This window comes from Roseovarius conchicola, from assembly GCF_041403425.1.
Lineage (GTDB): Bacteria > Pseudomonadota > Alphaproteobacteria > Rhodobacterales > Rhodobacteraceae > Roseovarius > Roseovarius conchicola.
This window is the reverse complement of the sequence record NZ_JBGEHK010000007.1, coordinates 112,580-170,250: the sequence shown is the minus strand read 5'-3', so window position 1 is coordinate 170,250 and position 57,671 is coordinate 112,580. Positions and strand designations below refer to the sequence as shown.

General features: G+C 60.3%; 48 protein-coding genes and 1 other RNA gene (2 of these 49 running past the window's edge). 29 read left to right on the top strand and 20 right to left on the bottom strand.

The features are described 5' to 3' along the window. Nucleotides 1-1,499 carry the 5' end (the start) of an efflux RND transporter permease subunit gene (locus tag V6N02_RS18120; RefSeq protein WP_371227883.1) on the bottom strand. The gene continues 1,540 nt to the left of window position 1, outside the view, so only the first 1,499 of its 3,039 coding nucleotides appear in the window; it begins with the start codon at nucleotides 1,497-1,499; the stop codon falls past the left edge of the window. A 3-nt stretch (nucleotides 1,500-1,502) separates the two neighbouring features. Next, entirely contained in the window at nucleotides 1,503-2,762 is a 1,260-nt protein-coding gene (locus tag V6N02_RS18115) for an efflux RND transporter periplasmic adaptor subunit (protein WP_371227881.1), read from the bottom strand. Between the two features lie 256 nt (nucleotides 2,763-3,018). On the opposite strand from V6N02_RS18115, the gene V6N02_RS18110 reads away from it, so the two are divergent. The 6 genes from V6N02_RS18110 to V6N02_RS18085 all read left to right on the top strand — a co-directional run bounded on the left by V6N02_RS18110 (nucleotide 3,019) and on the right by V6N02_RS18085 (nucleotide 9,646). Beyond that, nucleotides 3,019-4,065, top strand: a complete 1,047-nt coding sequence (locus V6N02_RS18110; RefSeq protein WP_371227879.1) for a rod shape-determining protein — start codon at nucleotides 3,019-3,021, stop codon at nucleotides 4,063-4,065. A 143-nt stretch (nucleotides 4,066-4,208) separates the two neighbouring features. Continuing rightward, entirely contained in the window at nucleotides 4,209-5,129 is a 921-nt protein-coding gene (gene mreC, locus V6N02_RS18105; RefSeq protein WP_371227877.1) for a rod shape-determining protein MreC, read from the top strand. Then, on the top strand, nucleotides 5,122-5,661 hold the full coding sequence (locus V6N02_RS18100; protein ID WP_371227875.1) for a rod shape-determining protein MreD: 540 nt from the start codon (nucleotides 5,122-5,124) through the stop codon (nucleotides 5,659-5,661). The genes mreC and V6N02_RS18100 overlap by 8 nt, the downstream gene beginning before the upstream one ends. Next, nucleotides 5,658-7,577 carry a penicillin-binding protein 2 gene (gene mrdA, locus V6N02_RS18095; protein WP_371227873.1) on the top strand — a complete coding sequence of 640 codons (1,920 nt, stop codon included), beginning with the start codon at nucleotides 5,658-5,660 and terminating at the stop codon, nucleotides 7,575-7,577. Before V6N02_RS18100 ends, mrdA begins: the two co-directional genes overlap by 4 nt. After that, on the top strand, nucleotides 7,574-8,713 hold the full coding sequence (rodA, locus tag V6N02_RS18090; RefSeq protein WP_371227871.1) for a rod shape-determining protein RodA: 1,140 nt from the start codon (nucleotides 7,574-7,576) through the stop codon (nucleotides 8,711-8,713). The genes mrdA and rodA overlap by 4 nt, the downstream gene beginning before the upstream one ends. 3 nt (nucleotides 8,714-8,716) lie before the next feature. Beyond that, nucleotides 8,717-9,646, top strand: coding sequence for a 2-hydroxyacid dehydrogenase (locus V6N02_RS18085; protein ID WP_371227869.1), 930 nt, complete (start codon nucleotides 8,717-8,719; stop codon nucleotides 9,644-9,646). A 442-nt stretch (nucleotides 9,647-10,088) separates the two neighbouring features. Here V6N02_RS18085 and V6N02_RS18080 read toward each other — a convergent pair whose 3' ends face one another. Genes V6N02_RS18080 through V6N02_RS18070 form a run of 3 tightly spaced genes read right to left on the bottom strand, consistent with a single transcriptional unit; the run spans nucleotide 10,089 to nucleotide 11,689 of the window. Further along, nucleotides 10,089-10,880 carry an SseB family protein gene (locus tag V6N02_RS18080; protein WP_371227867.1) on the bottom strand — a complete coding sequence of 264 codons (792 nt, stop codon included), beginning with the start codon at nucleotides 10,878-10,880 and terminating at the stop codon, nucleotides 10,089-10,091. Continuing rightward, complete coding sequence (locus V6N02_RS18075) at nucleotides 10,873-11,460, bottom strand: uracil-DNA glycosylase family protein (RefSeq protein ID WP_371227865.1); 588 nt, start codon at nucleotides 11,458-11,460, stop codon at nucleotides 10,873-10,875. Before V6N02_RS18075 ends, V6N02_RS18080 begins: the two co-directional genes overlap by 8 nt. Beyond that, complete coding sequence (locus tag V6N02_RS18070; protein ID WP_371227863.1) at nucleotides 11,453-11,689, bottom strand: hypothetical protein; 237 nt, start codon at nucleotides 11,687-11,689, stop codon at nucleotides 11,453-11,455. The genes V6N02_RS18075 and V6N02_RS18070 overlap by 8 nt, the downstream gene beginning before the upstream one ends. Nucleotides 11,690-11,767: 78 nt before the next feature. Here V6N02_RS18070 and V6N02_RS18065 point away from each other — a divergent pair, with 78 nt between their 5' ends. Continuing rightward, nucleotides 11,768-12,508, top strand: coding sequence for a cupin domain-containing protein (locus tag V6N02_RS18065; RefSeq protein WP_371227861.1), 741 nt, complete (start codon nucleotides 11,768-11,770; stop codon nucleotides 12,506-12,508). Nucleotides 12,509-12,514: 6 nt separating this feature from the next. Here V6N02_RS18065 and V6N02_RS18060 read toward each other — a convergent pair whose 3' ends face one another. Beyond that, the gene (locus V6N02_RS18060; RefSeq protein ID WP_371227859.1) at nucleotides 12,515-13,042 is read right to left on the bottom strand and encodes a GNAT family N-acetyltransferase; all 528 of its coding nucleotides are present in this window, start codon (nucleotides 13,040-13,042) and stop codon (nucleotides 12,515-12,517) included. A gap of 149 nt (nucleotides 13,043-13,191) precedes the next feature. Here V6N02_RS18060 and V6N02_RS18055 point away from each other — a divergent pair, with 149 nt between their 5' ends. The 7 genes from V6N02_RS18055 to V6N02_RS18025 all read left to right on the top strand — a co-directional run bounded on the left by V6N02_RS18055 (nucleotide 13,192) and on the right by V6N02_RS18025 (nucleotide 19,953). Next, the gene (locus V6N02_RS18055) at nucleotides 13,192-13,530 is read left to right on the top strand and encodes an ArsR/SmtB family transcription factor (protein ID WP_371227857.1); all 339 of its coding nucleotides are present in this window, start codon (nucleotides 13,192-13,194) and stop codon (nucleotides 13,528-13,530) included. After that, nucleotides 13,523-14,551, top strand: a complete 1,029-nt coding sequence (locus V6N02_RS18050) for a permease (RefSeq protein ID WP_371227855.1) — start codon at nucleotides 13,523-13,525, stop codon at nucleotides 14,549-14,551. Before V6N02_RS18055 ends, V6N02_RS18050 begins: the two co-directional genes overlap by 8 nt. 191 nt (nucleotides 14,552-14,742) lie before the next feature. Beyond that, nucleotides 14,743-15,402, top strand: coding sequence for an ABC transporter ATP-binding protein (locus V6N02_RS18045; RefSeq protein ID WP_371227853.1), 660 nt, complete (start codon nucleotides 14,743-14,745; stop codon nucleotides 15,400-15,402). Further along, the gene (locus V6N02_RS22340; RefSeq protein WP_478013488.1) at nucleotides 15,380-17,029 is read left to right on the top strand and encodes a KpsE/RkpR family capsule polysaccharide export protein; all 1,650 of its coding nucleotides are present in this window, start codon (nucleotides 15,380-15,382) and stop codon (nucleotides 17,027-17,029) included. Before V6N02_RS18045 ends, V6N02_RS22340 begins: the two co-directional genes overlap by 23 nt. 1 nt (nucleotide 17,030) lies before the next feature. Then, on the top strand, nucleotides 17,031-17,864 hold the full coding sequence (gene kdsA / locus V6N02_RS18035) for a 3-deoxy-8-phosphooctulonate synthase (protein WP_371227851.1): 834 nt from the start codon (nucleotides 17,031-17,033) through the stop codon (nucleotides 17,862-17,864). A gap of 21 nt (nucleotides 17,865-17,885) precedes the next feature. Further along, complete coding sequence (locus V6N02_RS18030) at nucleotides 17,886-19,382, top strand: phosphomannomutase/phosphoglucomutase (protein ID WP_371227849.1); 1,497 nt, start codon at nucleotides 17,886-17,888, stop codon at nucleotides 19,380-19,382. Between the two features lie 391 nt (nucleotides 19,383-19,773). Next, nucleotides 19,774-19,953: a hypothetical protein gene (locus tag V6N02_RS18025; RefSeq protein ID WP_371227847.1), complete on the top strand. Its 180-nt coding sequence runs from the start codon at nucleotides 19,774-19,776 to the stop codon at nucleotides 19,951-19,953. An 86-nt stretch (nucleotides 19,954-20,039) separates the two neighbouring features. On the opposite strand, the gene V6N02_RS18020 is transcribed toward V6N02_RS18025, so the two are convergent. Further along, nucleotides 20,040-20,507, bottom strand: a complete 468-nt coding sequence (locus V6N02_RS18020) for an SRPBCC family protein (RefSeq protein WP_371227846.1) — start codon at nucleotides 20,505-20,507, stop codon at nucleotides 20,040-20,042. A gap of 45 nt (nucleotides 20,508-20,552) precedes the next feature. Beyond that, complete coding sequence (gene nudC, locus V6N02_RS18015; protein ID WP_371227844.1) at nucleotides 20,553-21,524, bottom strand: NAD(+) diphosphatase; 972 nt, start codon at nucleotides 21,522-21,524, stop codon at nucleotides 20,553-20,555. Between the two features lie 233 nt (nucleotides 21,525-21,757). Between nudC and V6N02_RS18010 the strand changes: the two genes are divergently transcribed. The 4 genes from V6N02_RS18010 to V6N02_RS17995 all read left to right on the top strand — a co-directional run bounded on the left by V6N02_RS18010 (nucleotide 21,758) and on the right by V6N02_RS17995 (nucleotide 25,393). Further along, a complete protein-coding gene (locus tag V6N02_RS18010) occupies nucleotides 21,758-23,662 on the top strand; it encodes a bifunctional 2',3'-cyclic-nucleotide 2'-phosphodiesterase/3'-nucleotidase (protein WP_371227842.1) in 1,905 nt (634 codons plus the stop codon). 36 nt (nucleotides 23,663-23,698) lie between these two features. Next, a complete protein-coding gene (locus V6N02_RS18005) occupies nucleotides 23,699-24,037 on the top strand; it encodes a hypothetical protein (protein ID WP_371227840.1) in 339 nt (112 codons plus the stop codon). A 44-nt stretch (nucleotides 24,038-24,081) separates the two neighbouring features. Next, nucleotides 24,082-24,178, top strand: an RNA gene (ffs, locus tag V6N02_RS18000) — signal recognition particle sRNA small type. A gap of 111 nt (nucleotides 24,179-24,289) precedes the next feature. Beyond that, entirely contained in the window at nucleotides 24,290-25,393 is a 1,104-nt protein-coding gene (locus V6N02_RS17995) for a phosphagen kinase (protein WP_371227838.1), read from the top strand. Nucleotides 25,394-25,408: 15 nt separating this feature from the next. Here V6N02_RS17995 and V6N02_RS17990 read toward each other — a convergent pair whose 3' ends face one another. Beyond that, complete coding sequence (locus V6N02_RS17990; protein WP_371227836.1) at nucleotides 25,409-25,942, bottom strand: protein-tyrosine phosphatase family protein; 534 nt, start codon at nucleotides 25,940-25,942, stop codon at nucleotides 25,409-25,411. Further along, entirely contained in the window at nucleotides 25,902-26,735 is an 834-nt protein-coding gene (gene ypfJ / locus V6N02_RS17985) for a KPN_02809 family neutral zinc metallopeptidase (RefSeq protein WP_371227834.1), read from the bottom strand. Before ypfJ ends, V6N02_RS17990 begins: the two co-directional genes overlap by 41 nt. A 211-nt stretch (nucleotides 26,736-26,946) precedes the next feature. Here ypfJ and V6N02_RS17980 point away from each other — a divergent pair, with 211 nt between their 5' ends. The 5 genes from V6N02_RS17980 (at nucleotide 26,947) to V6N02_RS17960 (ending at nucleotide 30,977) form a co-directional block, all read left to right on the top strand. Continuing rightward, entirely contained in the window at nucleotides 26,947-28,686 is a 1,740-nt protein-coding gene (locus V6N02_RS17980; protein WP_371227833.1) for a DNA polymerase III subunit gamma/tau, read from the top strand. Between the two features lie 77 nt (nucleotides 28,687-28,763). Beyond that, on the top strand, nucleotides 28,764-29,108 hold the full coding sequence (locus tag V6N02_RS17975) for a YbaB/EbfC family nucleoid-associated protein (RefSeq protein ID WP_371227832.1): 345 nt from the start codon (nucleotides 28,764-28,766) through the stop codon (nucleotides 29,106-29,108). A gap of 35 nt (nucleotides 29,109-29,143) precedes the next feature. Further along, nucleotides 29,144-30,160: a TraB/GumN family protein gene (locus tag V6N02_RS17970; RefSeq protein WP_371227831.1), complete on the top strand. Its 1,017-nt coding sequence runs from the start codon at nucleotides 29,144-29,146 to the stop codon at nucleotides 30,158-30,160. Further along, nucleotides 30,157-30,750 (top strand): recombination mediator RecR, encoded by a 594-nt coding sequence (recR, locus tag V6N02_RS17965; protein ID WP_371227829.1) that lies wholly within the window; start codon nucleotides 30,157-30,159, stop codon nucleotides 30,748-30,750. The genes V6N02_RS17970 and recR overlap by 4 nt, the downstream gene beginning before the upstream one ends. A 95-nt stretch (nucleotides 30,751-30,845) precedes the next feature. Beyond that, nucleotides 30,846-30,977 (top strand): hypothetical protein, encoded by a 132-nt coding sequence (locus V6N02_RS17960; protein WP_371227827.1) that lies wholly within the window; start codon nucleotides 30,846-30,848, stop codon nucleotides 30,975-30,977. A 59-nt stretch (nucleotides 30,978-31,036) separates the two neighbouring features. Here the strand turns inward: V6N02_RS17960 and V6N02_RS17955 are convergent, their stop codons facing one another. Then, nucleotides 31,037-31,795, bottom strand: coding sequence for a DUF1013 domain-containing protein (locus V6N02_RS17955; RefSeq protein ID WP_371227825.1), 759 nt, complete (start codon nucleotides 31,793-31,795; stop codon nucleotides 31,037-31,039). Nucleotides 31,796-31,928: 133 nt separating this feature from the next. Here V6N02_RS17955 and V6N02_RS17950 point away from each other — a divergent pair, with 133 nt between their 5' ends. The 4 genes from V6N02_RS17950 (at nucleotide 31,929) to V6N02_RS17935 (ending at nucleotide 36,072) form a co-directional block, all read left to right on the top strand. After that, nucleotides 31,929-32,558, top strand: a complete 630-nt coding sequence (locus V6N02_RS17950) for a ribonuclease T2 family protein (protein WP_371227823.1) — start codon at nucleotides 31,929-31,931, stop codon at nucleotides 32,556-32,558. A gap of 556 nt (nucleotides 32,559-33,114) precedes the next feature. Further along, nucleotides 33,115-33,786 carry a sugar transferase gene (locus tag V6N02_RS17945; protein WP_420884255.1) on the top strand — a complete coding sequence of 224 codons (672 nt, stop codon included), beginning with the start codon at nucleotides 33,115-33,117 and terminating at the stop codon, nucleotides 33,784-33,786. A 34-nt stretch (nucleotides 33,787-33,820) separates the two neighbouring features. Continuing rightward, nucleotides 33,821-34,660 (top strand): CpsD/CapB family tyrosine-protein kinase, encoded by an 840-nt coding sequence (locus tag V6N02_RS17940; RefSeq protein ID WP_371227819.1) that lies wholly within the window; start codon nucleotides 33,821-33,823, stop codon nucleotides 34,658-34,660. A 107-nt stretch (nucleotides 34,661-34,767) separates the two neighbouring features. Then, a complete protein-coding gene (locus tag V6N02_RS17935; RefSeq protein ID WP_371227817.1) occupies nucleotides 34,768-36,072 on the top strand; it encodes a GumC family protein in 1,305 nt (434 codons plus the stop codon). Between the two features lie 7 nt (nucleotides 36,073-36,079). Here the strand turns inward: V6N02_RS17935 and V6N02_RS17930 are convergent, their stop codons facing one another. Then, a complete protein-coding gene (locus tag V6N02_RS17930) occupies nucleotides 36,080-37,438 on the bottom strand; it encodes an oligosaccharide flippase family protein (RefSeq protein WP_371227889.1) in 1,359 nt (452 codons plus the stop codon). 219 nt (nucleotides 37,439-37,657) lie between these two features. Here V6N02_RS17930 and V6N02_RS17925 point away from each other — a divergent pair, with 219 nt between their 5' ends. Further along, nucleotides 37,658-38,872, top strand: a complete 1,215-nt coding sequence (locus V6N02_RS17925; protein WP_371227815.1) for a glycosyltransferase — start codon at nucleotides 37,658-37,660, stop codon at nucleotides 38,870-38,872. Nucleotides 38,873-38,887: 15 nt separating this feature from the next. Here V6N02_RS17925 and V6N02_RS17920 read toward each other — a convergent pair whose 3' ends face one another. The 8 genes from V6N02_RS17920 to V6N02_RS17885 all read right to left on the bottom strand — a co-directional run bounded on the left by V6N02_RS17920 (nucleotide 38,888) and on the right by V6N02_RS17885 (nucleotide 56,834). Continuing rightward, the gene (locus V6N02_RS17920; RefSeq protein WP_371227813.1) at nucleotides 38,888-39,727 is read right to left on the bottom strand and encodes a glycosyltransferase family 2 protein; all 840 of its coding nucleotides are present in this window, start codon (nucleotides 39,725-39,727) and stop codon (nucleotides 38,888-38,890) included. Between the two features lie 2 nt (nucleotides 39,728-39,729). Continuing rightward, on the bottom strand, nucleotides 39,730-41,412 hold the full coding sequence (locus V6N02_RS17915; RefSeq protein ID WP_371227811.1) for a hypothetical protein: 1,683 nt from the start codon (nucleotides 41,410-41,412) through the stop codon (nucleotides 39,730-39,732). Further along, nucleotides 41,409-42,359, bottom strand: a complete 951-nt coding sequence (locus V6N02_RS17910) for a hypothetical protein (RefSeq protein ID WP_371227809.1) — start codon at nucleotides 42,357-42,359, stop codon at nucleotides 41,409-41,411. Before V6N02_RS17910 ends, V6N02_RS17915 begins: the two co-directional genes overlap by 4 nt. A 37-nt stretch (nucleotides 42,360-42,396) precedes the next feature. Continuing rightward, nucleotides 42,397-43,104: a 4'-phosphopantetheinyl transferase family protein gene (locus V6N02_RS17905; protein WP_371227807.1), complete on the bottom strand. Its 708-nt coding sequence runs from the start codon at nucleotides 43,102-43,104 to the stop codon at nucleotides 42,397-42,399. Beyond that, entirely contained in the window at nucleotides 43,101-47,654 is a 4,554-nt protein-coding gene (locus V6N02_RS17900; RefSeq protein ID WP_371227805.1) for a MupA/Atu3671 family FMN-dependent luciferase-like monooxygenase, read from the bottom strand. The genes V6N02_RS17905 and V6N02_RS17900 overlap by 4 nt, the downstream gene beginning before the upstream one ends. Beyond that, nucleotides 47,651-48,670 (bottom strand): glycosyltransferase family 2 protein, encoded by a 1,020-nt coding sequence (locus V6N02_RS17895; protein WP_371227803.1) that lies wholly within the window; start codon nucleotides 48,668-48,670, stop codon nucleotides 47,651-47,653. Before V6N02_RS17895 ends, V6N02_RS17900 begins: the two co-directional genes overlap by 4 nt. A gap of 3 nt (nucleotides 48,671-48,673) precedes the next feature. After that, nucleotides 48,674-55,132: a type I polyketide synthase gene (locus tag V6N02_RS17890; RefSeq protein ID WP_371227801.1), complete on the bottom strand. Its 6,459-nt coding sequence runs from the start codon at nucleotides 55,130-55,132 to the stop codon at nucleotides 48,674-48,676. Nucleotides 55,133-55,379: 247 nt separating this feature from the next. Continuing rightward, the gene (locus V6N02_RS17885) at nucleotides 55,380-56,834 is read right to left on the bottom strand and encodes a hypothetical protein (protein ID WP_371227799.1); all 1,455 of its coding nucleotides are present in this window, start codon (nucleotides 56,832-56,834) and stop codon (nucleotides 55,380-55,382) included. Nucleotides 56,835-57,048: 214 nt separating this feature from the next. Between V6N02_RS17885 and V6N02_RS17880 the strand changes: the two genes are divergently transcribed. After that, nucleotides 57,049-57,671 carry the 5' portion of a WecB/TagA/CpsF family glycosyltransferase gene (locus V6N02_RS17880; protein WP_371227797.1) on the top strand. 127 nt of this gene lie beyond the right edge of the window, so the window shows 623 of its 750 coding nt (coding positions 1-623); it begins with the start codon at nucleotides 57,049-57,051; its stop codon lies off the right edge, out of view.

The following is a 57,671-nucleotide window of genomic DNA, read 5'->3' as shown; positions in this document are numbered from 1 at the left end:
TCCCCGGCCGTTCCGGTTTTCAGCAGAAGCGTACAGAAATAGGGTGTCAGCCAGATCGCAACCAGCCAGGAAAACAGCAGCGCAATCGAGATCGTCCAGAATAGGCTGCCCGCATATTCGCCGGTATTGTCAGGCGAAAACCCAACCGGGGAAAAAGCCAGAAGGCCTACGATTGTGCCACCCAAAAGCGGCCATTTCGTCTGGTTGACGATCGCAATCGATGCCGCCGCCGGATCCTCACCTTTCTGGACGCGCACCAACGTGCCCTCAACCACCACGATGGCGTTGTCCACCAGCATGCCCAGCGCGATGATCAGCGCACCCAGCGAAATCCGCTGCATATCAAGGCCGTAGGCATACATCCCGAACAAGGTGCCCGCGACGGTCACCAACAGGATACCCCCCATCAGGATCCCCGAGCGCAGCCCCATAAAGATCAGCAAAACACCGACAACAATGGCCAGCGCGATCACGACGTTAAGTACGAAATCATCTACCGAGTCCTTCACGGTCACCGACTGATCCGAAATCGGCAGAACCTCAATCCCGATAGGGCGTTCTGAGATCAGCGAGTCCATACGTTCTTTCACGGCCACGCCCATGTTCACCACGTTTCCGCCGATCGAGTTGGAGATGCCAAGACCAATCGCTGGCCGTCCGTCACGATAGAGCAGCATGGTGGCCGGATCTTCCAGACCGCGGCTGATGGTGGCAATGTCAGACAGGCGGAACGATGCGCCCGTCTGTGGGTTTGAGATAATCAGATTCCCAATCGCCTCGGTCGACGACACCCCCGAGCGGGCGCGCACCTCAAGCCGGATTTCACCCGCCTGGATCGACCCGCCGGGTGCCACAAGGTTCTGGCCTTCCAGAATGTCGGCAATCTGCGCCGGGGACAGCCCCAGATTGATCAGGCGCGCGGGCGAGTATTCGACATAAATTATCTCGTCCTGCACACCGTTGAGGATGATCTTGGAGACACCATCTACCGTCACCAACTCGCGCTGCAAGTCCTTGGCGTACTCGTAAAGCTCCGGCAGGGAATACCCCTCGCCCACCACCGCAAAATAGAGCGCATAAACATCGCCGAAATCGTCATAGACCTGGCTGGTCAGCGCATTGGGCGGTAGTTGCGACTGCGCATCGTCAATCTTGGCCCGCATCTGGGCAAAGCGCTCATAAAGCTGCGGATAATCCGGCGTGGACTTAATGGTGAATTCCACCGTTACCTGACTCACCCCAGGTGATGACACCGAGCGCACTTCGTCCACACCCTGCAATTGCTGGAGCGCGTTTTCGATCACCTCGGTTACTTCTTCAGCAACCTCCTCGGCACCGGCCCCGGGATAGGGGGTGACGATCTGAGCCTGGCGGATCACAAATTCCGGGTCTTCAAACCGCGGCAAGGCGGTATAGGCAAAATACCCGGCATAGAGAATAAGCAACGTCGAAATCGCCGAGATCAGACGCTTGTTAATGGCGAAACTGGCCAGATCCATGGTCTAACCCCCAACCCGGGTGATCGGACGGATGGCCATACCCTCCATAATCGAACTGACCCCGGCAGCGACGACCACGTCGCCCTCGGCCAGCCCCTCGAGCACTACGACCCTGTCACCGGTCGCTTCGCCCAGGGTTATGTCACGACGTGTCGTGGTGTTGTCCGCCCCCACAAGCCAGACAAACGTGGTGCCATCCGAAGCCGCGGCCAAAGCCGTCAGCGGGATCATCAGTTGCGATCCGTTGCCCGGCGCAGACGTGATCACACGCCCCACCATCCCGGGCAGGATCACGGCTGTTTCGGGTTGTTCGACATTGACGCGACCGCGATAGGTTTGAGTGGCGCTGTCGGCCTGAAGAGAAAACTCAACGATTTCGGAATCGAAAACCTCACCCGGAAGCGCATCGAACATCACCTGATTCCTGATATTTTCGCGCCCGCCAGCCGTCAGGGCGGTCACATCAGGGCCAGGCACGTCAAAGATCAGATCAACCGTGTCCAACGCCTGAAGCAGGACGATGCTTTGCCCGGCCTGCACATTGGTGAAATTGTCCACATCGCGTCGTGCGATCACACCATTAAAGGGCGAGCGCAGGGTGGCATCATCCAGGTTGTCACGCGCGACTTTCAGCTGTGCTTCGAGACCGCGAAGCGCCGCTTCGGATGCGGCGATATCTTCGGCGCGCCCCCCGGCCCGACCGATGGCCAGCTGTTCCTGTTGTGCCTGCAGGTTGGCTTCGGCGACGCGCAGGTTGGCATCATCCTGTTCCAGCACCGCTTCGGCAGCGACTTCGCGCTCGACCAACTCAGCGGTACGTTCGCGCTGCTCGCGCGCCTGATCCAACTGCGCCTGTGCCGAGGCTACGGCGGCTTCAAGCGCAGCAATCTCTTCGGTCCGCGCGCCCGACTTGAGGGCGTCCAACTGCGCAACCGCCTGATCCCGCTGACTTTCCAGCTGGGCAACCTGGGATTCAAAATCCCGCAGATCAAGGCGGGCGATCATGTCACCTTCCGCAACATCCATCGAACCGCGCACCGGGAGTTCCTCAAGCCGGCCACTGACTCGGAAAGATAGCTCCACCTCGTCCGACGGCAGGACAATGGCCGGATAACTGCGTCTTATGGTGCTTTCAGTGGCCTCTACCGCCACCACCTTGGCCGGGCGCACGGCATCCGGCATCTCAGCCTCCTGTGCCATGACGCCCGATGCCACCAAACCAAGCCCCAAAATCATCAAACAGCGTTTGCAGAAATCCATCATTGCGCGCGTCCTCACTTCCTGTCCTAGTCGTGACCTTACAACGTTGACGAGAACATGAAACCCTCAACAACGTGGCGCGTTATCACCAGCGCCCGGGTTTTCAGACACCAAAAACTGCAGTTCGACAGGCAGTTTGATGCTTATCAATGAAAAAGAGACCCTTTCACCGGGTCAGAGTGCCAACTATAAGGGCAGCGGTTCGCCACTGACGAGTCGCGGATCACTCAGAATATTCCACCACAGGACGCGTTCCACTATGTCGATCTTGCACAAAATTCCCGGCCTTCTGTCACAGGACATGGCCATCGACCTTGGGACGGCCAACACCCTTGTTTACGTCAAGGGGCGTGGGGTGATCCTGTCGGAGCCCTCGGTGGTGGCTTATCACGTTAAGGACGGCGTCAAGAAGGTGCTTGCCGTTGGCGAAGACGCCAAGCTGATGCTGGGCCGCACACCGGGAAGCATCGAGGCGATCCGGCCCATGCGCGAAGGAGTGATCGCCGATTTTGACACCGCCGAGGCGATGATCAAACACTTTATCCGCAAGGTCCACAAACGCTCGACCTTTTCCAAGCCCAAGATCATTGTCTGTGTGCCCCATGGAGCCACGCCGGTGGAAAAGCGCGCCATTCGCTCTTCTGTTCTGGCCGCAGGTGCCCGCCGCGCCGGGTTGATCGCCGAACCGATCGCTGCGGCCATTGGTGCTGGCATGCCGATCACCGATCCGACCGGCAACATGGTTGTCGACATCGGCGGCGGAACCACCGAGGTGGCCGTTCTGTCGCTGGGCGATATCGTTTATGCCCGCTCGGTCCGTGTGGGTGGTGACCGGATGGACGAAGCGATCATCAACTATCTGCGCCGTCAGCAGAACCTTTTGGTGGGTGAAAGCACGGCAGAGCGGATTAAAACATCCATCGGCACGGCACGGATGCCTGATGATGGCCGCGGCACGTCGATGCAAATCCGCGGGCGTGATCTGTTGAACGGTGTGCCCAAGGAAACTGAGATCAGCCAGGCGCAGGTGGCCGAAGCCTTGGCCGAACCCGTGCAACAGATTTGCGAAGCGGTAATGACCGCTTTGGAAGCCACACCGCCCGATCTGGCCGCTGATATCGTGGATCGCGGCGTGATGCTGACCGGGGGCGGCGCGCTGCTGGGTGATCTTGATCTTGCCCTGCGCGAACAGACCGGGTTGGCCGTGTCGATTGCCGATGACAGCCTGAACTGCGTGGCACTGGGCACTGGCAAGGCGCTGGAATTTGAGAAACAATTGCGCCACGCGATTGATTACGACAGCTAAAGCGCCGCGCAAACACCCCGTCGTTCATCCCGTCACCCACCCCCAAGCCATATAGATTTTTCAGGCGTTTCACCTTAAACACGGTCCTCAGGTTCAGGGTGAAACACTCCATGATGCTCATCCTTTGACGAAAGGCGCGCCTGTTGGCCAGAGAGCGATCAGACAGCAGTAATTACACCGGCCCGCTCAAGCGGCTTTTGCTGGGTGTGATCCTGCTGTGCCTGCTGGGTCTGTTCCTGCTGTGGCGGATCGACAGCCCAAGGGTCGAGCGATTCCGTGCCCAAGTCGTCGACACGGTGGTCCCCAGTTTTGAATGGGCCATGGCCCCGGTCAATGGCACCATCAACATCCTGCGTGATTTCCAAAGCTATCAACGGATTTATCAGCAAAATCAGGAACTCCGCCGCGAACTTCAACAGATGAAGGCCTGGAAAGAGGCCGCGCTGCAGCTGGAGCAGGAAAACGCCCGGCTTTTGGATTTGAACAATGTGCAGTTGGACCCGCGCCTGACCTTCATCACCGGGGTGGTCATGGCCGACAGCGGCTCGCCCTTTCGCCAATCCGTTGTGCTGAACGTTGGCGCACGTGACGGGATTGTGGATGGTTGGGCGGCGATGGACGGCCTTGGCCTGGTGGGTCGTATCTCGGGTGTCGGCCAGAAAACCAGCCGCGTGGTGTTGCTGACCGACACATCCAGCCGGGTGCCGGTCACCATTCAACCCTCGGGACAGAACGCGCTGGTGGTGGGAGACAACACCGCCTCTCCGCCGGTTGATTTCATCGAGGCGCCGGATCAGTTGCGTCCCGGTGACCGGGTTCTGACCTCGGGCGACGGTGGGGTTTTCCCACCCGGGCTGGCCATCGGACAGATCGCGCTGGACCCCGGCGGGCGAGTTCGCGTGCGGCTGGCTGCCGACTACGAACGGTTGGAATTTCTGCGCATCCTGCGCAACTACGGCAATGAATCCATCGACGATCCCGGCCGCCTGATCGCACCTGAAACCCTGCCCGGCACAACCACCTTGCCCGACTCTGAGGACAACGCGGAGGCCAGCAATGGCTGAGCAGTCGCAATCGCGTATCTGGTTGATGCGGCTGGTGTTCCTGGCCCTCAGCGTGCTGTTGATCTTTCTGCATTTATTGCCTCAGGACACCAGCCCCAAGGCCTGGGCCGGCCCCGATCTGATCCTCGCCCTCAGCTGTGCCTGGGTTATCAGGCGCCCCGATCTGGTGCCTGTCCTGCTGATTGCACTCGTCTTTCTGACCACCGATCTGTTGTATCAGATGCCCCCCGGCCTGTGGGCGGCCTTCGTGGTGATCGGCACCGAAGCGCTGCGTGCCCGCGCGCCTGGCCTGCGCGACCTGACCTTCGCGGCAGAATGGTTGACCGTGGCCGTAACACTGACGCTTATGACCCTTGGCAATCAGGTGGCATTAGCCATCCTTCTGATCGACCGCCCGCCGCTGGGCCTCAGCCTGATGCAATTGGTGATGACGTTGGTCGCCTACCCCTTGGTCGCATACGGATCACAGATTATATTCGGGGTACGCAAACAAGCCCCCGGAGACGTTGACGCCTTGGTGAACCGCAGATGAGACGACCGGCCAAAGACAGCGCAGAAAGCCAGCGCCGCGTCACTCGGCGCGGTTTGATGCTGGGCGGATCAATGGCCGCCTTTGCCGGGGTACTGGCCCTGCGTATGCGTTTCATGCAGGTCGACCAGGCCGATCAGTTCCGCCTGCTGGCCGATGAAAACCGGATCAATATTCGCCTGATCCCTCCCTCACGCGGCCGTATCTTTGACCGCAATGGCCGGATTGTCGCCGAGAACACCCCAAGTTACCGGATCAACATCGTGCGCGAAGAAGCCGGTGATCTGGATGACACCATCGCCCGTCTGGCTCGCATCATCGAATTGCAGCCCGACGAGTTGGAAGATGCCCTGAAAGACCTGCGCGAATTGCGTGGCGACACACCTGTGACCATTGCGGATCGGATCAGTTGGGACGATCTAAGCCGCGTGGCCGTCAACGCCCCGGCCCTGCCCGGCGTCACCCCTGAAGTCGGGCTGTCGCGCCGCTATCCATTTGGCGAGGATTTTGCCCATGTGATCGGCTATGTCGGCCCGGTTAGCGACCGTGATCTGGAGCGTATTGACGCACCGGATCAATTGCTGCGCATTCCCCGTTTTCAGGTGGGCAAGATTGGCCTGGAATCGCGCCAGGAAGACGTGCTGCGCGGCAAGGCCGGCACCAAACGGGTCGAAGTCAACGCCGCCGGCCGCGTGATGCGCGAACTGGACCGCGTGGAAGGTCAGGCCGGGGCGGATTTCCAGATCACGCTGGACACTGCCCTGCAATCCTATACCCAGGTGCGCCTTGCCGAAGAAAGTGCCGCCGCCGTGGTGATGGATTGCGACACTGGTGATTTGCTGGCCTGTGCCTCGGCACCCAGCTATGATCCCAACCTGTTTGTGCGCGGCATTTCCGTAGCCGATTACAACGCGCTTTTGGAAAACAAATACCGCCCGCTGCCCAACAAGGCGGTGCAGGGGGTCTATCCTCCGGGCTCGACCTTCAAGATGGTGACTGCGCTGGCCGCGCTTGAGGCGGGCACCTATGACGCCGAAGACACGGTGCGCTGTAATGGGCATCTTGAGGTTAGCGACCGGCGCTTTCACTGCTGGAAACGCGCGGGCCATGGCAACATGAACCTGCATACCTCGCTGCGCGAAAGCTGTGATGTGTATTACTACGAACTGGCCCTGAAGACGGGGATTGAAAACATCTCGGCCATGGCAAAAAAGCTTGGCATCGGCGTGCACCATGAGTTGGCCATGACCAGCGTGGCCAAGGGGCTGGCCCCGACCAAGGCATGGAAGCGCGAGGTGCGCGATGCTGATTGGCGGATCGGGGACAGCGTGAACGCTGCAATCGGGCAGGGCTATGTCCTGGCCTCGCCTTTGCAACTGGCCGTGATGACCGCGCGGATTGCCACCGGGCGCAGTGTCACGCCCCGCCTGATCAAGTCCATCGACGGGGTCGAACAGCCCACCGGGCATGGCGCCGATATGGGGTTGAACGAAAATCATCTGCGACAAATCCGCAAAGCGATGTTTGCCGTCTCAAACAGCCGACGTGGCACGGCCTATGGCAGCCGCATTCTGACGGAAGAGTTCAAGATGGCGGGCAAGACCGGCACCAGTCAGGTGCGCTCGGCCGTGGTCAATAATAATGAAGTCCCGTGGGAGCAGCGAGACCATGCGCTCTATGTCAACTATGCCCCGGCAGAAAATCCCAAAATCGCCGTAGCGGTCGTTGTGGAACATGGCGGTGGTGGCTCCAAGTCCGCCGCCCCGATTGCCCGCGATATCACGCTTCAGGCGCTTTATGGCGAAGACCCGCCTCTTGACGCCTATCCCGCCAAGGATCGCGGTCGCATAAAGAGCCAGCAGGAAGAGCTTCGCAAGGCGCGCCCCGACCCGAGCCGGGATAGCAACGACCGCGCATGAGTTATCTTGAACATACCGTCAAGCACACACCGGTTGGCCTCCGCAAAGTGCTGTATCTCAACTGGCCGATCGTGATCCTGCTTTCGGCGGTGGCATCGATCGGATTCCTGATGCTCTATTCGGTCGCCGGCGGGTCCTTCACGCCGTGGGTCGAGCCACAGATGAAACGCTATGCGATGGGGCTGTGCCTGATGTTGGTCGTGGCCATGATCCCCATCTGGTTCTGGCGCAACATCGGCGTGGTGGCGTACCTCCTCTCGATCTTGTTGCTTGTCATGGTAGAGTTCATCGGCTCGGTCGGCATGGGCGCGCAACGCTGGATCGATCTTGGCTTCATGCGATTGCAACCTTCCGAGTTAAGCAAAATCGCACTGGTCATGATCCTGGCGGCCTATTACGACTGGTTGCCCATGGCCAAGATTTCGCGACCGCTATGGGTGCTGCCGCCTATCATGATCATCCTGTTGCCCGTGGGCCTTGTCCTGCGTCAGCCCGATCTGGGCACCTCGATCCTGCTGCTGACCGCGGGTGCGCTGATGATGTTTATCGCTGGCGTGCACTGGGCCTATTTCGCCGTCGTGATCGCGGCCGGTGTCGCCTTGGTCACCGCCGTGTTTCAAAGTCGCGGCACCGATTGGCAGATGCTGGCCGATTATCAGTACCGCCGGATCGACACGTTTCTGGATCCCTCCAGCGACCCGTTGGGAGCGGGCTATCACATCACCCAGTCGAAGATCGCCCTAGGGTCAGGCGGGTGGACCGGCCGGGGCTTTATGCAAGGCACGCAATCGCGGCTGAACTTCCTGCCCGAGAAACATACTGATTTTATCTTTACCACGCTGGCCGAAGAATTCGGGTTCATCGGGGGGGTCTCCCTTCTGGGTCTTTACGTGCTGATCCTGGTGTTCTGCATTTCCACGGCGCTGAGCAACAAGGACAGGTTCTCATCGCTTCTGACCCTCGGGGTCGCTGCGACATTCTTCCTGTTCTTCGCGGTCAACATGTCGATGGTCATGGGCCTCGCCCCGGTGGTGGGCGTGCCTCTTCCACTGGTCAGCTATGGGGGATCGGCGATGCTGGTGCTGATGATCGGCTTTGGGTTGGTTCAAAGTGCCCATGTCCACAAACCGAGGTAGCTTATGCTGAACGTTCTTTTTGCCGGTCGTCCGGCCCGCTGGCCCGAGTTTGAAGGCCCGCTGAACTCAGCCTGCGCCGCAGCGGGGCTGGACGTGCATATCGCCACCGACATATCGCCCGACCAGGTCGACTACATCGTCTTTGCCCCAACGGGCGAAGTTCAGGATTTCACTCCCTACACCCGCGCCAAGGCCGTACTCAGCCTTTGGGCCGGGGTTGAAAAGGTGGTGGATAACCCGACGCTGCACATCCCCCTGACCCGGATGGTGGATGCCGGGCTGGAACGCGGGATGGTGGAATGGGTGACCGGCCATGTGCTGCGCTATCACCTTGGGATGGATCGACACATCGTCAATCCTGATCATCACTGGCATCCCGAAGTGCCCCCTCTGGCGTCGGATCGCCCGATCAGCATTCTGGGGTTGGGCACCTTGGGGCAGGCCTGTGCGGAGGCGCTTGTTGGGCTTGGCTTTCCCGTTACCGGGTGGAGCCGCACTCCGAAGAATATCGAAGGGATTACCTGTGTGTCCGGCGAAGACGGACTGACCCAAGCCATGCAAAGCGGCGAGATCACCGTTCTTCTGCTGCCAAACACCCCGGCGACCGAGAACACGATCAATGCCGACACACTGGCGCAGATGCCGCAAGGGGCGTTTCTGATCAATCCCGGTCGCGGGCCGCTGATCGACGATGCCGCCCTGATCGCCGCCCTTGATCGCGGCCATCTGGCCCACGCCACGCTGGATGTGTTCAGGGTGGAACCTTTGCCCGGGGATCATCCCTTTTGGGCCCATCCGAAGGTCACGGTGACCCCCCATATCGCCGCCGATACACGACCCGATACCTCGGCATCAATCGTCGCAGAAAACATCCGCCGAAATGAAGCGGGCGAACCGATGCTTTACCTCGTGGACCGGGCTGCAGGGTATTGACCACCGACGCCACCACCCCCCGTTCTTAGTCCCAAGGTGCCCGTAACGCCGACCACAGTGATCTATCAAACGATCTTAAATCCGACATCGGCCTTTGACGTTTCAATGGTCACTATGCGGGACGAAGCCGCCGTTTGAGATCACCCGGGCCAGCGCCGGACCGTGGGATGGCGCTCAAACGGTCATGTGGTGTGCTTTATCCAAGCCAAGCCCATACTCCCCATCCAAGACACGCCCAGCCTCACCAAAGCGCCAGCCCGACGGGACGGTCCGGCGCTGGCCCGGGGCCTGCGGCCTGTTAACCGGGCTGGGGTGGTGGAATGGGCGCTGAGGGCTCAAAGCAGACACTCTCAGTATTTTTAGGACCACTGGTCGGAGGTCGTCCTATATCACAAAAGCCATTTGATGGGACGATAACGCTGCCGGGCAGGCAAGCGAACCTCTACTTTAGTCGCGGGGGCACATCCGGGTTCATGCCCGGCGCGCCCGGCTGCGCATTACCTGGTCGCTGTGGTTGAGGCAGATCAAACCGAAGGCCGTGCTTTGCCATTTGCGGGGCCATTGCATCGCTAGCGGCGAAAAACGCAACGTCCAGCATCGCCGCCTCCAACCCCGAAAATGTCAGCGCCTCGGACACGGCACTCGCCAAGGCCTGTTCTGCCCCCGGCACCGGATCGACGAAACCCAGCATGTGACCTTGGGTGCCGGATGTGTATTTCACCCCTACCAGATAAGCTGAAGCTGCCAGCCCCATGGCCGTGGCCAGTTTGGCGTCCAATGCAGTCAAAAGATGATCAGGCAAACCCTTGGGAGAAAACAGGGACTCTACCACCTGCTCAACCTCTTCGGGGCGGTTTTGGAGCGTGTCGGCCAACCACATCACCGCCGAGGGCGGTAACAGGATGGAGGATGGGGCCACCTCGAGATTTAACCCCAGCCCCATTCCATTCGGAGCCAGCATGCTACAGATCGTACGGCCCGATAACGCGGCATAGGACGATGCCCGGCCTGTAAACTCAGTCAGCCGTGTTTCGCGATCAAAGGCCAGAACAAAGCCCTGATCGGACAGATCAAACACCTCGGGCGTGATCTGATCGCCCTTGGCTTCGGATTGCAGCAACAAGAACAGCTCGGATTCGGCCAGCCGGTCGTAGAACCGCAGACGTGCGCTTTCATCCTCGGGCGCGGCCTCCATCGCGGCATGGGCGGTATCGAGCGGGGTTGTCTCAGACATGCATAACCTTCTGAACATATGCGCGCAGATCAGGCAAAAGTTCAGCCTCGAACCACGGGTTTTTCTTCAGCCAACCGGTATTGCGCCACGAGGGGTGAGGCAAGGGGAAGCGGGTGGGCGCATGGTCGCGCCACCCCAAAACGGTGTCGGTGACACCGGTTTTCGCACCCATGTGATACTTGTGGGCATAGCCACCGACCAGCACGGTAAGCTGCACATTGCCAAGGGTTTGCATCACCCGCTCATGCCATGTCTGCCCACATATACGCGGAGGCGGCAGGTCTGACCCCTTCGCGTCATAGCCGGGAAAACAGAACGCCATGGGCACGATGGCGACGCGCGAGGTGTCATAGAACGCCTCTGCGTCCAGACCCAACCAATCCCGCAGCCGGTCCCCCGAGGGATCATCAAACGGTTTGCCCGATTTGTGTACCCGCATGCCCGGCGCCTGCCCTGCAATCAGCAGCCGGGCAGAGGGCTTGAACCACGCTACAGGGCGCGGGGAATGCGCCGTATGCGTGGCCGCAAACCGATCTGCGCACAGGCGACAGGCGCGGATATCATCACTGAGCTCAGGCATTGACCGCTTCGGCAGGCCCGGACCGGTAGGGCGGATCGTCATGATCATGCCACACGCGGTAGCGCGGAAGGGCATCATGGGTTTCAAACCAAGTAAGCCGCTCGCCATCGTGAATGTGGCAACGAGGGGCAAAGGCCTCGGGCATATCCAGCGTGCCGTTCAATATCTCGATCAATCGCACCTCTGCGCGCAGACACCCGCCGGTCGCATCCTTGGTTGGCTCTGACATCGTGTCACTTTCGTTTGTGTGCCCTGACAAACAGCCTAGGTTAGCATCAACGGAAATCAAACCGTGGGGGAGGTCACAATGACGACAGGCGTGATACGGCTTGAGGCCAATGGCCCGGAAGACGCAGGCCTGAAGCCGATGGAACTGGACGCTGCCGATTTCCAATCTCCCCTGCCCCAGCAATCGGTGCATGTCTATTTCAACGACGCAGAAATCGGCCTGAGCGTCGGCGTCTGGACCACCACCGACATGCAAGAGGCGTTCGGCCCCTACCCGGGGGATGAATTCATGTTGGTGCTGGAAGGGCGTGTCGAGATGATGGATGGCGACGACAAGGGCATACCTGTTGAAACCGGCCAAAGCTTTGTCATCCGCAATGCCATTCCGATCAGTTGGAAACAGGTTGGAAGCCTGCGCAAGTTCTACATTACCCTGTTGGACCCAAAGGCCCCAACACCCGAGATCACCAGCGCCGAGGGCGGCGTAATCGTTCTGAACGAGGCGGCATTGGCAGACCGCCTGATGCCTGAACCTGAGTCGATTGGCGGCGGTACACAGAACGATGCGCATATCTTCACCAATGATGCTGGCACGATGAAAGTGGGGATGTGGGAAACCATCGCCTTTGACACCCAGATGCAGGCCTTTTCGATCCACGAGTTCTGCCAGATATTGGCAGGCAAGGTGACAATCACGGAAAAAGACGGCACGACCCATGACTTCGGACCGGGCGATGTGTTCTTTGTCTCCAAAGGCACGGTTTGCAAATGGACGTCGCAAGGCCCCGTGCGCAAATACTATGTGCAGGTGAGCGCCTGATCCCGCTCACGGTCCCCAGAGTTCGGGTTTCATCCACGGTTCCGGGGGCAACAGCGGCCCATCGGCCAAAGGTGTACGATCCGCCAAAAGCATCGATTCCCAAGCCTCGGCCCACTCATCCGGCAAGGGATAGGGCGGCATCACCTTGCGTTCCGGCGCAAAACCGAAGCGTTGATAATACGCCGGATCCCCCAGAACAAAGACCTGCCGGATGCCCCTCTGCTCCAACCGCTCTAACCCAGCCCGAACAAGCGCGCTGCCCAGACCGTTCTGCTGCAGAGACGGCAAGACGCCAAGCGGTCCAAGGATGGCCCCGGCCGGATCGGATTCCTGAGTACCGCAGATGCTGAACAACACGTGCCCAACCGCCGCATCCCCCTCGAATGCCGCCAACGACAGGACATCAAATTCACCGTCCAGCAGTTCCGATACGACCGGACGCAGTTCTTCATCCGGAAACATCTGCGGATAGAGAGCCAGAATTTGCGTTATGTCAGAGGGTGTCGTTTCGCGAATGTCCACATTGCCGATCATACCTGAGCTCCTCTCCGGTCCTCTGGATGGACGATATCTACCTTTCTCGGCAAACGAGTCGCAAGCGCGGGTCAGCTGAGTCAACTCTCATTTCGATAGTTATCGAAATAATGCTTGCACTCCCACTTTATTTCTATAATTCTAGAAATATGAAACAGACAGTGATTCCCGATCTCGACTTGGCCATGGCAGCCTCGACATTTGCAGCGCTTGGCAGTGAACAGCGCCTTGCGGTTCTGCGCACGTTGGTACGGGCAGGCCCAGACGGCCTGAGCATTGGCGAACTGGGGCAACGCACGGGCGTGACCGGTTCAACCCTGACACATCACATGAAATTGCTGGCGCAGGCCGGGTTGGTCACGCAGCAACGCAAGGGTCGGTCGATCATCTGCGCCGCGGTGGCCTACGAGGAACTACGCCAATTGTCAGAATTCCTGTTGCGCGAGTGTTGCGCAGATTGCCCGGATAAGGGTCACGATCATGGCTGAAACGCACATCAACCCCGCCCCAACCGTCTGGAAACGAATGGATAAAGCATGGTTGGCGCTGATCGTCATTCTTGCTCTGGTCGGCATTCTAGATACCGCACAGCTTTGGCCGACGATCACCTTCGCGGCCAATGCCCTGCTGCACACCATGCCCTTCATTGTCTTTGCGGTTCTGGCCGTTGCCTATCTCAAGGCCACGGGCGCTGAAACCCTTCTGGCGCGCGCTTTTGAAGGGCCACAAACCCGCATGATCATCATGGCGGCCCTGCTGGGCGGCCTGTCGCCATTTTGTAGCTGCGAGGTGATCCCATTCATCGCGGCAATGCTGGCATTGGGTGCACCTTTGGCAGCGGTGATGGCCTTTTGGCTGGCCTCACCCCTGATGGACCCGGCGATGTTCCTGATCACCTCTGGTACGCTGGGATGGGATTTCGCCATCGCGAAAACGATCGCTGCGATCAGCATCGGGATGCTGGGCGGATTCGCGACCATGATGACCGCGCGCTCGGCCGTATTCGCCGATCCGCTGCGTGAAAAACCGCAGATCGGCGGGTGCTGCGGTGTAAAAAAACCCTTTGAAGGCAAACCATTGTGGTCTTTCTGGTCCGAAGCGCTCCGTCGCGATGTGTTTCGCGCCACGACCCTGGAAAACGGGCTGTTCCTGCTGAAATGGCTGGCGCTGGCCTATGTGCTGGAAGCCGTGATGCTGCGCTATATTCCGGCCGAGGCCGTTGCGGCGGTGCTGGGTGGAGAAGGCCTTGGCCCGATCATCCTTGGAGCGCTGGTCGGCGCACCCGCCTACCTGAATGGCTATGCCGCCGTGCCGCTGGTCGATGCCCTGCTGGCACAGGGGATGAGCAACGGTGCCGCCATGAGCTTTGTGATTGCGGGCGGCGTCAGCTGTATTCCTGCGGCTGTCGCGGTCTGGGCGCTGGTCAAACCACGGGTTTTCGCCGCCTATCTGGGCTACGCGATCCTGGGCGCGGTCTTGGCCGGGATCACCTGGCAAATTCTGGCCTGAGCGATCTCAATAGAACCGGCGCGTACCACCTTAGGGTCTGGGGCCGGTTTTTTTGCATCAAAGGGCACAAATTTGCCCATATTTACTGTCATAACGTCGCCCAATTCGACATACTGTCGAAGAAGATGGCTAATGATGCCTTAAGCATACCCCGTTAAAGAGGGTCAGGCAGAGCAGTTTCGGAGCGTTTGATGCTCGAGTTCGATAATGTCAGCAAGTCCTTCTGGACGGGCACACAACGCAAGGTGATCCTTGAAAAGGTCTCCTTCAGGGTGGAGCTTGGCCGCTCACTTGGCATTCTGGCCCCCAATGGAACTGGCAAAACCACTCTGATCAACATGATGGCCGGGCTGGAAAAACCTGATGAAGGCGAAATCCGGCGGGGCTGCCGGATCAGCTTCCCCTTGGGTTTCATGGGCGGCGTGATCAGCAAAATCTCGGCCATGGAAAACGCCCGGTACATCGCGCGGCTTTACGGGCTGGACCCCGATTATGTCGAGGCCTACTGCCGGTGGATGTGTAACCTCGGGGAATATTTTGACCAACCCCTGGGCACGTATTCATCGGGAATGCGCGCGCGCTTCACCTTTGCTCTGATGTTGGCGCTGGAATTTGATATGTATCTGATCGACGAAGGCATGCCCGGCTCGACAGATGTGGAGTTTAACCGCAAGGCTGGCGAAATCCTGCGAGAGCGGTTACGCACCACGACCGTGGTGATCGTATCGCACCAGGCCGCCACGTTGGAAAAGTTTGCCCGTGAAGCCGCCGTTCTGATGGGCGGCAAATTGTACATGTTCGATACCTTGGAAGAGGCCAAGCAACTCTATGACTACGAAACCCAAGGCTAAAAAGTTCCGGATTCGCCGCTCGACGACCCAACCGGGTGGCACCGCCGCCGCTGCGCCGCCTCCTGCCGCCGGGGGTGATGCCGATGCGCCGCCCCAAGCCCCCCAGGCAGATACCGCTCGGGACGGACAGGTCAGTTCGTCCCGCGAAATGACTGCTTCGCAAAGCATTGATGACATTCGCAAAGAAGGGCTGACCGGGCGTCAGTTGCGCATGGCGCGGCGCATGGCCCAGAAACATGGGCTTGCCCCAACCTCAGATTTTGAAGCCGTGCGTTTGTTGCGCGCCAAGGGCATCGATCCGTTCCAACGCGCCAATATCCTTGAATTGGTATCAACCGAAGAGGAGACGGACGGGTTGGAAGCCCCGATGCAACCGGGCGCCGACGCCCATCCACCTGCCGAAAGCAAGGTACAGCTGCCTCAGACGGTACCCATGGGTCAGCAGACCTTGCCCTCAACCGACCTCAGCCCTGCGGACAGGCGCGCGGCTGAAATCATGGGAATCCAGCGCGATATCGGCCGCCGTCGTCGTCGCAAACTGGTTCTGCTGCTGTCGCGTCTCATGGCCTTCGTGATGTTGCCGACTGTTGTTGTGGGGTATTACTTCTACGCCATCGCCACTCCGATGTATTCGACACATTCCGAGTTCCTGATCCTGACCGCCGATGGTGGCGGCGGGGGCGCTGGCGGTCTGGGCGGGCTGTTGCCCAGTCAGTTTGCCACCGGGCAGGATGCAATTGCCACGCAAAGCTACCTGCAATCCAAGGATGCCATGCTGAGACTGGACGCGGATGTGGGATTCCGCTCGCATTTCAGCCAGCCTGAGATTGACCCTCTGCAGCGGCTCGATCCGGATGCCAGCAATGAAAAAGCCCACAAGCTTTACAAGAAATACGTCAAGCTGGGCTATGATCCGACCGAGGGCGTGATCCGCATGGAAGTGGCCAGCGCCGATCCCGAGCAAAGCGCGCTGTTCTCGGAAAAACTGATCGCCTATGCCGAAGAACGGGTGGACGAGCTAAGCCAGGAAAAAAGACAGGACGCTGTCAAAACAGCAATTGTCAGTCTTGACGAAGCCAAGGCGGAACGGCGCGCAGCCCAGACACGGCTGGTCCAGATGCAGGAAGGTACGATCCTGGATCCAACCGGGCAGATCACCGCTATTCGCACCCTGATCAGTACGGTTGAATTGCAACTGCAGGAAAAGCAACTTGCCCTTGCCACACAGCTGAACAACTCACGCCCCAACCAAAGCCGCGTTGATGCGCTGCGCAGCGAGATCGAGGTGCTCGAGGCCGAATATCGACGCCAAAACGCCCGCCTTACCGAGGCAACCGAGGGCGAAGCTTCGCTCGCCTCTCAAGCCGCGGACATCCAGATTGCGCAGGCCGACCTGGCCACCGCCGATATGGTCCTGCAAGCCGCACTTGAAACCAAGCGCCAAAGTGAGATCGAGGCCAATAAGCAGGTCCGTTATTTGACAGTCAGCGTCAAGCCGGTCGCCTCGCAGGATCCCTCCTATCCGCGCGCATTTGAGAACACGCTGTTGGCCTTCCTCATCTTTGGGGGTATCTACCTTCTGATCTCGCTGACGGCATCTATCCTTCGTGAACAGGTATCTTCCTAAGATGAAACAGGTCGAATTTGCGGGGCTGCGGGTGGGCAATGACCAACCGCTAACCCTGATCGCCGGGCCCTGCCAACTGGAAAGTGCGGACCACGCACAAATGATTGCAGGAGTCATGAAAGAGGCCTGCGCGGCGGCGGGCGCGCAATATGTCTTCAAAGGCTCGTTCGACAAGGCCAACCGCACCTCGCTGAATGCAAAACCGGCGCTGGGGCTGGATAAAGGTCTCAAGGTGTTGCAATCGGTCAAAGACACAATCGGCGTGCCGGTCCTGACGGATATCCACGAAAAAGAACAATGCGCGCCCGTGGCCGAGGTCTGCGATGTGCTGCAAATCCCGGCCTTCCTGTGTCGGCAAACCTCGCTTCTGCTGGCGGCAGGGGCGACCGGCGGGACGATCAACGTCAAGAAGGGGCAATTCCTTGCTCCTTGGGACATGCCCAATGTGGTGGCCAAGATCGAAAGCACCGGCAATCACAACATCCTGCTGACCGAACGCGGGGCCAGCTTTGGCTACAACCGCCTGGTGGTGGATATGCAGTCGCTGCCTGAAATGGCCAAAACCGGCTATCCGGTGGTGATGGATGCCACCCACGCCGTGGCGCAACCCGGCGGATTGGGCGGCGCATCAGGCGGGCAGCGCGAATTTGCCCCCGTTCTGGCGCGGGCAGCGGTGGCCGTGGGCGTTGCGGCACTGTTCACGGAAACCCACCAGGATCCGGATAATGCCCCCTGCGACGGTCCCAACATGATCCGGCTGGACACGATGCCGGGATTGATTGACACGCTGATGCAATTTGACCATCTGGCCAAGGCCAAACCGGTGGTGTTGTAAAATATTGAAAGAGTCTGACACGTGAATAAACCCCTTCCCTCCGTGACCCCCAACACCTGGACTTTCCTGCGCGACGCGATGATCACCCCCACAGGCTTTCGCGAATATGATGCCCGCTGGAAATACCCGGACGAGATCAATCTGCCGGGTATCACCGCGCTTGGGCTGGGCCTTGGCACGCAGATGCACGCCCGAGGGATCGAACCGGTGATCGCCGTGGCCAATGATTACCGCGACTATTCTCTGTCGATCAAAAACGCGCTGATCCTGGGGCTGATGCAGGCAGGCATTCAGGTCAGGGATATCGGCCCGGCCCTGTCGCCGATGGCCTATTTCAGCCAGTTTCACCTTGATGTGCCCGCCGTGGCCATGGTCACGGCCAGCCACAATCCCAACGGCTGGACCGGTGTCAAAATGGGCTTTGATCGCCCACTGACCCACGGCCCCGATGAAATGGGCGAATTGCGCGACATCGTTCTGCAAGGGCGTGGCGAGCGGCGTGATGGCGGCGCTTACGAATTTGTCGACGGCGTGCGCGAGGCGTATCTGGACGATCTGGTCGGCGATTTCAAAATGACCCGCAAACTCAAGGTGGTCTGCGCCACCGGCAACGGCACCGCCAGCGCCTTTGCGCCCGAGCTGTTTGAACGCCTCGGTGTCGAAGTGGTGCCCAGCCATAACGAGCTGGATTACACCTTCCCCAATTACAACCCCAACCCCGAAGCCATGGAAATGCTGCACGACATGAGCGATAGCGTGAAAGCCTCGGGGGCGGATTTCGCACTGGGCTTTGATGGCGATGGCGACCGCTGCGGCGTTGTGGATGACGAGGGCGAAGAGATTTTTGCCGATAAGGTCGGCGTGATCATGGCCCGCGATCTGTCCAAGCTTCATCCCGGCGCGACCTTCGTGGCGGATGTGAAATCAACCGGGCTGTTTGCCAGCGATCCTGAATTGCAGGCCAATGGCGTCACCGCCGATTACTGGAAAACCGGGCATAGCCACATGAAACGCCGCGTCAAGGAAATCGGCGCGCTGGCGGGCTTTGAGAAATCCGGCCACTACTTTTTGGCCGAACCTGTGGGTCGTGGGTATGATTGCGGCATGCGCGTCGCGGTCGAGATTTGCAAGCTGATGGACCGCAACCCCGACATGTCGATGTCTGATCTGCGCCGCGCCCTGCCCAAAACATGGGCCACGCCCACCATGTCGCCCTATTGCGCGGATACCGAGAAATACGATGTGCTGGCACGTCTGGTCGACAAGCTGGTTGCCAAGCACGACGCCCGCGAACAATTGGCCGGGCGCGCCATCAAAGAGGTGGTGACGGTCAACGGCGCCCGCGTGATCCTGGACAATGGTAGCTGGGGGCTGGTGCGGGCCTCGTCGAACACACCCAATCTGGTGGTGGTCTGCGAAAGCAGTCAAAGCGAAGACGAGATGCGCGCAATCTTCGCCGATATTGACGCCGTGATCCGCACAGAGGACGCCGTGGGCGATTACGATCAGACAATCTGATCCGGGTTTTGGGTTTGCCAGAGGGGCGACACGCCGCCCGATCTAGGTAGATTTGAAACATTTTGACGAAAACGCACGCCCTCACGGCGCTGCGAGCGGGCGTGTCCGGCGCCCGCGGTCGTGATTAGCTGAGTCATATAGAGCAGGAGTTTCCGCACCGTCGGCCCAGACAAAAGCGTGAGTCACTCGCGCGGTGTTGAACGCTGAACGATCTTGTTTTCACACCGGCGCGAGCGACAATCAGCGCCCTTTCACAGGGACGGGATCACCGCTGGGAAGATCGATTTTCAGGCCCAAATTGTTTGTCACAGCCGACGCTGAATACATCAGCAGAAGCAGACGACACGACAACATCCCAAGTGGATCAACTCAATTGAAAGGACCAAAAACCATGTTTACCCGTACCCTGAGCGTACTTGCCATCGCCACCGCATTTGCCGCCCCTGCTATGGCCACTGACAGTGCCAAAGTCACAATCGAAACCGGCAGCACCGTGGCCGAGATGTCCTCGAAAGACACCATGAAAGACGCTTGGATGCCACGCAACCTCGACGAATCCCGCAGTCGTTAAGGCGTTCGGCGGGGTTTCAAAACCGCTCACGTGAACAACAAAGGCGCCCTTCGGGGCGCCTTTTCTTTCGTTAAGATTGCATCGGTCTAACCAACCTTCTTGTAACGGTCCTCTATTTCTTCGGCGTGCCCGGCGACACGTTTGCGAAACCGTTTGTTGAGATTGTTACGAGCCAGTTTGAGAGATTGCACCAGCAACCGGGCCGACAGGTTCTTGGGACTCATCTCGATATCGACGCTCATCCGCGTACGGCCACGCGAGAGCGCCACCAGGTCAACCACCAACTCACCGCCCATGGCAGGCGAGCGGGACGACACCACCAGACCGTTGGGTGCATCAATGCTGGTCAGTTCGATTTTCACATCACGCTTGCGCCCGCGCAGTTTGAACGAGGCATCCCAGGCCATACCAGGACCCGGTTCAGTCAGGGAATCAATGCGTTGCACCTCGGCGCCGCGGCGCAGGGCAGAGCGTTCAAAGGCGGTAAAATCGGTCACTTGTTCAAAAACAAATTCAATCGGCGCTTCGATATCTTCTTTGGCGCTGAATTTCATCGCTGAGACCTGTTTGTTTTCTGCTGCTCTGATCACATTGTCGCGTCAATCCAGCGTATCCGCAAGCCAGTTTTCCAGCAAAAAATGCGCAATTGCGCCTTTGCGGGCGGGCAAAAGGATAGGGTTTTGACCGGCATGTGCTTCAAGCAGGTCTTCGCGGGTCACCCAGATCGCATCCTCGATTTCAACCGGATCAATGGTAATGTCACGGCTAAGCGCCTCGCCGCGACACCCCAACATCAACGAGGACGGGAAAGGCCAGGGTTGACTGGCCAGATACGCAACGGCCCCCACCTTGATGCGGGCTTCTTCATATACCTCGCGGCGCACCGCGGCTTCCATCGTCTCACCCGGCTCGATAAATCCGGCCAGTAGCGAGTACATGCCCTCGGGCCAGCCCGGGGACCGTCCCAGAAGAACCGAATTGCCGTAAGTGATCAACATGATCACAACCGGGTCGGTGCGCGGGAAATGCTGGCCGCCGCAGGCCGGGCAGCTGCGTTGCCAACCAGACATGGCAATATCACTTTCCTGTCCGCAGCGCGCGCAGAACCGATGGGTGACATGCCAGCCCAGAATGGCGCGCGCAGTGGCGGCCAGCTCGGCATCTCGAGGCGTGAGTGCCGTCATGATCCGGCGCAACTCGGCAAAAACGGCGGTGTCTGGCAGGTCAGGATGGCGCTGTTCGGTTCGGTCGAAAAACTGCGAAAGCGCCCCTTCGTCCAGTTCGTCCGGCACCCAACCCGAGATATCATGGGCGTAGATCAGCGAGCCATCTTCGTCCTGACCCAGCAATATCTTTGGCAACTCGGCCCGTGCCAGCACGGGGTGGTTCATACCCAGCCGGATCAAGGCATCGAACCCATCAGCCTGCACCAAGGGCTTGCCGCGCCAAAGCAGGATCGAAGCTGCTTTTCCCGCCGCGATCAATCGGTCCTGCGTATCGCCGTCGCCGCGCAGTTGCGCCGCGCGGTCCAGCCCCGATCCACCGAAAGTCACTGTTTCTGCGTGCCGCATACTGCCCTCAATTCCGGGCGTGGCGTGGCATGTTCGCGAAGAACGTGCAAGCGGCTCAGTCGGCTTTAGCTGCAATTCTGCGATTTTTAATTGATTAATCTATGCTCGAAACATCTTATGATAGAGAAAGTGTATGTGGTTTGCCCCTTAGAAGGGCGCGGAGTCCAATCGACTACTTTCATCCCTTCGGCCCGTCCCGACAGTCCGGGCCACACCATAAGAAAGTCTAAATCGTGACTTTAACGGCGCACACGCATCCCGTGATCCAGACCGACAACACCGTGCGTGTCATGCTGCGGATTCTGGAAACAACAGATGTGCATGCCAATCTGCTGCCTTATGATTACTACACCAACCAGCCTGTCACAGGCTACGGGCTGGCCCTAACAGCCTCGCTGATCCGGGCCGCACGCGAGGACTGTCCGAACACGTTGCTTTTTGACAATGGCGATTACCTGCAAGGCACTCCGATCAGCGATTTGACAGCCGTCGCAGCGACACATGAGAAATCTGTTCATCCGGCCATTCTGGCCATGAATGCGCTGAATTATGATGCCGCCAACATCGGCAACCACGAATTCAACTTTGGACTCGACTGGTTGCAGACCGCGTTAAAGGGGGCGGATTTTCCGGTAACCTGTGCCAATCTTTTGCACAACCCTCAAGCCGCAAGCAGGCCCCCCGAACCGCTGTTCCCGCCCTATCTGCTCCTCGACCGCGACGTGCAGGACGAGGCAGGACGCATGTTCACACTCTGCATTGGTGTGATCGGACTGGCCCCGCCACAGATCACCACCTGGGACCGGTATCACCTGCATGACATCGTTCAGAGCCTGGACATGGTCAAAACCGCCCGGAAACTGGTTCCCGAAATGCGCGCGAAGGGCGCGGATATCGTCATCGCCCTGGCCCATACCGGAATTGATACCGGCCCTGCGCACCCGATGATGGAAAATGCGGCTTTCCATCTGGGCGCGGTCCCCGGGATTGACGCGATCCTCGCAGGTCACACTCACGAGGTGTTTCCCCCCGGCGATCACCTCGCAAACGACGGCGTAGAAACGGAACAGGGTACGCTGAACGGCACACCAACCGTCATGGCCGGTGCGCGCGGTTCCCATCTGGGGATCGTGGATCTGGCTCTGGAACGCGATGGGACAAGCCATTGGACCGTGACCAGCGTAAAGACCAAAGCGGCTCCATTGAGCAAAGGGACCACAGTAGATCCACAGCTAAACCGCCTTCTGACCCCGGTCCATGAGGCCACTTTGAAATTGACCAGCCGTCCGTTGGGTCATACGGCGCAGCCGCTGCACAGTTATCTATCGCTGGTTGGTCGGGACGCTGCCACACGGTTGGTCACGCAGGCGCAGGCCAAGGCCGTATCCCATCTGCTGCGAGGCTCACCGGATGAGGGCACCCCCATCCTGTCGGCATCCGCCCCCTTCAAGTCCGGTGGGCGCGCGGGCCCGGCCTATTACACCGACATTCCCGCCGGGCCATTGTGCCTGCGTCATGCCGCCGATCTTTATTCCTTTCCCAACCTGCTCTGCGCCTTACGGCTGACCGGTGCTGAGATCCGCGATTGGCTGGAACGTTCGGCAATCGCCTTTCGTCAGATCACCGCAGGGCAACCCGATCAGATGCTGTTGGAGCCACATATCCCGGGGCACCATTTCGACAGTATCGACGGGCTGACCTACCAGATCGACCTGTCAGCCCCACCGCGATACAGCCTGTCCGGCGCTGTCCTGGATGAAACCGCGACGCGTATTCGGAATGTGCGCTATCAAGGTCACCCGATTGACGACGAGCAGGTTTTTATTCTTGCCACCAACAACTACCGCGCTTTCGGAGGCGGCTCATTCCCGGTCGCACACCCCGATCAGGTGGCTTTGACAGCTGGTCGGCTACTGCGCGACAAGGTCGCCGATTACATCAGCAGCCTGGATGGCCTGCCCGGTGACGCTATCGATGTACGCCCACCAATATGGCAGTTCTGTCCAATGCCCGGCACCGGGGTGCTGTTTGACACCGGTCCCGGCCTGCGCGCCTACCCGGATGAGATTGACGCCATCGGCGCACACGATCTGGGCGATACCAAAGCAGGTTTCATGCGCCTGTCCATACCTCTATAAGACCATCGTTGAAGATCGAATAAGTGAGGTAATGGTATGCGACTTCTGAAATTGTTGATCAGCCTTGCGGTGATCGCCGCAATCGCGGCGTGGCTGACCCGCCCGGATGAGGCCGCTGCCGAGGCCGAGCTGAAAACCCAGCTGATCGAGGCGCTTGATCGTCTTGAGACAGACTCGGACGCCGGGACCGCCGCCGCCGTGTTGTGCAAGGTCAATCTGGACGAGTGTTACGAATTCACCCGCGCGGCGATCACGACCGAATATGAAGATCGTACCTTTTACAGCGTGTTCCGCGCCGAGGGCTTCGGCGAAGGCTATAGCTGTATCGGGGCGTTCACCAAATTCGTTTGCTCGGCCAACTCCGACGCGGGCTAGCGGAGTACTTGCGAATCCACGCATCAGCGCCTATGTAACCCGTCGAGAGGTTGGCGCGGGCGAGCGCCTCGCCAACCCGGCCAGGTCCGGAAGGAAGCAACCGTAACGAGCCCCGCTTGGGTCGTTGTCCAGCCTCTCACCCATCTCTCCTTTTCATCCGCATGGACTGCCAAGGTTTGGCGTGAGGCTGGCTTTGGGTTCACATCAGGCCTAGGGTTGCCGCAACGCCCTACCCTTTTGCGGAGTTTGATGATGCCTTTTGAAGACCAGTTAAGCCGTATCGCGGCTTTGAAAGCCGAGAACCCGCAGAATATCGCGTTGCAGAGCTTTGACTCCGACTACTTCGCAACCCTGTCCGAAACTGATCAGGCGCGCCTGATGGCGTGCCTCAACTCAGGCATTGAAAATCCAAACAGCGAGATGGGGTGTTACGCCTGCCAACCTGCGGATTACGACGATTTTCGACCGTTCTTTGCAAAAGCACTGGCGCGCTATCACAAGGTTGACGAGGACGCCCGTCACGTCAATGACTGGTCCCTCAGTAGTGTAGAGGGGCTGCCGGAAAGCGGCAATCTTGATCTGGCCGCCCTCGGCCTTCCGGCCTTGTCGATGCGCGTGCGGGTGGGCCGCAACCTGGCCGATTTCCCCCTGCCCGGCGCGATGAGCCGGGATGACCGCGTCGCGCTGGAAAACCGTATGATGCAGGCGTTCGATGCACTGATCGCTGACCCCGAGTATGGTGGGGCCTATCATTCACTGACGCCGGGCAACCCCAATCACATTGACAACGACACCTATCAGGCGCTGGTGGACGAACACATCATGTTCAAGGACATGAGCGCCGACAGCTACCTGCTCGCCGCCGGGATCGCCGCCGACTGGCCCTATGGGCGGGGTTGCTATGTCTCGCAGGATCGCGGGTTCGTGATCTGGGTCGGCGAAGAGGATCATTTGCGCATCATGTGCATGGAACGCGGCACGATCCTGAACCGCGTGTTTGATCGGTTGAAAACCGCGCTTGATAAGGTATCGGAGTTTGAGGGGCTGAATTTCGCGATGTCGCCCGATTACGGCGTTGTCACGTCCTGCCCGACAAATGCAGGAACAGGTATGCGGGCCTCGGTTCATATACCGCTGCCCAACCTGACCGCAGATGGGACCGACAAGAAAGCCAAGGAGATCTGCCGCCCCATGGGTCTGTCCGTGCGCGGCATTGGTGGCGAACACACGCCTATTGGCGCTGATGGCACGGTCGATATCTCGCCCTCGGCGCGGTTTTGTATCACCGAAGCCCAGATCATCGCAGCACTTTATCACGGGTTGGCAAAACTGCAGGAAAAAGAGGCCAGCGCCTAAGCGCGGTTGCCTGCCCTAACCGGACAAGGCCCAATCCATCTGATCCTGTGTCTCAACAGCCGACGGATGCACCGCACGGATGCGCTGCAGAGCGACCTTTGGGTCCTCACCGGCCTCGATCATCAGGCGCAACGCCGCCATACCCGAACGCCCTTTGCCCATCCGGCAATGGATCAGCACACGCCCCCCACCCTGCAACGCCGCCAGCGCCGAGCGGCTGGTTTCGTGCCAGCTTTCCTCGTGCTCGGCATTTGGCGCACTGAAATCGGAAATCGGAAGATGCACCCAGCGGGTTCCCGCATCCTGCAAATGCGCACCCAGATCGTCTGCCCCCGCCTCGGCCATTTCCCGCGGCTTGGTCATCGATATCACCAGCGCGGGCTTCCAATCGCGGATGTGCTTCAAATCGGCCTGATAGTCGCCCGTCCGCCCCGGCAAAGGGGCGAAGGCCAGGATACCGTCGGCAACCGGCAGGGCATGGATGACAAAGCCCTGCAGCCGGCCAGTTTTAAAGCTGGCGCGCGCCAAAGGTATCACAGCTGTTGGCATCGCCGGACTGGTAGCCAGTGGCAAACCAGCGTTGTCGTTGCTCGGATGTGCCATGGGTAAAGGTATGGGGTTGTGGCACCTGCCCGGCCCGGCGCTGCAGCGTGTCGTCCCCGATCTGGCGGGCTGCATTCAAGGCCTCTTCCAAATCACCCGGCTCCAGCAGCCCGCCAACCGCACGCGCCCAGACCCCGCTCAGGCAATCGGCCTGCAGTTCCAGACGCACGGTCAGTTGATTGGCCTCGACCTGACTGGCCTGCTGACGCGCCTGATTGACCTGCGGCAAAATCCCCAGCTCGTTCTGGACGTGATGCGCCACCTCATGGGCAATCACATAGGCGGCAGCAAAATCGCCCTTGGCCCCCAGTTGCCGTGACATCGTGGCGAAGAAATCCGTATCCAGATAGGCCTTGCGATCCGCAGGGCAGTAAAACGGACCCGTCGCGCCAGAGGCTCCGCCACAGGGGCTTTGCGTGATCCCGGAATACAGCACCAGAACCGGCGGCTGATAGGGGCGGCCCAACTGTTCATCAAAAACCTTGGTCCAGACCTCTTCGGTCGTTGCCAGCACGCGAGACGAAAACTCGGCCGCGCGCTCTTCCTCGGCAGTGATCTCGCGCGGGGCGCTGGTTTGCCCGCCCTGACCTTGCAATAGCGGCGTCACATCGACCCCGGCGAAATAGCCAATCGCCAGAACGACCAACAGACCGACACCGCCAACACCCGCCTTGGCCCCTCCGCTTGACCGACGCCGGTCCTCGACATTGCGGCTGCGGCGCACTCCACGTAAACGCATCACATTCCCCCCACACAGAACGCTACGATCATAGACCTAACGCATTTTGATGCCCAGAGTTTCCTTTGGATGCAATTAAACGCTGGTAAGCAACGATGCTCCATCCGCCAAGGGCGCGATATTGTAGAGCTTATGAGGGTCTGAGCGGTGGACGGCGCAACGGGCACGCTTTATCGTGCAGAGTGATCCGCGAATCCCGAAAAGGCGACCCATGAGCGACACGCACGATACCGGTTATCAGGTGCTGGCCCGGAAGTACCGGCCCGAAACCTTTGCCGATCTGGTGGGGCAGGATGCGATGGTGCGTACCCTGAAAAACGCGTTCCAGGCGGATCGCATCGCGCAGGCCTTCATCATGACAGGCATTCGCGGCACCGGCAAAACCACCACCGCGCGGATCATCGCCAAGGGCATGAACTGTATCGGCGAGGATGGCACCGGCGGCCCGACGACCGAGCCTTGTGGCAAATGCGAACATTGCGTGGCGATCATGGAAGGCCGCCATGTGGACGTGATGGAGATGGACGCGGCCTCTCGCACCGGTGTGGGTGACATTCGCGAGATCATCGACTCGGTGCATTACCGCGCCGCCAGCGCGCGCTATAAAATCTACATCATCGACGAAGTGCACATGCTCAGCACCAATGCGTTCAACGCGTTGCTCAAAACGCTGGAAGAGCCGCCCGCGCATGTGAAATTCATCTTTGCCACCACTGAGATCCGCAAAGTCCCGGTGACCGTGCTCAGCCGCTGTCAGCGCTTTGATCTGCGTCGGATCGAGCCCGAAGTGATGATCGAAATGCTACGCAAGATCGCGGCAGGCGAACAGGCCCAGATCGCCGAGGATGCGCTGGCCCTGATCACCCGCGCCGCCGAAGGCTCGGCCCGCGATGCGACCTCGCTTCTGGATCAGGCGATCAGCCACGGCGCGGGTGAGACGACTGCGGATCAGGTGCGCGCCATGCTGGGGCTGGCCGATCGGGGTCGGGTGCTGGACCTGTTTGACCTGATCCTCAAGGGCGATGCCGCCGGGGCGCTGACCGAGCTTGGCGCACAATATGCCGAAGGGGCCGACCCGATGGCAGTGCTGCGTGATCTGTCGGAAATCACCCATTGGGTTTCGGTCGTGAAAATCACGCCGGACGCCGCCGATGATCCGACCATTGGTCCCGATGAACGCAGCCGGGGTCAGCAGATGGCCCAGGCCCTGTCGATGCGCGTGCTGGCGCGGATGTGGCAAATGCTGCTCAAGGCGCTCGACGAGGTGGCCGCTGCGCCCAATGCGATGATGGCCACCGAAATGGCGGTGATCCGCCTCACGCATGTGGCCGACCTGCCCAGCCCCGAAGAGCTGGTGCGCAAGCTGGGCACACCGCAACCACCCCAGCCCGGCGGCGGCATGGCGGCGCCCTCGGCCCCGATGCAAAGCGCACCTGCAGTGTCGGCGCAAGCCACAGGCACCCCCGGCCCTTCGGGTCAGACTACGGCGCTGGCGGTCGAGGCCGACACCGCGCTGGCCCGCTATCCCACCTTTGAACATGTGGTCGAACTGATCCGCGCCAATCGCGACGTGAAACTTCTGGTCGAGGTGGAAGCTGGCATCCGTCTGGCGGCCTATCAACCGGGACGCATCGAATTCGTACCCTCTGAAACAGCGCCCGCCGATCTGGCTCAACGGCTGGGCAGCGCCCTGCAACGCTGGACCGGCAATCGCTGGGCCGTCAGCCTGGTCAACGAGGGCGGCAGCGAGACTATTGCCGAGAAACGCGATGCTGCCGACAACGCGCTAAAGGCCGAGGCCACAGCCCATCCGCTGGTGCAGGCCGTAATCGCCGCTTTTCCAAAAGCCGAAATTACCCGCATCACCACGCCCGAGGAACAACTGGCCGAGGCCGAGGCTGACGCCCTGCCCGAAGTAGACGATGAATGGGACCCGTTCGAGGAAGATTAAGCGCACTCACCTTGCAGCGGGCCGCGCGCATCCCTTATTGAGACTGTAAGCAAACAGACAAACCCGGAGAGAAAAACATGTTCAAGGGATTGGGCCAGATGGGCGATATGGCCAAGATGATGAAGGCCGCTCAGGAGATGCAGCAAAAGATGGCCGCCCTGCAGGAAGAAATGCATGTGATGACCGTCGAAGGCGAAAGCGGCGCCGGGCTGGTCAAGGCCACCTGCACCGTCAAAGGCGAGCTAAAGACGTTGGATATCGATCCCTCGATCTTCAACTCCGACGACAAGGAAGTGGTCGAAGACCTGATCCTCGCCGCCATCAAGGATGCCCAGACAAAGGCCACCGACCGCGCCAAGGATGAGATGGGCAAGATCACCGAAGAGATGGGCCTGCCCAAAGGCATGGATCTGCCATTCTGATCCGGAACGCTCTAACGGCTGGGGTTTTTGCCCTCATGGCGGCGTTGCCCGCCGAGGCCCAGAGTTGGGCCACACCCGAAGTCTGTTTTCCGAAGAACCTTGAGGTCTATGAAGACACCCTGACCCCTTTCACGCTGGACGATCTTCAGGCCGCCGCCCAGGCAATCCCAAACGCCGCTGGACGCTATTGGCGCGTGACCTCGCCCGAGGGGGCGGTGTCGCATCTGTGGGGGACAATGCATGTCAATGACCCGCGATTGCTTGATCTGCCGGATCAGGTCTTGGGTGATATCCGTGCTGCCCGCGCCGTGGCGCTTGAAGCCGATTTCATCTTCACCACCCGCGACGACTACACCAGCTGGGCGCGAGCCGACAACATCATCCGTTCCGATGGATTGCCGTCCCGCTTTGGCCTGTTGGGTCTACCCGACGATGTGAATGCTTGGATTCGCGACCGCACCGAAGGATTGGCCTGGGGGGCGGATGCGCCGGATTACCTCACGCTGGCGGGGCTGGCTCAATTGATTTTGGGCGATCCCTGCGCCGATTTCGCAGGCGGCGTTTATCCCAATCAGGATAGCCTGATCCAAACATTGGGGGCCATAGAGGGTGCCGAGATTATTGGCTTGGAGTCACCGGAAGACTTTCTCAACACGCTCTCGGACCCGCAGAATTTCAACCTGACCCGCGCCATGATCGGTGTCTACGGTGCTTACCTGAACCCTACCCGCACGGCCGACTCCACCGCCACCGGCTATGCGCTCTATCTGCAAGGGCAAACCGGGGTATCGATGCTTCTGGACCGCGCCTACATCATGGCAATCTATGGCGAAGATCAGGGCCGTGACTGGCTTGAGCTGACCAATGGCTATCTGTTGGACGACCGCAATCAAACCTTTGTGGCCAGCGCGCTGCCCGAACTGAACCAAGGAGGGGTTTTTATCGCGGTCGGTAATTTCCACCTGCCCGGCGAAGATGGCATGATCGAGTTGCTGCGCGGTGAAGGCTTCAGGGTCGAACGGGTCGCTCTGCCCGGCGAGGTGGCGGAATGAACTCGACCCGCGACATCGACAACCTGATCGAGATGATGGCCAAGCTGCCGGGTCTCGGCCCGCGCTCGGCCCGGCGCGCGGTGCTTCACATGATCCGCAAACGCGAATTGCTTCTGACACCGCTTGCTGATCTGATCGGACAGGTGGCGGTCACTGCCCGCGAATGCCTGAACTGTGGCAATGTGGGCACCACGGATATCTGCGATATCTGTGCGTCGGAGAAACGCGGAAACGGACAGATTTGCGTGGTCGAAGATGTCGCCGATCTTTGGGCGATGGAACGCGCAGGCGTCTTCAAAGGTCGCTATCACGTCTTGGGCGGCACGCTCAGCGCGCTGGATCAGGTTGGTCCGGATCAGTTGCGCATCCCCAAACTGGTGGATCGCGTGACCTCCGAGGAGATCACCGAGGTGATCCTTGCCCTGAACGCTACGGTCGATGGGCAGACCACCGCGCATTACATCGCCGATCAGCTGGATGGCACCGTCACTCTGACCTCACTCGCGCAAGGCGTGCCGATCGGGGGAGAGTTGGATTATCTGGACGACGGGACGATCAGCGCCGCGTTGAATGCCCGCAAAGCGCTTTGACATTTTGCCTTAAAGTTTAATCTTTTTGCCATCTTACCGCCAAGAAGCGCCAATAATGCTAAGATTTGATCTATTCCAGAGAAAGGAAATGCATCATGAAAACTGCAGTTGTGATCATGCTGATCGTTCTTTTTGGCGCTGCCCTGATGGGTAAAATGCTGAAGGTGTTGTATCCAGGATCGGTTTTCGGCTCGTCCAAAGGCAAAAACGCTGAAGGCGCCGAATAAGGCCTCTTACGCAGTCAAGTAAAAAGCCCGGTCTCAAGACCGGGCTTTTTTATATGAGTTCAGCGTGACTTTTCGCTGTCATCCTCTTCACTACCGTCATCATCCGGCAGGTTGAAGAAGCTGTCTGCGTCAATCTCGGGCTCGGCCGGTTCCTCATCCGTATCCGTGCTGAGGCTGAAGGTTTCCAGCCCCTCGATGGCGGTCGGAATCTTGGGCTCGGTGTCCATATCGAGGCTCTGCTCGGTGCTCAGCAGCTTGCGACGTTCGTCATCATCAATCGCCTGACCTTCCTTGGCCTTCTTGGCAGCCGCTTTCTGCACGGCGGCGTCCAGTTCGGATTGTTTGCACAGCCCCAAGGCCACCGGATCAACCGGCTGCATGTTCGAGATATTCCAGTGCGTCCGTTCGCGGATGGATTGGATCGTCGGCTTGGTCGTGCCCACCAGGCGCGAGATTTGGCTGTCCACCAGTTCGGGGTGGAACTTCACCAGCCACAGGATCGCATTGGGCCGGTCTTGCCGCTTGGACAGCGGAGTATAACGCGGACCCCGCCGCTTTTCCTCGCCCACCGCCGCCGGGTTATGCTTGAGCGTCAGCTTGAACAGCGGATCCTTCTCGGCGGCATCGATATCCTCCTGAACCAGCTGGTTGTTGGCAATGGGATCGAAGCCCTTCACGCCAGCGGCGACATCGCCATCGGCAATGCCCTGAATTTCCAGCTCGTGCATGCCGACGAAATCGGCAATCTGTTTGAAACTGATCGTGGTGTTGTCTACCAGCCAGACGGCTGTCGCTTTGGCCATAAGCGGTTTTGACATGTCGTGGTCTCCTTGACGCATAACTTTCCCGTCGCCTGAAAGGGCGGTCCCGGGGTCGGGACGGGTTTCCGTTGTAGGGGAACTTGAGGGGTATATACTGATGCGCGGACAAAATTGAAAGGCCCAAAAAGAGATGCGAGTGTTCCTGTTTGTGATGCTTTGGGCCATGGCCGCGCGGGCCGAGGGCGAACGCGCGCCCGATTTTGATTACTACGTGCTGTCACTCAGCTGGTCCCCGACATGGTGCGCGCTTGAAGGGGACGCCCGCAGTTCGCCACAATGCGACGACGCCGCCAATTATGGCTGGGTTCTGCATGGGCTCTGGCCGCAATATCACCGGGGCTATCCCGCTAACTGCCGCACCGTTCACCCGCAACCCTCGCGGCGCATGACCCGTGAGATGGTGGATATCATGGGCTCGAGCGGACTGGCCTGGCACCAGTGGCGAAAGCACGGCACCTGTACTAACCTGTCGGCGGAGCAGTATTTTGCCCTCTCACGCGAAGCCTATGAGCGCGTGAACCGGCCCGAGGTGTTTCGCAAGCTCAGTGACCCGGTGAAACTGCCCGCGAAAGTGGTCGAAGAGGCGTTTTTGAAAGCCAACCCAGGATGGGAGCCGGACATGCTGACCATCACCTGCCGCCAGGGACGCATTCAGGAGGCGCGCCTGTGCCTGTCAAAATCGCTTGATCCGGTGCCATGCGGACAGGATGTGGTGCGTGATTGCCGGATGAAAGACGCTCTTTTTTCGCCAATTCGCTGACGTGCTGATCAGGGTCATCTGACATGGCGTCCCACCCAAACAACGCGCAAAGCACACTGTGGCGAAAATTAGCCCAAAATTGAACATGACTCGGGCAGCGTCCCGCCGAACCCATTTTGCGGACCGGTGATTGTTTCCATTTGCGCAACAATTGAGCTGTTACGCCCTGATTTCGCGTCTGACGTAACGTAATTCATCACTATTTCTGCTTAGGCGAAACAATTTGTTGCTGGAAAAACGGGCTAAATTTAGGCAAAAAGCTGCTACCTTCGAAGAGTGATCGCTGGTGGAACAGTTCTTCTGATGAAGTCTAGGAAGGTCAGCCGCACTGCAAAAGCAGAGGTCGGTTTGATCGCAATACATGCTGCGGGTAAGCCACCCCACAGCTGACTATTGACTGTCCTGGATATGGATCAAGATGACACGCCGTCCGCGTTGTATGTAACCAAGTTGCTGGGGGGCAACGATGAAGGATAACGTGTTTGAAGACAGCTCGCTGGAGGCGTTGGGGGCGCTCCGGCAGATCGGTGCTGCCAGACTTTCGCAGCCTTCGCTTATGGCCCGTGCTGCGGGCCCCGTTTCGGGGTCTGTTGCGCTGCCGGGAAAAGCCCGGCCATCCGGATTTTACCGGGATGTGGGCAAGCGGATTGCGGATATCCTTTTGGTTCTGATCAGCGCGCCGATCACGCTTTTGGTCACATTACTTTGTGCCATTGCGCTGTGGATCGAGGGGGGGCAGCCGTTCTATCGCCAGATGCGTCTGGGTGAAAACGGTCGTCACTTCTCGATCCTCAAGCTGCGCACCATGTGCCGCGAGGCCGATCAGGTGCTGGAAAGCTATCTGGCCGCTGATCCGGCGCTACGGGCCGAGTGGGATCGCACCCAGAAGCTGAAGGATGATCCACGCATCACGCGGGTGGGCGCATTCCTGCGCAAAACGTCATTGGATGAGCTGCCACAGTTCTGGAACGTGCTGAAAGGCGATATGAGTGTTGTGGGTCCACGCCCCATGATGCCTGACCAGCTTCCGCTTTACGACAATCCCGCGCCCTATTTCGATATGCGCCCGGGAATCACCGGTCAGTGGCAGGTGTCGGATCGAAACGAAAACAGCTTTGGGCATCGCTCGACGGTTGATGCGGCCTACCACGACAGCCTATCTTTGGTGCTGGACCTGCGGATTCTGGTGCAAACGGTCGGCGTGGTGTTACGCCGCACAGGATATTGAAACCCGCCGGGGCTGCGAAACAAAAGGGCCTGAGATGAACATGACCCACCCCTTGCCAACGTCCAAGACCCTCGCGCGGGCCGCGCGAGAGCAATATGGTCGTGGCGGCAAGCCAGCTCTTGAGGCCGATGTCGAAACCTTGCCTTCCAACAAGGTGGTGTATGATACCGCCAAGACCGGCGGAGATGGCTGGAACGATCTGGAACTGGTCCTGCCTGACGCTCACACACATGCCGGCACCGGCGCGCCTCTGGTGGATTACCACCGCGAACACGCCGCCTCGAAAGCCTTTGATCTGTTGCGCACCCGCCTTGTGCAAGCCTTGCGCCAGCACGGCTGGACGCGCATCGCGATTGTCGCACCCACCTCTGGATGCGGTGCCACGTTCACCGCCGTTAACCTTGCGCTTAGCCTGGCACGGGTGCCGGGATCGCGCTCGGTGCTGGTCGACCTCGATCAGCGTCATCCCGGCGTTGCAAACGCCCTTGGCCTGACTGGTGACTGGATAATCAGCGATTTCCTGTCAGGCCGGTGCCTGCCGGAAGAGCACATGATCCGGTGTTCGGACACTCTGGCACTGGCGCTGAACAGCCATGTAAATCAGAATGCTTCGGAACAATTGCATGACGATGTCACCGCCGCAGTTCTTGAGGATACCGAAGAAGAGCTGGCCGCCGACGTGGTGCTGTATGACATGCCCGCAATGTTGGAATACGATGATCTGGCTGCGTTTCTACCACATGTCGACGGCGTCTTGCTGATCGCTGATGGCACCCGGACCACCAAAGCACAGATCGAGGAATGTGAACGTATTCTGGACGGTCAAACCCCATTGCTGGGCGTGGTGCTGAACCGTGGACGCGAAGCCGCCTGATCGCCTTGGCGGGATGCCTTAGTTTTGCCCCTATGATATGGTGTGTTGGTCAAGAAAAGCAGCCCGCCCCTTCGTGAGGTGGGCATTTTGAGGTACGGAAACGAAGAGTGGAACAGTTTTTTTCACTGGACGATATGATCGACATGATCAAACGGCGGTTCAATGTGATCGCCGCCGTCACGGTGTTGGGTACTGTCGGCGCCTTGTTTTATGCGATCAGCCAGACGCATCTGTATGAGTCCTCAGAAGTGATCCAGGTGGCTCGCCCGACGATCGACAATGAACTGGCGCGTTCGACCGTTGATGGCTCGTCAGCGCGGCGCTTGCAGCTGATCGAACAACAGTTGATGACCCGTGGGACTGTTTTGGAAATCGCCGACCAATTCGATCTGTTCACCGACACCCCTAACATGAAACTCAGCGAGCGTGTGTCACGGGTGCGCGATTCAGTGTCTATTCAAGGTGTTGCCGCCGCGCGCGAAGGATTTACCGATGACGGCACCGTGTCGGTTCTGACCATCACCGCAACATTTGACACCCCCGAAAAGGCGCAAGGCGTTGCCCATGAGTTTGCCAAGCGCACGATCGAGATCAGCGCTGCGTCCCGGATTGAACAGGCCCGCGAAACTCTGCGTTTTTTCACCGAGGAAGAAAGCAAACTTGTCGCTGATCTAGAGGCGCTGGAGCAGGAGTTAACCAACTATCGGCGCGAAAATGACCTGACACTGGAAGGCGGGCTCGAATTTCGCCAAACGCAGATTGCATCGCTGAACGAAAGCATCATTGCCATTGAAGGCGAGCGGATTTCGCTGGCCCAGGCGCTAAGCCAGTTGGATCAGACCCAGCGCGCCTCGACACTTGAGCGCCAAACCCGCGAACTTGAGGCACAGATTCAGATCCTCGACAACCAAAAGGCGCTGCTTGAGGCACGGGTGGCCACGCTGTCTGCCGCTCTGGAAACCACCCCCCGGGTTCAGCGGGAACTGGGTGCGTTTGAACGTCGCCGTGAGAAAATCCAAGGCGAGCTGGACGTGATTTCAACCCGCCGTGCCGAGGCCGAAGTGGGCTTCAAACTGGAAGAACAGCATCAGTCCGAGCGGCTGACGGTGATCGAACCGGCCGCCCTGCCCGATTACCCCATCACGCCCAGCCGCAAACGCACGGCCCTTTTGGGTGCCATGGGCAGCGTATTTCTGGGTCTCTTGGTGGCCTTTCTGATGGATCTGCGGCGCCCGGTGATCCGCTCGTCCCGGCAAATGCAGGCCAAGGTCGGCATTACCCCGGTGGTCACCATCCCACCGCTGGAACCAACACGCCGCAATCGCAAACGGTTGGCCGGGGCAAGGATTGCGCTGGCCGGGTACATTCACGAAGCGCGCAACCGTCAGGCCGCCCGCAAGGAACGCGGATAGCCCTGATTCAGACGCCTGCTAACGTCACCACCCGATCCCAGTGCATCCACAGCGCGGCAACGATAATTCCGGCCCCAGCCAGCCCGGCAATCAGATCATGACGCCCATCCCACGCGCCGTGCAAACGTGCCAACCAGATCAGGATGGGATGCACAAGGACCATCGACAACCCCAGCGCAATCAGCGCCCCCAACAGGCCAAACTGCGTGATCCCGATCAACAGGAACGCGACCTGAATCACCGCACGGCTGCCTGAGAACACGAAAAACCGCTTGGAATCCCCCGCCGCCAGCGCCGCCTGATCATAGGTCATGCCGATCACCTGCGGGATCATCGCGCAGGCCAGAACCACCACAATCGCCCCCGCCAAAACATAGCGATCATCATAAAGCATATCGACCAACCACGGCCCACCCAGCGCCATCACCGCCAACAGGCTGAGAATGCCAAGGCTGATCACGGCGCGCAGCTTGCCCAATTTGGCGGCATTCTCGGGCGCCTCCGCTGGGGGTGTTTCGCGGTAGACAGGGATCATCACCCGCTGTGTCACCGCATGGCCCAACAGCAGAGGGAACGAGGCCAGGAAATACCCGATATTGTAGATGCCCAGCGTGTCCAACGTCAGGAACTTGCCCAAAATCGCCTTGTCCCCTTGCGAGCTGACAAACCAGAACGCCGTGCTGAGGAATATCCATTTGCCAAAGCGGATCAACTCCCCTGCCGTCGCCTTTTCCAAATAAAAGCGGTTGGTCCGGCCCGGAAGGTAAAGATGCGTCAGGACCAGCTTGGCCGCCGCGCCGATCACCCCGCCAATCACCAGTGCGATCACCGATTGGGTGATCCAGGCCAGCAGGATCATCGACGTGATTCCGATCGTCTGACTGAGCAGATCAAGCGCGGTGAGCCGTCCCACCAACAAATGCCGATGCGCGGTTTCAATCCGCGTCGGGTTGAAACCGGCCAGCACCAGCGACATTCCCGCAATCGGCAGATAAAGCACCAGTTCCGGCACGCCATAAAGCTGTGCCATCGGCCAGGCCAGCGCACAGGCGCCGCCCCACAACAGAAATCCCCGGATCACCTGAATGGTCCAGGCCGTGTCCAGAAATCTCTGATCATCCCCCCGCTTGTTCTGGGCAATGGCCGGGCCGATGCCCACGTCCGAAAACATCATCAGCCCCACTGTGACCACGCTGACCAGCGCCATCAGGCCGAACGCCTCGGGGAATAGCAGGCGCGCCAGGATCAGGTTGGACAGCAGCCGCAGAAATTGCGACGTGCCATAGCCCAACACCAGCCAGCTTGAGCTGCGCAAAACGCGCGCAAACAAGCGGTTTCCCCGGAAAGCTGTGCTCAGGCTGGGCATTAATCTGGGCTCCACCACGGAATTGAATGTGATGCGCAGGGTATTGGCGCTGGCCAGCCCGGTCAACGAAATGGTTGATTTTTCAGGTTATTCTGGCGGAATTACCCAACAATAGCGCCCGATTTACACCACTGTAGACGACCCTGCATAGACCAGACTTTTGCGCATCGCCAGAAAGGTTTACCAAGAGGACACTGCCGTGAAAGGGCCTTATCCGCCGTGACCATCGCTTATGTTCTCAACACCTATCCGCAGCCCTCGCACAGCTTCATCCGTCGCGAGATTGCAGCGCTTGAGGCGGCGGGCCAGCCAATCATACGGATCGCCATGCGGCGCGCGACCATGCCGCTGGTTGACCCGCTGGATCGCGAAGAAGAAGCGGCGACCGATTACGTGCTTGAACGTGGCGGGCTGCATCTGCTGGGGGCCATGGCGACGCGCCTGATACGCGCCCCGTCGGCCTGGATGCGTGCGTTGCGATTGGCCTTGCGGGTCGGTGGCCGCTCACCACTGGGGCGCATCCGGCACCTGATTTACTTCGCAGAGGGCTGTGCCGTGGCCAACCGCTGCGAAGCCGCTGGCACGCGCCATATCCACGCGCATTTCGGCACCAACTCGGCCTGCGTGGCGATGCTGGCCCATGCCGCTGGCGGCCCGACCTACAGCTTCACGGTCCACGGCCCGGAAGAGTTTGACGCCACCAAGGCGTTGTTCCTGGATGAGAAGACAGCGCGCGCCGCCTTCACCGTCGCGATCAGCCAGTTTGGCCGCAGCCAACTGTGCCGCTGGGTTGAGCCCGATCACTGGCCCCGCATCAAAGTGGTGCATTGCGCGATTGAACCTGCAAAATTCCCGGAGCCCACGCCGGTTCCTAACGGTCCGCCCCGGCTGGTGTCCATCGGACGGTTTTCCGAGCAGAAGGGTCAATTGGTGTTGATCGAAGCGATGGCGCAGATCGCAAAAGTCCATCCCGAAGCCCATCTGACCCTGATCGGGGATGGCGAGATGCGGCCTTTGATTGAGGCCGCGATTACGCGTGCCAATCTTGACGATCACATCACGCTTACCGGCTGGCTGGACGAGTCTGGCATACGCGAGGAACTCAGCCTTGCACAGGCGCTGATCATGCCCAGCTTTGCCGAAGGCCTGCCGATGGTGATCATGGAGGCGATGGCAGCAGGCCGCCCCGTGATCGCAACGACCATTGCAGGCATCCCCGAACTTGTCCGCCCCGGCAAGACCGGTTGGTTGGTGCCTGCGGGGGATGCGGACGCGCTCGTCGAAGCAGTGGATAATCTGGCTGCGACTGACACCACAATACTTACACAGATGGGACGGGAGGGGCGCGAGCGCGTATTGACCCGTCACGACAATGCAAAAGAAGCGGCGAAACTGGCCGCCCATTTTGAAAGCACCGCAACCGGATCAGGTTGATTTTACCCTACCGATCTAACGACCGCGAACCCAGCCCGTGCCAGAAGCATAGGGTGTTTTGACTGCCAGTTTCACCAGAGCATACGCCACGAAACCGACCGGATCACGCAGGCCCAGCACGATGATCTGGCCGAACCCCGGTTTGACCGTGTCGTCATTTTTCAAAAGCTCTGGAAACTGCGCGGCGATCTGACGGACACCCTGATCCTGACGACGCCGCACCCGCACCAGATTGCGCAGGCCCTCAACCATAGGCCAGCTGTAACTGGCGGAGACAAGATGACGTTCGTCGGGGGCAAAGCTGAGCCGGACAAGCATGTCATCCGCGATGATATCGGGGAACGCGCCCCAGCGTTCGCGCCCTGCGGCATTGACCGCAAACAGGCCAAAGCCCGGCACGCCGTCGGTGACAAACGGCAGGCGTTGCCAAAACCGCGCATAGGCCCGGGTCAGCGCGCTGCGCGCGGGCACCACGATGGGCCGTCCCGAGGCATAGCCCGGGGCATCCCCGGCAAGGGCCGCCACGATCTGACCCATCAGAGGGGGCGACACCTGCACATCCGCATCGAGATAGGCAAACAAGGTGCCACTGGCCGCTGCCTCCCCTTCGTTAAGCGCGTTTAGCTTGCCTGGGGTGGCGGTGTCTATCACCCTGAAACCCCAGCCCAAAGCAGCCGCCTGATCGGCAAAGCCATGCGCCAAGGATACCGTCTGATCGGTGCAGGCATTGGCCACGACGATCACCTCGGCGCGCCATTCGCCCGGCTCGGACGCCAGTAGCGCGTCAAGACAATCCCCGATGTAATCCGCCTCGTTATGGGCCGGGATGATAATTGAGATCAGAGGTGGCGTCATGCCTATCCACCCGTGGCGCGGCGCAACGCCTTCCAGCGTGGATTGTCATCGCCCAACCAGCGTTGTGCGCCCCAGCTGCCCCATTTACTGGGCGCGTAGACGTCATTGTAAGCCGCAAACACACCCGCCCCCAGATCGGACCACCCTTCCAGCAAGCGGGCATAAAGCGCCCCCATTTCGGGGCTGTAGTTGAAATACATGAAGAAGTCGGTCAGCGCCTCGTCATCCGCCATCGGTCCAATGCCCACGACATGGCTGCCGCCCTCATACACGATCATCTCAAGCGCATATTCATCTGCAACCTCGGCATGATAGGGCAGCACCCGGCCCAGCAGATCTTCGACACTGTCCAAAGGATCGCCCGACAGCGTCCCATCGTTCAGCTCAGCGCCCGCGCGAACCGAGGCCAGATCATAGCGATGCGCCGTAACATACTGCTCGCGTGCTGTGCCGGTCAGGCCTTTTGCATCCGCGTCGGCTTCAGCCGCAGTCAGACTCTCGGCGATCCACTCACGGGTGCGCGGTGCGCGCTCTTCCACGCCGATGATTCCTCCGAAGTAACCGGTGACGGCATAGGCATCGAAATAGACCCAGGCCGGATTGCCCGGACTGTCGTCTTCGGCCTGCCACAAAGGTGTTTCCAGGATCAACTCTTCCAGACCCAGCCAACCGGTCTGGGTCGAGATGACATTAACCAGTTCAGGAGCCTCCGTGCGAGCCTCAAACGCCGCGCTCCAGATCTGCGCCAACTCGCCCGCGCGGGTGCCGTAAAACTGCGGGCCGGTTTCAGGTTGCCCCCAACGTGCCATCCCCTGCTCATCCGCCCAGCGTGTCTGCTCAAACTGCCAGTTCCAGACCTCGTTGGAATACTCCGCGTAAACGGTGGCCGATCCGGGCAATGTCACCGTGCTTTCCGCAAAACGACGTACAAAATCATCATCGGCCATATGCGGAATGGTAAACCAGCCATCGGCCCCGGTTTCCACCAGCAGGGCCAGCATCACCTCAAGCGGTACGCCGTTGCGGGCATAGGTGTAATCATTTGGCAACGGGCGGTCCTGCCAGGCCGAGATGCGTGAATTGTTGGTGGCCATCCAATCCATGAACCGAAACAGATCAAACCCCTCAACCTGCCCCAACCAGTCAGGATTAAAAATTTGCCCCGCGTCATAGAGCGCGCGATGCGCCTCTTTCACGACGGTGATGTTGCGCACGTAATCCTCTGGATTGCTGCGCTGAATGCGGATTTCCACGGGGCCGGGCCCGGGCGTGTAGTCAAAGATCACGCCGCCATCGGCATACCGCACGTTTTGCGCGCGCCCTGACACCTCGACAATACCCTGCCCTTCAAATTGCAGCCGATAGGTGCCTGCCAGCGAGGTCGCCTGTTCAGGCAGATCGGTCAGGATCAGGGTGCCAACCGTGCCCAACTCTCGCGGTTGCCGCATGGGCCAGCCGTAATCATCCAGAAAGCCGCCTTCGATCAATTCCGCCTCGCCCGCGCCGCCCCATCCACCGGCGCGATGTACGACCCAGGGGCGTGCGGTTTTCATCACGTCGATAAACGGGGCCTGGGTGGACCAGTCGGTGACCGGGGCTAGGTTCAACCCCACCGGGGCATCATTCGCCGACGCTGGAGCGGTCAGGCCGAACAGCAGAAGAAGGACGGCCACAACCCGGATCATGACGTGACTCCGGTTTTGTTGATCCCTTGCACGACCTGCCAAACGGTTTCCTGCATCAGCTGTGCCGCAGCCGGGTCAGGGGCTTCTGCCGGGGTGCCATCCGAGCGCATTAGCGCAAAAGGCAGGCCCTCGGGCGAACGATGATAAAGCACAGCATAATGCGTCAGCGCCACTAGATAGGCCCCCAGATCATTCACATGGATCGGATCAAGATTGCCATCGGCGTCGCGGGTGAACAGGTCTTCACGGGTGGTGATGTTACCGACTCCACCAGCATCCTCAACCGCGCGCACGAAACGTGCCATCACCTGCCCAGCGGGGATCAGATAGATCGGCCGCCCTTCGGCATCGGCACGGGCGATTTCCGGCAGCATCAGCTTGCCCAGCCAGTAGCGCTCCAGATCGGCGTCCAGACGGGTCAGCCAGCCCTCTTCGTCATCCAGCCGGTGCCAGCTTTCATAGAGGTAAATACGCGTGTCCTGTCCTGATTGACGCGCCAGATCAGCCCAATTGTGCAGTGCATCGCCGCTGTCATGATAGCGGATCGCATCGCGTATCTCGACCATCTCGGTCAGGACCACTGCGTCATACTCACCCGACCCAATCGCCTCTTTTGCGTCGCGATAACGCTCATGCGCATTCTCGGCCTCAAACCCGTTGATCGCCTCACCGCCCTGCCAATGTTCATTCAGCGACGTGCCCCAACCCAGCTGGCTGTCATAGCCATGCCCCTCGCCCGCCAGTTGCGCCAGCATCGCGGGCATATCCCGCCCCACAAGGCTATGCCCCAGATGGAAGATCCGCATCGGTCCCTCGGGCGGTGGCAAAGGCGTGCCATAAATCTCGCGCACCAGATCGGGATCGGGTGGGCGCGGTTCATACAAAGGGCGCAGGAACGGCAGCGCTGCCAGAATGGCCAGGGGGATCAGGTAAAAGGCGCGGCGCATCGGGTCAGCTCATCTTTGTGCAGGCAACAAACGAGGATCAGGCAGGGCGCATGCTACGCGGCAAAGCCATGGCTGTCAGCACCAGACCGGCGCCAAAGGCGAACCGCCCGGCAAATTGTGTACGCGCCACGAAAGGAGCAACGTCATCGGTCAGCGTGGCCTCTATCTGTCCGGTTTCCACATCCAGCGTGATATCAAAAGCCCCAAAACCCAGCAGCTTGCCGGTGATAGGATACTGCAGCTTGTAAGCGCATTCCTTGGCGCTGAAGATCAGCCGCGCCAGACGGCCGCGCATCTTTTCGGGCTGCACCGACAGCCAAGCAGTTTCAATCGGAGTCAGCACCTCGGGCCACAGATCACGCGGCAGGTCGGCGTCTTCCTCAATGTCCAACCCCAGCGCGGAAAACTGCCCACTATGGGCCACCACCGCCACGCAGATCGTATCGGTGTGACTGAGGCTGCCGACTACCCCCCGAGGCCAGACCGGGGCGCGATCAGATCCATGAGGGATCGCAGCGGCAGGCAGGTCCAGTTGGCTCATCGCCTGACGGGCCGCGCGGCGTCCGGCGGCGAACTCGCGCAGGCGTTTATCAACCGGGTTACTCAGCGATGCCGTCTCTTCCGGCCAAAGCCCGTCCGGGGCCTCCCATGGATAGGCGACGGCAACCTCGACGGCGTCAGGCAACAGACCCGAGGCGAGCTCTACGACCGTGTCAGGTGCAAATATGGCAGCGACGTCGTTCATCCGGTTCTACGCCCCCGTGCTGCCCGCATGGCGCGACGGCGCGACATGGTTTCACTGCGTTCGGGGTCATCCTCTGATCTCTGTTCCGGCGCGGCTTGCGTGCCTCTTAGCTTGTCGAGATGTCCGGCCAGCCCTTCCAGCGTGGGGAAGCGGAAGATATCTGTAATCGACAGTTGCGGCACGTCCAGCTCGGCCCGGATTTCACGATGCGCCTGCACGGCCAGCAGGGAATGCCCGCCCAAATCGAAGAAGCTGTCGGTCGCGCGCACATCCCCGACCCCAAGGATTCGCGACCAGATGCGCGCCACATCCGCCGCCGCACCGCCCGTGGGCACTGCCGCGGGGGCCGCGCGTCGGGTTACCGATTGCGGTTCAGGCAGCGCCTTGCGGTCGATTTTCTTGTTGGGGGTCAGGGGGAAACGATCCAACGTCATGATATGGCGCGGCACCATCACATCGGGCAGATGCCAGCCCAGCGTGGCGCGCAACGCCTCGGTATTCACCTCGCCATCGGCAATCAGATAGGCGGCCAGTTCGGCGTCGCCGGCCTTGCCGTCCCGGGCGATCACCACGCATTCGTGCACGGCAGGATACTCGGCAATCCGCGCCTCGATCTCGCCCAGCTCGATGCGTTGACCGCGGATTTTCACCTGATGATCCGTGCGCCCCAGGAACTCCAACGCTCCCTCGGCGGACCAGCGCACCAGATCACCGGTGCGATAAAACCGCCCCTGCCCCAGCGCCGGATCACTGACAAAGCGATCCGCCGTCAGGTCATCGCGCTGCCAATAGCCGCGCGTCACACCTGCCCCGCCAATCAGCAATTCACCGGCCACACCCACCGGCACGGGCGCGCCATCTTCGCCCACCACATGCACCGAGGTGTTGGCAATCGGCGCGCCAATGGCCATCGCCGCACGGCCTTTGCCATCGCCATTCACCACGTCGGTGGTTGACCAAATCGTCGTCTCGGTCGGACCATACATATTGGTGATCTTGGCCCGGGTGCAGCCACGCAATTCGCCCACCAGACTGCCGGGCAAGGCCTCGCCCCCCAGATAGAGGTGTTTGACGCTGCCTAGCGCCATGCGCGCCTCGTCATTCATGGTCAGCATCCGCGCCATAGAAGGCGTTGCCTGCATATGGGTCACACGGTGGCGGATGATCTGGGCTGCAATGGAGTAATCCCCATCCTGCAACGCCGCCCCGCTGTTGGAGCGTTCGCGCACATCGTTGAGATACGTCAGCCCGTCCAACACCTCGGCATTGGGAATGCCATAGTCGATCAGACAGGCAATTTCGCCCACGCCTAGCTGTTTCAGCTGCTCGACCCGGGCAATTCCATCCTCGACCGTACCAAAGAGACCGGCATCAAAGAAATACCGCTCAAACGCGAAATCAAGGATGGCCTCCATTTCGTCACCCTCAAGCGATCCCAGGTCCAACTCGAACGGATTGCTGACGCCCTCGGGGCGTTTGAACGCCGGAAAGGCCCAGGCATATTGTTTGATCAACCCGGCGGCAGAGCGCAGATAGTCTTTCAACGGCCCCTTGGCGATCTCCATCACCGTGTCGCGGTCTTCGCCAATCAACGTGTGCAGCATGACCGTTACGGTGTGATCTGCCGGATCATGGCCGTTGTCGCGCAGGGCCTGGTGATAGATCGTGATCTTCTCGCCCACTTCCTCGATGGTCTGGCCCAGAAGATGGGTCAGCACATTCGCGCCAATCTCGCCCGCGCGTTTCCATGTCGCCGGGTTGCCCGCAATGGTCACCCAAACGGCCAGTTCGGGGCTGACCGGGCGGGGCTGTGTCACCACCGGCACCATGGCCCCGTCCTTGCCGGGGAACGCAACCTCTTCACCGCGCCACAAGCGGCGCACCTGATCCAGCGTGGCAAACATCGCATCATTGTTGTTGGGCGGCGCATTTTCGGGACGCAGCACAAAATCATCCGGGTGCCAGCCCGACGCCATGGCCAACCCGGTGCGCCCGTTGGTCAGGTTGTCGATCACCGCCCATTCCTCGGCAATCCGCGCCGGATGGTGCAGTGGCGCAACGCATGACCCGGCGCGCACAGACAGGTTCGTCGTGATTGCCGCCACCGCCGCGCCGGTCACTGCCGGGTTCGGATAAGGCCCCCCAAAGGCATGGAAATGCCGCTCGGGCGTCCAAAGCGCGTCAAACCCGTTGGCATCGGCGAATTTCGCACCTTCCAGCAACAGCTGGTATTTGCCCCGGCCCGCATCGCAATCATTACTCCAGTAATAAAGGCTGAAATCGGCGCGCTTGTCCGACCCGGTGATCGGCCCGTTTGACACGGTCGCGCGCCCCTCATCACTGACCAGAACCAGTTTGAAGCCCCGCGCCAGCGTGTAAAACAGCTCCAGCACCGAAATATCAAAGGCCAGGCTGGTCACCGCCATCCAGACGCCGCCCTCCTTGTGATCCACCACATCGTCCATACCGGTAAAGAAATTGGCGACGTTGCGGTGTTCCACCATAACCCCCTTGGGGGTGCCGGTGCTGCCGGATGTATAGATCAGATAGGCCAAATCATCGGGGCTGGCACCGCCATCGACATTGCCCTCGGCCTCTCCCACCTGATCCGCCAGAACAACGGCCGCTGTATGTTCGGGCAGGCTGTCCTGCAGGGCCGTTTCCGTCACAATCACGCTGGCCTGACTGTCCTTGACATAATGCGCCAGCCGTTCCGCCGGATAGGCCGGGTCCAGCGGCACATAGGCCCCGCCCGCCTTGAGGATCGCAAGCGCCCCAATCAGCAATTGCGGGCCACGTGCCACACACAGGGCCACATGGCTGCCGGGCTTGACGCCCTTGGCCTGCAAGGTGGTGGCAAGCCCATTGGCACGGGCATTCAACTGGGCGTAGGTCAGGCTTTTGTTTTCAAAGATCAGCACCGTGGCATCGGGGGTGCGCGCCACCTGCGCCTCGAAGGCGCCATGGATGGTTTGCGGCCCGGTGATGTCGGCCTCGGTCTGGTTCCACGTCTTTGCCAACTGTGTCGCCTCGACGTCGGGCAAACTGGCCAGCTGTGACAACGGTGTATCATCGGCCACATCGTGCAACGCCTGCTCAAACCGGGCCACCATCAGATCGGTGGCCGCAGGTGAAAGACGATTGCTGTCCAGATGCAGCACGACGGTGCCATCTGGCTCCAGCGCAAGGCTCAGCACCGTGCCCTCCAACGGATCGCCCGAGCCGCTCACGCCGAAATCCGGGATGGACGACACCGCAATCGCCGGATCGCGCAGAGGCAGATCGGCGGGGAATGTGCCATGCTCGGCGCAGGCGGTTATATCCTTGGCCAGCGACGCGCGCGCGGCGCTGATGGGCGTATCCGTTTCGACGGTCAGAGGCACCCAACCCGACAAGACACCCGATGTCTCGACCTTGTCCGCATAGGCAATCGCGCTCAACGCCTCGCCCGTGGACAGGCGCGCGACCGACAAGACTGCTGTCGCCAATGCCGCCAAATCCTCGGCCCGGCGGGTGATCTCACGCCGCTCCCACGCGCTTGTTTTTGCACCCGTTCTGGCCAGTGGCAGCGCCGCAGGCTGCATCGCGCGCAACGCCTTGGTCCAGCGCGGTTCCCCCTTGGCTCCGTTGGCCTCACCCCCCTCAGGCGCGGGGTCCAGAACCGCCCCGGGCTCGGTCAAAGACGACACTGTCACCGCCTGCCCACCAAGGCCCGTCAGGCCCGACAGATGCACAACACCCGCTCCGGTGGCCACGCGTAGCGCATCGCGCGCCACGTCCAGAATGGTGCCCGGCGCTGCGGGGCTAATGGCGTCTTCGACTTCGGCTTTAGCAACGGCAAGCCACTGACCCTTCACGATAATCTTGGGTGTGACCAGCGGATTGCGATAGCCCCCGAAATCCATGGCGCGCACCTGCCGGGCCAGTTCATTCGCCGGGCGGCTCATCTCCAACACCCCGGCCTTTTCGGGGCGGTCATCGCGGGCAAAATAGCTGCGCTGGCTCAAATCCTGCGGGCTGCGCTGTAATGCGCCCGAAGACAGCTGCGCCAACAGCGCCGGGAAACTGTCCACCGCCGCAGCATAGCATTTCGAGTTCAGCGAAAACGCCGTCTCTTCTTCGGCAATCGGGAACAGGCGCTGTTCCAGAATATCACCCTCATCAACACCGCCATCCATCAGATGCCAGGTGATGCCATGCGCCTCTTCCCCGTTCCAGATCGCCCAGGCGGGGGTGTTCAACCCCGCATAGTGCGGCAATGGCCCATCATGGAAATTGACCGCGCCCTTGGCCGCCAATCCCAGCACGGCGTCGGGGATCATCCGCAAATTGGCGATGCTCAACAGCCAGTCAAACCCACCGGGTTGCACCATGTCGCCAAGCGCAGGGATGTTATGGGTCGTAGCAACACCCTTCGCCTCGGCCCACTCGCGGATCGCATCATCCTCCGACACCACGGCGCGGATGCTGTGCCCTTGCTCCAACAGCTGCTCACCGCAGCCGATCAGAAGGGATTCATCACCGATCAGTACAGTTGAAACCGAGGTCATTTGCTTTCCTCCGTGATGGGGTGCCTCGGCGGCACGGGACGGGGTGCTTTGGTGTTCGGTCGGTGAAAGGCAGCCCCGATGGCATGGGCCGTCAGATCGCGCAGGAATCCAGGTGGATCGCCCAAAGGCCGGTGCGACACAACCCTGCGCAAGCGCCAGATCAGCCCACCCATGATCCGCGCCAGCGTCGCGAAAACCGCATAGGCGCGCCCATGCAACTTAGCGAAATAATACATCCGCGAGTCAAACCAGTAGCGCGGCGTGCGCGCCCACTCTTTCAGACCGGTCGAGGCGGATCCGACATGCACAACCCGGCTGCCCGGCACATAATAGGTCTGCCACCCGGCGCGTGCGGCGCGGTGGCACAGCTCGGTTTCCTCGTAATAAAGGAAGAAGGTCTCATCAAAACCGCCAACCTCGTCCAGCATCGCGCGGCGGATCAGCAAGGACGCCCCGGCGGTCCAATCCACCTGTGTCGTCTGCGCCGGAATCTCCATCGGCACGACCGAGTTGCGCAGCATCCGGGTGATCACGCCAAGGCGCGCCGCCCCTTCAAATTCACCAGCGATCGACGGGAAGCGGAACACAGTGCAGTGATCCCCGCCATCCTCGCCACGAATATGCGAGCCTGCCATCCCGGCACATGGATGCGCCTGCATCACCTCAAGCAGCTTGCCCACGGCCCCCTCATCCGGCCAGGCATCAGAATTCAGCAAGTAATAGAGATCGGGGCGCGCACCCGAGGCCAGCCCCTGCGCCATGCCGAAATTATTGCCCGCGCCAAAACCGCCATTCTGCGGGCTTTCGACCACACGAAGATCGCCGTCCTTATTCCATCCCCTGGCCGTGACCTGCGCACAGATCGCCTCAAACGATCCATCGCCCGAGCCATTGTCGACAATCAGAACCTCGCCCCCCAGCGCGCGCATTTCGCGCAACGCCGCCTCGGCCGCCTTGATGGTCAGGTCGGGGGTGCGGAAGTTCAGGATGATGGTCAGGATGCTCGGCGTGCTCATACTCTACTCCGCCGCGCTGATCGAGCTGTCTTTGTCAGGGTTCGGCGCTGCTTTGCCCGCCTTGGCGAGGGCCGCGATTTCATCCGAAAGATGGCGCGCCAGAACCGCGACATTGGGGTCCAGCACCATGCTGTCATGATCGCCTGTGACCTCGATCACCTGCGTTTTGGGCACGAATTGCGTCCACTGGTTGTCCTCAAATACATATTCGCGCTCGGCGCTGACCCAATTGTCCCCCGACACTTTCCAATGCCGGTCCAGCGGCGGACGGAATAACAGAATCCGACCGTCCCACGGGGTCACCTCATAGGCCTCAACCGCGCCACGGAAGGCCATTTCGATCTTGTGATTGTTGAACCCCTGGCCGCTGTCCCCCTGCACGTTGCGTTTTTCCAGCTCCCATTGCAGCCGGTTCAGCGCCCATTCCCGCAGATATCCTGACCCCTTGCGGCGCAGTTCAGACAGCTTGATCAACACCTTATCACGACGGCTCAGTGAGGGGCGCACCGGCAATGGCGTGTCCAACATCGCCAACAAGTTCACCTGCCCGCCCTCGGCCTCGATCTGCCGCGCGATCTCGAACGCGGTGATCCCGCCGCCGGAAAACCCACTCAGCAGGTAAGGCCCTTCGGACTGAACCTGACGGATTTCAGCCAGATAATCCCTGGCCGCGGCCTCGATCGTGTCATGGGGTTCATCGTCGCCAATCAAGCCGCGCGCCTGCAGCCCATAAACCGGCTGATCCGGGCCAAGGCGTTGGGCCAGATGGCGCAGGTTCAACACATTGCCGAACATGCCCGCCACAATGAACAAGGGCACGCGTTTTCCATCCCCGCGGCCCAGCGCCACAAGATGGGTAAAGCCTTGTTTCCGGTTCTCTTTTCCGTCCGTCTCCGACATTTCTGACGACCCGGCACCCCCGGTGCGCTCATCAATCAACGCGGCACATCCGGCAATGGTCGGCGCGTCAAACAGCACCGAAATCGGGAACTGCGTGTTGAACTCTTTCTTGATCATCGCAAACAGGCGCACCGCGATCAGGGAATGACCCCCAAGGTCAAAGAAACTGTCATCAATCCCCACCGGGCTGACCCCCAGAAGTTTCTCCCAGAACGCGGCCAATTTCTCTTCGGTCGGGGTGGTTGGCGCAAGGTAGTCGCCATCCAGATCAGGGCGTTCAAAGCTTTGGCCATCGCCCTCATCGCGCGGCGTGGCGGCCTCGGCCTGCGCAACCAACCCATCCAAATCAAGCGAGGAAATCACCACCTGCGGCAGGTTCAGCGCCAAGGCCCGGCGCAGCGCCTCGGGGCCCTTATCTGCCGGAATGCCTTGGGTGATATTGTGAAACAGCCGCTCTTCTTCAGGCGACAGCGCGGCCGCCGCATCCGCATCGTCAAAATCCACATCCGCCGCGGTCAACGGCGCGGCTTTGCCAAAGGTTACCTGCCCCTCAAGGCGCTGCATCTGGAAACCAGTGATCTCGGCGCAAACTTCGCCCGCATCATCCGCCAGCGTGATGTCAAAACTGGCATGCCCCGCGCCATGTTCGGCCAGACGCACCCAGCTTGTCACCGCACCGGGCAGCGGACGCAAGATGCGGAAGGACTGGTAAGACAGAGGCACCCAAAGATGCGCGCCCTCATAGCCGGGGATCAGGCGCATCGCCCATCCCGTGGCCGGGTCCAGCAGGCCGGGATGCATCAGATACCCGTCGCTCAGATCGCGCAGGCAGGCCTCGGACAACGACAGATGCGCCAGCCCCTCGCCATCGCCCAAACGCGTCTCGCGCAACACATGCCAGCGCGCGCCAAAGCGCAGATGCGTTTCTTGCGGGGCTTTCAAACGATCCCCTGCGGCAGCCTTCTGAGCGTCGCCGCAACGCGATCTTATCGCCGTAAGGTTGATCTGCGACGCGGCATCCTCCAGCGGGACAATCTGCGCCTGCGCGTTCAAAACAGTGCCCTCGCGCCCATCAACGCGGGCGGCGCTGCGCACCTCAAGGGTGCCATCGGGATGCAAATGCACTTCGACAGCTCGCGATTGCCCATCCGCTACATCCAAAGCGCGCAGGAAATGCAGATCGCGCAGCTCAAACGCTCCGTTCTGTCCGGCGGCGGCACGTGCCTCGGCGGCCAGTTCGATAAACCCGGTGCCCGGCAACAACGCATCCCCGGCCGAGGTGCGGTGCCCGTCAATCACCCAATCGGCGTCGCTCAGCGTGGCACGGTACACCTGCACATCGCCCTCGCTACGCTGTTCTTTCAACAGCGGCTGATCGGCGGCACGCCAGTCTTCCTGCGGCCCAACCCCGGTGCGCGCAGCCATCGCATCGGCGGCCATGCCCACATCCGCCCAAACGCCCCAATTCACCGCCACAACGCGGGTCTGGGCGGTTTTGCGCGCCTTGGCAAAGGCATTCAGGTATTCATTCGCCGCCGCATAGTCGATCTGCCCGGCAGGCCGCGTCACGGTCGAGGAGGAGGCAAACAGCAGCATCAATTCCAACGTACCGTCGGGATACACCTCGTCCAGCACCCGCAGGCCCGTCACCTTGGGGGCAAACACCGCTTCGGCCTCGGCCACCTCCTTGGCCAGCAAGGGCGCGTCGTTGATCGCCCCGGCGGCATGGATCAAACCGGTCAGCTTGCCAAACCGCGCCTCAATCTCGTCCTTGACCCCGGCCATATCCACCACGTTGCAGATATCCCCAGAGGCGGCCATCACCTCGCCCTTGCCCTGCGACAGCGCCTGCATCGCGCGGATGCGCTGCGCCGTGGAGTCCGAGGGGCCGCGCGTGTTCAGATACTCGGCCCAGTCGCTTTCAGACGGCAAGGGGCTGCGCGACAGCAGAACCACATTGGCCTCAAAATTCTCGATCAGATCGCGGGCCACGACCTGTCCGATCCCGCCAAAGCCACCGGTGATCAGATAGGTGCCGCCCAGACGATAGGTCGGGGCCTCTTCCACAGGTTCAAGACTCGCCACTTCATAGCTCTGCTCAAACCGCTTTTCCCCGCGAAGCACGGCACGGGCATTGCCCGGTTCAGCCAGCAGGTCTTCCAGAACGCGCAGCGCCATCGGCCCCAGCGACTCGTCCGCCTGTGCCCGCCATCCCCGGCGCGGGGCCACATGCGGGAGGTCGATATCCAACGTGGCGCAGGTCACGCCCGGCAATTCCCGCGGGATCACCCCGGCAGGGCCTGCGATCATGGCCTTTTCGGGATAAGGCAGTGCCTCGTCCCGCAACTGTTCAGCGCCATTGGTGATGACGCTCAGATGCACAGGGGCCTCGTCGCCCAAAGCCTGCGCGATATGCATCAGGCTGAACACCCCATGTTCCAGATTGCGGGCATGCACATTGCTGCCCGGACGGAAGCTTTCGCCCTGTGTCACACCCCAGAAATGGGCGATCCTCTCGGGGCTCTGCCCGGCCTCGGCCAGCATCGCGAACAGGTTTTCATAGGCCTCGCGCCCCATCTCGGGGGCAAGCGTGTATGTGTTCTCGCCGGCCTGGTCGGTCATATCGCCCGAGCGGATGCGGATCACGGTATGGCCCGCGCTTTCCAGTTTGGTTGCGACTTCTTCGGCCAGCCCGACCTCGTCCATGAAGAATGCCCATGTCTGGGGCATCGTCCGGTTCAGATCATGATCCGCCGCGAAGGTGCTATTGGCAAATCGGGGCCGCCATGTGGGACGGTATCCCCACTGGGTTATATCGTCATTGCGCATCAACAGCGCGGGGGTAGAATCCACCGCAGCGGCCTTTCCCGGCTCGATGAAATAGCGTTTGCGCTGGAACGCATAGCCGGGCAGCGGCACGCGGTTGCGCCGCGCCTCGCCCCAGATTTGCGCCCAATCCGCCTCGACCCCGCAGGCCCACAGTCGCCCGATCACGCCCAGATGATAGGCATCATCGGCGATGTCCTGATCCGGGTGGCGCAGGGAAGACAGCACCTGCGCTGGGGACAAATCCGAGTTCATCTGCGCCAGTGCGCTCAAGGCTTTGCCGGGGCCAACCTCAAGGAACACGCGCCCCTTGGTTTGTGCCAATGTGGCGATGCAGGCCCCAAATTCCACCCGGTTGCGCAGCTGCTGCACCCAATAGTCCGGGTCTGTCGCCTGTTCGGCCGTCAGAACCGCGCCCGTGCGGTTTGAGATCACCGGCAGGGTCGGCGCCTTGAGTGTCAGACCCTGCAGGAAGCTGCGGAAATGGCCCAGGATCGGGTCCAGCATCCGCGAATGGGCGGCGATGTCGATGGCGACGCGCTGGTAGTCGACCTCTTCGGCCTCCAGATGTTTGGCCAACGCGGCCAGCTTGTCATCCGGGCCCGACACGGCACTGAGTTCCGGCGCATTAACCGACGCGATGTCCAGATCATCACCAACCAGTTGTTCAAGCCGCGCCACCGGCAGGGACACGCTCAGCATCCCGCCCTTGGGCACGGTGTCAAACAGACGCCCGCGCAGCAGGACAAGGTCAATGCAATCCTCGAACCGCATCACACCGGCCAGACAGGCCGCCGTGTTTTCGCCCATGGAATGTCCCACCAGGGCGGCAGGTTTCACGCCCCAGGACATCCACAATTGCGCCAGCGCATATTCCACGATCATGATTAGCGGCAATTGCACCGAGGGCTGTTTCAGCCTAGCCTCGGCGGCGGCTTCCTCACCCTCATCAGGCAACCAAAGGGCACGGATATCGTAGTCCAGCTGCGCCTGAAGGTGATCAAGGCCCTTGTCCATCCATTCGGCAAAGACCGGTTCCACCTCGTAAAGATCGCGCGCCATATGGGTGTATTGCGCACCCCCGCCAGGGAACATGAAGACGGTTTCCGGGGCCATTCCCAACAGGTCATGGGTAAAGACGCGGCGGGTGTCGCCCGCCTCCAGCAGATCGGCAGCCTCGGCGTGGGTTTCGGCCACCACCACACGGCGTTTGTCAAACCCGCGCCGCCCCTGTTTCAGGGTCCAGGCAATATCGGCCAAAGGCTGATCCGGGTTGGCGCGCAGATGCTGGGCCAGCGCCTTGGTGTTGACCTCAAGCGCGGATTTGGAGCGCCCCGAAATGCACATCACATGAAAGGGCCAATCGCTTTCTTCCGAAGCGGGGCGCGCAGGGGCCTCTTCAATCACCGCATGGGCGTTGGTGCCCCCCACCCCAAGGCTGTTCACACCAGCGCGTCTGGGCGTGCCGCGCCCATCCCAATCACGCAAACTGTCGTTGACGCGGAAGGGCGAGGTTTCAAAATCAATTGCCGGGTTCGGGGCCTCGTAATTCAGGCTGGGCGGCATCTGCCCGTGATGCATCCCCAAGGTGGCTTTGACCAGACTGGCAACTCCTGCGGCAGTATCGAGATGGCCGATATTGGTTTTGACCGACCCGATGCGGCAGAACCCCGTCTGATCCGTGGTCTTGCGATATGCCTCGGTCATCGCCGAGACCTCAATAGGGTCACCCAGATAGGTGCCGGTGCCGTGGCATTCGACATAATCGACCGTGTCAGCCGTCACACCTGCACTGTCCAAGGCCTTGGCCACCGCCTGCGCCTGACCATCGACCGACGGGGCCAGATAGCTGGCCTTGTCAGAACCATCGTTGTTGACGGCAGACCCGCGAATGACAGCCCAGATATGATCGCCATCCGCCTGTGCATCACTAAGACGGCGCAAGGCGACACAGCCCGCGCCGCTGCCAAAGACAGTCCCCTCGGCGCGGTGATCAAACGCATGGCAATGCCCGTCTGGCGACAGGATTTCGTTTTCCTTGAACAGATAGCCGCGCCCATGGGGCAGCTCGATCGTGACACCCCCGGCCAGCGCCATATCGCAATCGCCTTGGCGCAGCGCATTGCAGGCATAATGCACCGCAACCAGCGAGGTCGAACAGGCGGTCTGAATGTTGATGCTAGGGCCTTTGAGGTCGAGAATATGACTGACGCGGGTCGCAAGGAAATCCTTGTCATTGCCGGTATGGCGCAACAGGAACATCCCCACATCATCCAGCAGATCAGGGTTGGAGCACAGGTTGAAATAAAAGTAGCTGCCCATGCCACAGCCGGCATAAACGCCAATCGGGCCCTTGAACGTCTCGGGCATATGCCCGGCATTTTCCAACGCGCCCCAGCTGACTTCCATGAATTTGCGGTGCTGCGGGTCAAGGATCGCCGCCTCTTTGGCCGAAAATCCAAAGAACTCGGCATCAAATTCATCAAACGCTTTCAGCCGCGCGGCAGAAGCAACATAGTTCTTGTGATGCAAACGATCCGGGCTTTCGCCTGCGGCAAGCAGGGCCTCTTCGTCCAGCGTTTCAATCGCCTCGACGCCGTCGCGCAGATTTTCCCAGAAGGTGTTGATCGTCGGCGCGCCGGGAAGGTCCACAGACATGCCAACAATCGCAATAGGCTCATCCGATGCCGATTGCGTTTCACTCGTTTTCAGCCACTCACTACGTGCATTCGACATGGATTAACCCGTGAAATGCCCCCAAAGATCACATACCCAAAATCCGCAGAGTTCCCTAGAAGACATCAGGTCTTAACTGGGGATATCCGCGCAAATTATTGATAAATATATACTTAAATAAGATTCGTTGCACGTGATTCTGTTTCATTTCGGTAAACAATCCTCGCTTAACGGCGCGATTGCTGCGCTTTGGGAAAATTGGGATAAAACCGGCGTAAATAGCTGACTTTGCACACGGAATCCGCGCTTACAGGATTGTACGTTTCCGTCCCGGCGGCATCCGGTCTGAGCGATTTACCAATGACGTTGCGTCGCGGGAGTCGACCTCGCCATAGTGTAGCCTCTCAGCATAGCCCATTGCGGCCCCAGCAATCAGCCATACAAACGGCACGAGAGTGTCGTTCAACAGCATATCCACCATGGTGATGGCTAGAATCAGCGTAAGCGCCCCGGCATAGGGCGAAAGCGCGTGTCCTGTGCGTTTGCGGCTGTACCAAAACAGCATGATCAGCGGCAGCGCCAGCAGTCCCATTTCGCTGAGATACCCCAGCCAGCCAAACGCCCCGAAAGTGAGAATCCAACGCCCGTCCGGAATGGTCAGGATCTCACCGGTCTCGATTTCGTGCACCAGATTGCGGCCCCAGCCGCCCCATCCATAGGCCCATTTCTCCTTGGCGCGCTCCAGCAGTTGTTCTTCATTGCCAAAGCGATAGCCAAGGGATTGGGCACGATCCGGGTTTATCGCTTCGGCCTGCGCAAGGATGGCATCCAGTGGAATCAACCCCCAGTGGCGCAGCATCGGATAGGTCACGGCCAGGATCGCAAAACTGACCACCAAAACCATCTGCTGACGGGTGGTGGCCAGAAACACCACCGGCACCAGCACCAGTGCATACATCATCGACGCCAGCGATTTGCATGCCAGCAGCACGACGAACAGATAGCCCGTGATCAAAAGCAACTTTTGGCGCTCGCTCGGCGGTGCATTGCGGGTCAGGGCCGCCGCGGCGATCAACGCTGACAAGAAGAACAACGCCATCCACAACGCATGGGGCAAAAACACGATTGGGCGGAATCCGCCAGCGCGTATCATCTGTTCAAAGCTGTGTTGGAAAAATCCGTAAATCCAGATATTTAACTGAGGGCTGAAACGCACTTCGAACAATGCGGGTAACGAATAAATCAGCCCCGCAATCATCAGCGCCAACAGCATTTCGCGCAGGCCCGTTTCCGAGGAAAGATAGACGCGGCCCAGCAGGAACGGTGCCAGCACGATCAGCTGATTGGACAAGACCGATCCAATATCGATCCAGCGCAGTCCCGGCAGGCGGTCTGTCTCGAAAACAATCGGGTCGCTGCCGGACATCACCTGAAAAATCAGCGGTTCGGTATTGGTCAGCACCGTCGGGATCGCGCCCAGCACGAAACCCAGCATCAACAGGCGCGCAAGCGGGTAGCGCGGCCATAACGGCACCCGATCCTTGAGGTAAAACACCGCCAGCGCAAAGGCCACCAGACTGGCAATGGCGAACTTGTCCATGTCTGGCACCAACGGCAAATCAAACTCGGCCAGCGGAGGTAACACCAAATACCCCCCCAGAATGCTCCAGATCACCGCGCGCGGTGGCGGCAATGCCCGAAACAGGCCAAGGCATACCAAAGGCCAGGCCATCAACATCAGATATGCAAGCGCGTTGGGCATCTGTCGGGGGATGTGTCCTGTTGCTGCTGTGCCGCCCTTGTCGACAGCCGGTTTTGGCGCAAACCATATCAGGGAAAGGTGGTTCCGTCGCCCCTTGCACCGTTTCCGATGCTGCATTTCACTGTTTTCATGGCAGCGATACAACGCAACGCCTATTGGCGCACGGAGCCGTTGACGGCTATGAGAGACGCACAAACCCACCCGGAGAGCGCCCTTGCAGTTCCGTTTTCACGACCAGACGATCACCGTCAACATGCCCACCCGCGCCGCACTCGAGGCCGAGGTAATGCAGCGCTTCGACGCCCGTGAGGGCTTTGCGCTGGCCACAGTGAACCTGGATCATCTGGTGAAAATGCGTGCCTCGCCCGCCTTTACAACCGCCTATGCCGCGCAGGACCTTGTGGTGGCCGATGGCTGGCCCATCGCGGCCCTGTCCCGTCTGGCACGCCGCCCTGTGACGCTGATGCCCGGCTCGGACATGGTGATCCCCTTGTGCCAGATGGCCGCCAAGGCCGGGGTCAAAGTCGGCTTTCTGGGCAGCACCGACGCCGCGCTCGAGACTGCCCGCAATGCGCTGCAAGACACAGTGCCGGGGCTGGAGGTTGCGTTTCTCAACGGCCCGGCTATGGGGTTCGATCCGTCAGGCGCAGAGGCCGAAACTCTGCTCACCCAGCTTGAAGAACAGGATATTTCCTTGTGTTTCCTCGCCCTTGGCGCCCCCAAGCAGGAAGCGCTCGCCGCAAGGGGCCGCGCTTTTGCCCCGTCGGTCGGGTTTGCCTCCATCGGGGCGGGCATTGATTTCCTTTCTGGTCGACAGCATCGCGCGCCCGCTCTCAT

What these genes read in the sequence shown, in the direction of transcription:
- V6N02_RS17930 (WP_371227889.1), bottom strand. Translation starts at nt 37,438, where the DNA reads ATGCCCAGCCTGAGCACAGCTTTCCGGGGAAACCGCTTGTTTGCGCGC.
- V6N02_RS17895 (WP_371227803.1), bottom strand. Translation starts at nt 48,670, where the DNA reads ATGAGCACGCCGAGCATCCTGACCATCATCCTGAACTTCCGCACCCCC.
- nudC (WP_371227844.1), bottom strand. Translation starts at nt 21,524, where the DNA reads ATGCGGCACGCAGAAACAGTGACTTTCGGTGGATCGGGGCTGGACCGC.
- V6N02_RS17905 (WP_371227807.1), bottom strand. Translation starts at nt 43,104, where the DNA reads ATGAACGACGTCGCTGCCATATTTGCACCTGACACGGTCGTAGAGCTC.
- V6N02_RS18100 (WP_371227875.1), top strand. Translation starts at nt 5,122, where the DNA reads ATGGCTGAGCAGTCGCAATCGCGTATCTGGTTGATGCGGCTGGTGTTC.
- V6N02_RS18070 (WP_371227863.1), bottom strand. Translation starts at nt 11,689, where the DNA reads ATGTCAGAGCCAACCAAGGATGCGACCGGCGGGTGTCTGCGCGCAGAG.
- recR (WP_371227829.1), top strand. Translation starts at nt 30,157, where the DNA reads ATGAACTCGACCCGCGACATCGACAACCTGATCGAGATGATGGCCAAG.
- kdsA (WP_371227851.1), top strand. Translation starts at nt 17,031, where the DNA reads ATGAAACAGGTCGAATTTGCGGGGCTGCGGGTGGGCAATGACCAACCG.
- V6N02_RS17900 (WP_371227805.1), bottom strand. Translation starts at nt 47,654, where the DNA reads ATGACCTCGGTTTCAACTGTACTGATCGGTGATGAATCCCTTCTGATC.
- V6N02_RS17890 (WP_371227801.1), bottom strand. Translation starts at nt 55,132, where the DNA reads ATGTCGAATGCACGTAGTGAGTGGCTGAAAACGAGTGAAACGCAATCG.
- ypfJ (WP_371227834.1), bottom strand. Translation starts at nt 26,735, where the DNA reads ATGCGTTTACGTGGAGTGCGCCGCAGCCGCAATGTCGAGGACCGGCGT.
- V6N02_RS17990 (WP_371227836.1), bottom strand. Translation starts at nt 25,942, where the DNA reads ATGCCAACAGCTGTGATACCTTTGGCGCGCGCCAGCTTTAAAACTGGC.
- V6N02_RS17920 (WP_371227813.1), bottom strand. Translation starts at nt 39,727, where the DNA reads ATGACGCCACCTCTGATCTCAATTATCATCCCGGCCCATAACGAGGCG.
- V6N02_RS17960 (WP_371227827.1), top strand. Translation starts at nt 30,846, where the DNA reads ATGAAAACTGCAGTTGTGATCATGCTGATCGTTCTTTTTGGCGCTGCC.
- V6N02_RS17955 (WP_371227825.1), bottom strand. Translation starts at nt 31,795, where the DNA reads ATGTCAAAACCGCTTATGGCCAAAGCGACAGCCGTCTGGCTGGTAGAC.
- V6N02_RS18055 (WP_371227857.1), top strand. Translation starts at nt 13,192, where the DNA reads ATGAAACAGACAGTGATTCCCGATCTCGACTTGGCCATGGCAGCCTCG.
- V6N02_RS17915 (WP_371227811.1), bottom strand. Translation starts at nt 41,412, where the DNA reads ATGATCCGGGTTGTGGCCGTCCTTCTTCTGCTGTTCGGCCTGACCGCT.
- V6N02_RS18085 (WP_371227869.1), top strand. Translation starts at nt 8,717, where the DNA reads ATGCTGAACGTTCTTTTTGCCGGTCGTCCGGCCCGCTGGCCCGAGTTT.
- V6N02_RS17945 (WP_420884255.1), top strand. Translation starts at nt 33,115, where the DNA reads ATGGCCCGTGCTGCGGGCCCCGTTTCGGGGTCTGTTGCGCTGCCGGGA.
- V6N02_RS18110 (WP_371227879.1), top strand. Translation starts at nt 3,019, where the DNA reads ATGTCGATCTTGCACAAAATTCCCGGCCTTCTGTCACAGGACATGGCC.
- V6N02_RS18045 (WP_371227853.1), top strand. Translation starts at nt 14,743, where the DNA reads ATGCTCGAGTTCGATAATGTCAGCAAGTCCTTCTGGACGGGCACACAA.
- V6N02_RS17995 (WP_371227838.1), top strand. Translation starts at nt 24,290, where the DNA reads ATGCCTTTTGAAGACCAGTTAAGCCGTATCGCGGCTTTGAAAGCCGAG.
- V6N02_RS22340 (WP_478013488.1), top strand. Translation starts at nt 15,380, where the DNA reads ATGACTACGAAACCCAAGGCTAAAAAGTTCCGGATTCGCCGCTCGACG.
- V6N02_RS18025 (WP_371227847.1), top strand. Translation starts at nt 19,774, where the DNA reads ATGTTTACCCGTACCCTGAGCGTACTTGCCATCGCCACCGCATTTGCC.
- V6N02_RS17980 (WP_371227833.1), top strand. Translation starts at nt 26,947, where the DNA reads ATGAGCGACACGCACGATACCGGTTATCAGGTGCTGGCCCGGAAGTAC.
- V6N02_RS17940 (WP_371227819.1), top strand. Translation starts at nt 33,821, where the DNA reads ATGAACATGACCCACCCCTTGCCAACGTCCAAGACCCTCGCGCGGGCC.
- V6N02_RS18020 (WP_371227846.1), bottom strand. Translation starts at nt 20,507, where the DNA reads ATGAAATTCAGCGCCAAAGAAGATATCGAAGCGCCGATTGAATTTGTT.
- V6N02_RS18065 (WP_371227861.1), top strand. Translation starts at nt 11,768, where the DNA reads ATGACGACAGGCGTGATACGGCTTGAGGCCAATGGCCCGGAAGACGCA.
- V6N02_RS17950 (WP_371227823.1), top strand. Translation starts at nt 31,929, where the DNA reads ATGCGAGTGTTCCTGTTTGTGATGCTTTGGGCCATGGCCGCGCGGGCC.
- V6N02_RS18005 (WP_371227840.1), top strand. Translation starts at nt 23,699, where the DNA reads ATGCGACTTCTGAAATTGTTGATCAGCCTTGCGGTGATCGCCGCAATC.
- V6N02_RS17910 (WP_371227809.1), bottom strand. Translation starts at nt 42,359, where the DNA reads ATGCGCCGCGCCTTTTACCTGATCCCCCTGGCCATTCTGGCAGCGCTG.
- rodA (WP_371227871.1), top strand. Translation starts at nt 7,574, where the DNA reads ATGAGTTATCTTGAACATACCGTCAAGCACACACCGGTTGGCCTCCGC.
- V6N02_RS17970 (WP_371227831.1), top strand. Translation starts at nt 29,144, where the DNA reads ATGGCGGCGTTGCCCGCCGAGGCCCAGAGTTGGGCCACACCCGAAGTC.
- V6N02_RS18115 (WP_371227881.1), bottom strand. Translation starts at nt 2,762, where the DNA reads ATGATGGATTTCTGCAAACGCTGTTTGATGATTTTGGGGCTTGGTTTG.
- mrdA (WP_371227873.1), top strand. Translation starts at nt 5,658, where the DNA reads ATGAGACGACCGGCCAAAGACAGCGCAGAAAGCCAGCGCCGCGTCACT.
- V6N02_RS18050 (WP_371227855.1), top strand. Translation starts at nt 13,523, where the DNA reads ATGGCTGAAACGCACATCAACCCCGCCCCAACCGTCTGGAAACGAATG.
- V6N02_RS17975 (WP_371227832.1), top strand. Translation starts at nt 28,764, where the DNA reads ATGTTCAAGGGATTGGGCCAGATGGGCGATATGGCCAAGATGATGAAG.
- V6N02_RS18060 (WP_371227859.1), bottom strand. Translation starts at nt 13,042, where the DNA reads ATGATCGGCAATGTGGACATTCGCGAAACGACACCCTCTGACATAACG.
- V6N02_RS17885 (WP_371227799.1), bottom strand. Translation starts at nt 56,834, where the DNA reads ATGCCCAACGCGCTTGCATATCTGATGTTGATGGCCTGGCCTTTGGTA.
- V6N02_RS18080 (WP_371227867.1), bottom strand. Translation starts at nt 10,880, where the DNA reads ATGTCTGAGACAACCCCGCTCGATACCGCCCATGCCGCGATGGAGGCC.
- V6N02_RS18075 (WP_371227865.1), bottom strand. Translation starts at nt 11,460, where the DNA reads ATGCCTGAGCTCAGTGATGATATCCGCGCCTGTCGCCTGTGCGCAGAT.